This window comes from Streptomyces sp. NPDC050549, assembly GCF_040655035.1.
Lineage (GTDB): Bacteria > Actinomycetota > Actinomycetes > Streptomycetales > Streptomycetaceae > Streptomyces.
Window position 1 is genome coordinate 25,505 of record NZ_JBFAJD010000016.1, and the last position, 57,671, is coordinate 83,175.

Sequence of the window (57,671 nt, forward strand, 5' to 3'; positions counted from 1 at the left end):
TATCATTCGCCAAGTGACACCGTCAGTAAGCCAAGCGCGACTCCAGCCTCTGCCTAGTCCGCCCCCCCCGCCCCCCCCCCCCCCCCCCCCCCGCCCGACGACCATCAACTGCGCCCGCCCGGCCACCGACAGCAGCACCTGCCCCGCGCTGCCCATCTCGACGTGCTCGACGACGGGCACACCGGGGAAGCGCTCCCGCCACGGCTCCAGCGCCTCGGCGAGTGCCTTCTTCTCGTACGGCTCCAGGCCGCCGGCCTCGTCGAGGAGCTCCATGGAGCCCGGGCTGTAGGCGAACACGGGCGGCAGGGTCCACGCCCGCACCGCCCGCACGGTGGCGCCGCGTGCCGCCGCCGTCCCGAAGGCGAAGCCGAGCGCGGCCGCGCTGTCCTCCGGGTCTCCGTGCTGCCCCACGACGATCTCGCGCCCCGCGGCCTCCCCGGACGCCTCGTCCCCGGCCCGCACGAGCACGACGGGCCGTACGGCGTCGGCGATCACCCGCTGTCCGACGGAACCGAGCAGGAAGCCCACGACGGGCCCGTGCCCGCGCGAGCCGAGGACCAGCAGTTCGGACTCGGCAGCGGCGGCGGTCAGTGTGTCGACGGGGTCGCCCTCCAGGACGTCGGCGGTCACGTCCAGGCCCGGGTGGCGCTCGGCCAGCGTCCGGGCGGCCTCGGACGCCGCGTCCCGCACCCAGCGGTCCTGCGTGTCCCGGTCCCCCGTGTCGAGGGCCTCGTGCGCCTCGTACCGCCAGACATGCACCACTCGCAGCGCGAGTCCCCGCCGTACGGCCTCCCGGCCCGCCCAGGCGAGTGCGGCGAGGCTCTCCGCCGATCCGTCGACCCCTGCCGTGATCGGGCGTGTCATGCGGTGGCCTCCCTGTGGTGCGGTCACATCTGTCGGACCCAGTCTTCACCACGCTGCCGCCATGACGGTGACCGAGAGGAGTCCGCCTCACCGTTCCGATGAACGGAACAGAAGGCGACATCCCTCCTGCGGCGGGTCACACTCCACGCGTCCCGAACAGCTCGTACGGGGGAAACATGACCGATGTCCGAAGGCGCGCGCGAGTGCTGCAGGTCGCCCTGGTGGCCGTGGTGATCAGTTGCTGGGGCATCGTCGACGCCCACGCCGCCGACGCCCCGTCGCCGTCCGGCCTGGCCGCTCCGGCGATGGCCGGCTCGTATTTCAAGGTGGTCAACCGGTTCAGCGGCAGGTGCATGGACATCAGGCGGGAGGACCCCGCGCTCGGGGCCCACGTCCAGCAGTACGACTGCACCGGAACGGACAACCAGTTGTGGACGGCCGTCCCCACCGGTGACGGCTACTACTACCTGGTGAGCAAGCAGAGCGGCCTGTGCATGGCCCAGTTCGCCGGCGTCCTCTGGATGCTCAACTGCAACGCCGTGACCAGTCAGCAGTGGAGCGCGGCGGCCGCGGGCTTCGAGTGGAACGAGCTTCACCATCGCAGCAGCGGTCGGTGCGCGTACGTGACCGGCACGAACAACCTGTCGCTGGTCCAGTTGACGCCCTGCTCCGGCTCGTTCAGCCAGCACTGGCAGTTCGTCACCGTGTGACGAGGTCACCCGCGCCGCGCTCCCGGCGCCGCCGCGGCCCCGGTATCGGGTGTGCCGGAGCGAAGCGGGGCGATCGAACATACGATGGTCGGGAGCCGGCGCGGTGACAACGGCGCCGCCGTGCCGCGAAGCCGACCACTCGGGGTGGGAGACGTATGGCACAGGCCGCCGAATCCGCGCGGACCGTCATCATGACCGTGGACGACGATCCGGGAGTTTCCCGTGCCGTCGCCCGTGACCTGCGGCGGCGCTACGGCGAGTCGTACCGGATCGTGCGCGCGGAGTCGGGCGAGTCCGCGCTGGACGCGCTGCGCGAGCTGAAGCTGCGCGGGGATCTCGTCGCCGTGATCCTGGCCGACTACCGCATGCCGCAGATGAACGGCATCGAGTTCCTGGAACAGGCCCTCGACATCCATCCGGGCGCCCGTCGCGTGCTGCTGACCGCGTACGCGGACACGGAGGCGGCGATCGACGCGATCAACGTCGTGGACCTCGACCACTATCTGCTGAAGCCCTGGGACCCGCCCGAGGAGAAGCTGTACCCCGTCCTGGACGACCTCCTGGAGGCGTGGCGGAACAGCGACTACCGGCCCGTGCCCGCCACCAAGGTGGTGGGGCACCGCTGGTCTGCGCGCTCCTCGGACGTGCGGGAGTTCCTGGCGCGCAACCAGGTGCCGTACCGCTGGTACTCGGCGGACAGCCCCGAGGGGCTGCGGCTGCTGTCGGCCGCCGGGCAGGACGGGCAGCGGCTGCCGCTCGTCATCACCGCAGAAGGGTCGGTACTGGTCGAGCCTGAGGCACCCGAGCTGGCCGCGGAGGTGGGGCTCGCGACCACGCCCACGGCCGACTTCTACGACCTCGTCGTCATCGGCGGCGGACCGGCCGGACTGGGCGCGGCCGTCTACGGGGCCTCCGAAGGGCTCAGGACCGTCCTCGTGGAGCGGTCGGCGACCGGCGGGCAGGCCGGGCAGAGTTCGCGGATCGAGAACTACCTCGGCTTCCCGGACGGGGTGTCCGGGGCCCAACTCACCGATAGAGCAAGGCGGCAGGCCACCAAGTTCGGTGCCGAGATCCTCACCGCACGCGAGGTCACGGGCCTGGAGGCCAACGGGTCGGCGCGGGTGGTGCATTTCGCGGACGGTTCGGCGGTCGCCGCGCACGCCGTGATCCTGGCTACCGGTGTGTCCTACCGGCAGTTGGAGGCGCCCGGCACGCCCGATCTGACGGGCTGCGGGGTCTACTACGGCTCGGCGCTGACCGAGGCCGCCTCCTGCCAGGGGCACGACGTGTACATCGTCGGCGGCGCCAACTCGGCGGGCCAGGCGGCGATGTACCTGTCCCGGGGCGCCAAGTCGGTGACGCTGCTGGTGCGCGGGCCCTCGCTGGCCGCGTCGATGTCGTACTACCTGATCCAGCAGATCAACGAGGCGGAGAACATCTCCGTCCGCACCGGCACGGTCGTCGAGGCCGCGCACGGCTCCGACCATCTGGAGCAGCTCACCCTGCGCGACACGGAGAGCGGGACGACCGAACTCGTCGACGCGCAGTGGATGTTCGTGTTCATCGGCGCGGCCCCGCTGACCGACTGGCTGGACGGCGCGGTGCTGCGCGACGAGCGCGGGTTCATCCTGGCCGGGCCCGACCTCACAGCGGACGGAAAACCGCCCGCGGGCTGGGAGTTGGACCGGTCGCCGTACCACCTGGAGACCAACATTCCCGGCGTGTTCGTGGCGGGCGACGCACGCGCCGAGTCCGCGAAACGCGTCGCCTCCGCCGTCGGAGAGGGAGCCATGGCCGTGATGCTCGTCCACCGCTACCTGGAGCAGTCATGAGCGGCAAGGTGCTGCCCTGCAGCCCGCAGGAGATCGGCACGCTGTTCCTGTTCGAGAAGCTGACGCCGGAGCAGCTCGGGAGGCTGTGCTGCGACGGTCAGGTGGAGCAGTTCGAGGCCGGGCCCGTCTACACCGAGGGTGATCCCGCCACCTGCTTCTACGTGATGATCGAGGGCACCGTGGTGCTGTCGCGCCGCGTCGGCGAGGACGACGTGGAGGTCGCCCGCACCTCGCAGCGCGGGGTGTACACGGGCGCGATGCAGGCCTACATCGGGGACCGGGTGCAGCAGGTGTACCTCAACTCCATGCGGGTGACGGAGCCGACGCGCTTCTTCGTGCTGCCCGCCGAGACCTTCGCGGCCATCATGAGCGAGTGGTTCCCGATGGCGGTCCATCTGCTGGAGGGCCTCTTCTTCGGCCAGAAGAGCAGCCAGTTGGCGATCAGCCAGCGTGAACGGCTGCTGGCGCTGGGCTCGTTGTCGGCCGGGCTCACACACGAACTCAACAACCCCGCCGCCGCTGCCGTCCGGGCCACCTCGACGCTGCGGGAGCGCGTGGCGAAGATGCGGCACAAACTGCGCGTCATCTCCTCGGGACCGTACTCGCGGGAGGACCTCGCCAACCTCATCGACATCCAGGAGCGCACGGCCGAACGGGTAGCCAAGGCACAGGCGTTGAGCCCGCTGGAGGCCTCGGACCGCGAGGACCAGCTCACGGACTGGCTCGACGACCACGGTGTCACGGAGTCCTGGCAGATCGCGCCGACGTTCGTACAGGCCGGTCTCGACGTCGAGTGGCTCGACCAGGTCGCGGCGGCCGTGGACGAGGAGATCCTGCCGGGAGCGATCGGCTGGCTCAACTACACGGTCGAGACAGAGCTGTTGATGACGGAGATCGAGGACTCCACGACCCGGATCTCGAATCTGGTCGGCGCCGCCAAGCAGTACTCGCAGCTGGACCGCGCGCCCTACCAGGTCGCCGATGTGCACGAACTCCTCGACAGCACCCTGCTCATGCTCGGCGGGAAGATCGGCGACCGGATCAAGGTCGTCAAGGAGTACGACCGTACGCTCCCGAAGGTCCCGGCCTACCCGGCGGAGCTCAACCAGGTGTGGACGAACCTGATCGACAACGCGGTCTCCGCCATGAACAGCGCGGGCGGGGAAGGCACGTTGACGGTGCGGACGGCGCTGGTGCGCGATCAGCTGATGGTGGAGTTCCGCGACACGGGGCCCGGTGTCCCGGCGGAGATCCGCAGCCGTATCTTCGATCCGTTCTTCACCACCAAGCCGGTGGGCGAGGGCACGGGTCTCGGTCTGGACATCTCCTGGCGGATCGTCGTCAACAAGCACCACGGCACGCTCCAGGTGGAGTCGGTACCGGGCGACACCCGCTTCCAGGTCCTGCTCCCCCTCACCGCCACCGACAACGAGACGCCCCAGGAGTCCGCATGAACGACATCACCGGAATCGACCCCAGCGTCCCGCCGAGCGGTGCCGGCTGCGTTGAGTGCGACGCGGCCCAGGGCTGGTGGTTCCACCTCCGGCGGTGCGCGCAGTGCGGTCACGTCGGCTGTTGCGACGACTCCCCCGCCAAGCACGCCACGGCCCACTACCAGTCCACGGGCCACCCGTTCATCCAGAGCTACGAGCCGGGCGAGGAATGGTTCTGGAACTTCAGCACCTCCGAGCTCTACGACTCCGGCCCCGAACTCACCGCCCCGGTGAGCCACCCGAAGGACCAGCCGGTGCCGGGTCCGGCGGGACGCGTGCCGGCGAACTGGGCCGAGACACTGCGCTGACCCCGACTGCCGGGCGGGAGGTGCCTTCCGCCCGGTGGCCAGGTGCGTTGTCAGTGGCGCGTGCCAGGATGGGGGCGTGTCGCAATCCGTAGCAGCAGCGCCGCTCATCGGCCGGGACGAGGAGGTCGCCCGCCTCGCCGGTGTGCTGGAGCGTGCCCGCGCGGGTACGGCGGGGGCGGTGCTGATCGCCGGGGACGCGGGCGTCGGCAAGACCCGGGTCCTGGACGAGGTGGCGGCGCGGGCGACTGACGTCGGCATGACCGTCCTGACCGGGCACTGTGTCGACCTCGGTGACGTGGGGCTGCCGTATCTGCCGTTCACCGAGATCCTCGGAGCACTCGCCGGCGACGACCGTTTCGCCGCCACACTGTCCGCGCATCCGGCGGTCGACCGGCTGCTCGGCGCCGGCACGGACGCGGCCCGGGACGCGGGCGGCCGACTGCGCCTCTTCGAGGGCATGGCCGGACTGCTCGCCGACCTTTCCGACATCGCTCCCCTGCTCCTGGTCCTGGAGGACCTGCACTGGGCCGACCAGTCCTCCCGCGACCTGCTCCGCTTCCTGCTCAGTCGGGGCATCCTCCAGCGCCCGGCGGGCGGTGCGCCCACCCACCGCCTCGCGGTGTTCGCGTCGTACCGCGCGGACGACCTCCACCGCAGACATCCGCTGCGGCCCCTGCTGGCCGAGCTGGTGCGGCTGCCCGCCGTGGAGCGCCTGGAGCTGCGTCCCATGGGGGACGCGGAGGTCGCCCGGCTGGTGCGGGCGCTGCGCACGGGCCCGGTGCCGGACGGCACGGTCCGCCGGATCGTCGAGCGCGCCGAGGGAAACGCCTTCTACGCCGAGGAGTTGCTCGCGGCCACCGACATGGAGGCGGGCGGTGTGCCCAGCGGTCTGGCCGACGTCCTGCTGATCCGCTTCGAGCAACTCTCCGACACCGCCCAGCTGGTGCTGCGCACCGCCGCCGTCGCCGGGCGCCGCGTCGAGTACGACCTGCTGCGGGACGCGGTCCAACTCCCCGAGGACGAGCTGGAGTCCGCGCTGCGCGAAGCCGTCGAGCGACAGCTCCTGGTCCCCGGCCAGGGCGACACGTACTCCTTCCGGCACGCCCTCGCCCGCGAGGCGGTGTACGCCGATCTGCTGCCCGGCGAGCGCTCCCGGCTGCACGGCTCGTTCGCCCGCCTCCTCGCCGGGCGCGGCCATCCCGCCGAGAGCGCGGCCGAGCGCGCCCACCACTACCGCGAGAGCCACGACCTGGCCGAGGCGCTGGCCGCCTCCCTGGAGGCCGCCGACCACGCCCAGCGTGTGGGCGCGCCCGCCGAGGAGCTACGGCATCTCGAAACCGCCCTCGATCTGTGGAGGTCGGTCGACCCGGCCGCCCGGCCCGCCGGCGAGGGCATCGACAGTGTGACCCTCACCCTGCGTGCCTCGGCGGCAGCAGCGCATGCCGGGGACGCGCACCGCGCGGTCTCCCTCACCCGGTCCGCGCTGGCCGGGATCGGCCAGGACACCGACTCCGAGCTGGCCGCCCGGGTCCGGTACACCCTCGCCGGCAACCTGATGGGCGTCGACAGCCTCACCGCCGCGTTCGCCTACAGCAGCGAGGCTCTCGCGATGATCCCGGCCGAACCGCCCTCGCGTACGTGGGTGTGGGCGGCGGCCACTCATGTGCTGACGGCACGTCAGGTCGGGGAGGACGAGATCGCGCTGCGGGTCGCCCGGCAGGCCCTGCGCAGCGCCGAGGAACTCCAACTGGTCGACGCCCAGGCCGATCTGCTGATCTCGCTGGCCACCCTCGAAAGGGGTGGGCGGCGCACCCCGGAGGGCCGCGAGCGGCTCGCTCAGGCACGCGAGCTGGCCCGGCAGGCCGGGCACGCGCCCGTGGAGATGCGCGCCCTGTTCCATCTGGCCATCGGCAACTTCGAGTCCGGGCACCTGGAGGAGTCCCTGCCCTGGCTCACCGAGGGGCTGGACCGGGCCCGCCGCGCCGGGCTGCTGTCCTCGCCGTACCCGCTGGAGATGCGCTATCTCCAGCTGCTGGTGCTGTACACACTCGGTCGCTGGGACGAGTGCGAGAAGGCCGCCACGAGCGACGCGAAGGTATTGCCGCGGACGGGCGGCTTCACCGTGGGACCCGCACTGTATGTGGCGCTCGCGCGCGGCGACTTGAGGGCTGCGGACCGGGCACGTGCCCTGCTGGACGGGCCGTTCGAATGGATGGCCGCGATGGTGGCGGGCATCGTACTGACGGACGCCGGCGCGGTGCGGGACGATCCGGAGGCGGCCGTTGAGGCGATGCGCTCGGCGGTCGCGGCGCTCACCGACGATGCCGGCCGGCGTCCCGACCTGGCGGTCCGGCTCGCCGCCCTCGCTCTCGCTCCGGTCGCCGACCGGGCCGCCGCACTGCGGCTGACGGGCGACGAGGCGGGGGTGCGCCGCTGGACGGAGACCGCGACGGAACTCGTCGAGCTGGCGCGGGCCGTGGCGAAGGAGGGCGACGGCCGCAGTCCGCAGGGACCGGAGGGTCTGGCCTGGCTGGCGCGCGCCGAGGCGGAGTGGACACGGGCGGTGGCGGGACCGGACACGGCGGTCTGGGAGAAGACGGTGACCGCGTTCGACTACGGCGATGTCTACGAACGGGCGCGCTGCCAATTCCGTTTCGCCGAAGCCCTGTTGGCGGCCGACCGGCGTGAGGAGGCCGTCGTCCAGGCACGTGCGGCCCGGGAGACGGCCACCCGGCTCGGTGCCGCGCCCCTGCTCGCGCGGCTGGACACGCTCGCCCGCCGTGGCCGCCTCGGCGACCTGCCTGCGGACGGCGGAGAGCGCCCCTCGCCGCTGACGGCCCGCGAGCAGGACGTGCTGCGGCTGCTCGCGCTAGGCCGCAGCAACCGCCAGATCGGCGAGGAGCTGTTCATCACCGGCAAGACGGCGAGCGTCCATGTCTCCAACATCCTCGCGAAGCTGGGCGCCGCGAGCCGTACGGAGGCGGTGGCGATCGCCTACCGGCAGGGGCTCATCACCCCGGAGGCGACGGCGTCCGGCTGAGGTTCACCGCCCGCAGTCGAGGGCGGTGAGGTCGACCGCGTCGGCCATGGCCTGCATCCCCTTGTCGTTGGGGTGCAGATGGTCACCGCCGTCGAAGAAGGGCAGCATCCTTTCCTGGTCGTAGGGGCTGCGAAGGATGTGGTCGAAGTCGGTGACGGCGTCGAACTCCCCGCTGTCCTTGACGAATTGGTTCACCTCCTGACGCACCGCCTCGCCCGCCCGGTCCCATTCGGACCAGCCCTCGTACGGTCCGACCGTGGCGCCGACGACACACTTCCCGGCGGCGTGTGCCCGGGCGATGATCTCGCGGTAGCCGGCGATCAGGTCCTGGGCGGTGACGCCGCTGTGGGCCTTGATGTCGTTGACCCCTTCGAACAGGAACACCGTGCGGACACCGGGCTGCGACAGGACGTCCCGCTGCAGCCGCGTCAGGGCGCTCTGCCCGGCGCCGTCCGCGAGCACCTTGTTGCCGGAGATCCCTTCGTTGGCCACTCCCTTCACGGTCGTGCCGGCGCGCTGGAGCCGTCGGGCCAGATAGTCGGGCCAGCGCCGGTTCTGGTCGGTCGTGGACGCCCAGCCGTCCGTGATGGAGTCGCCGAGGGCGGCCACGGCACCGATGTCCGCGGCCGTCCGGACGGTGACGGCGTCGAGGTAGTACCAGGAACCGATGGTGTCGGTCCAGGCGGCACCGCTCTCCTCGGACGTGTGGTCGCCCTGGGTCGCGTAGGACGTCTGCATGGCCAGTCCGTGACCGGTCGCCGGGCCCGCCGCGTCCGGGCTGTGGATGCTGACCACCAGGTTGGTGGCCGCGGGCAGTGCGCCGGTCAGCGGGTCGCTGTACGCGGTCGCCCCGGCGGGGACAGTGACCGACCGTCCGCCGCCGAAGGTGAGCCGCCGGTTGGAGCGGGGCACCAGCGTGGCGCCCTCCTTCTGCACGCCCGCGTAGACGCTGTCGAAGGTCACCGGCCGGTCGCCGAAGGCGTTGGAGAGCCGGATCCGCAGCTCGCCGCCCGCGACGCTGGTGTGCACGATCAGGCGGTAGCCGCGGCCGGCCACTCCGTCGCCCGTGCGGTCGGCGCTCGCTCCCCAGGTGACGACGGTGTGTGAACCACCCGAGGCCGTCACCGGCGTCGGGGCGGTGGGCTCCGACCGTGCCTGCGCGGGCACGGTCTGGAGAGCCACAGCCATCATCACAAGAGCCAGCCCACGGCTCAACCGGGCCCGTCGGGCCGTCACCGGGCGAAGTCCCGCAGCGTGACGGACCCGCCCGGGGTAAGCCGCACCGTCTGTGTGCTGGTGCCGAAGGCCACCGTCGTCGTCCGGCCGTTGATGCTGCGGATCTTCACCTCGGTCGGCTTCCCGTTCTTCCAGTGGAGGTCCACGACGAAGCCGCCCCGGGCGCCGACACCCGTCACGGACCCGGAGGCGGCCCACGCGTCGGGGAGGGCCGGGAGGACTTCCAGATGGCCGGGGCGGGAGTAGAGGAGCATCTCGATCATCGCGGCGGGGGTACCGAAGTTGGCCTCGATCTGGAAGATCCCGCGGCCCGCCTCGACCTGGTAGATGTCGAAGAGGTTGGAGGCGGTGCCGTTGCTGCCGTCGGTGGACGGGCGGAGGTTGTTGACGACCAACTGGTAGGCCTTGTCGGCGTTCTTGAGCCGTGACCAGCACAGGCTGCGCCATGCGTTGGCCCAGCCGAAGCTTTCCATGCCGCGGGCGGTGAGCAGGGCGGTGGCGCCGTCGACGATGTCCTTCGGGGTGGAGCCGTCGGGGCGGATACGGTCCCCGGGGAAGAGCCCGATGAGCGGGGACAGGTGCCGGTGCGTGGTCTCGCCGAGGTTGTCGGGGGACATCCACTCCTCCAGCCAGCCCGTCTTGGGGCTGACCACCGGGAGGTACAGCTTCTTGCGGAGTCCCGCGATCGTGCCCGCGTAGCCGGTGTCCTTCTTCAACTCGGCTGCCGCGACGCAGTAGTTGCCGAACAGCGCCCACACCAGTTCCTGGGCGTAGGTGATGCCCTTCGCGTCGAGCGGGCCCTGTTCGGGCGACCAGTCGCTGTCGGCGATCAGCACCTCCTTCGAGCTGCCGGGCAGCGTCGTGGTGAGCAGCCGCGCCTCCCAGAACTCGACGGCGCCCTTGAGGAGCGGGTAGATCTTCGCGAGGTGGGCGCGTGAGCCCGTGAACTCGTAGTGCTCCCAGAGGGTGTTGCTCAGCCAGGCGTTACCGGCCGGGTGCCACCACCAACCACCGCCGCCGTAGGGGTTGGTGGAGATGGCGACGGTCCAACCGGCGTTCTTCCCACTGGAGTTGCGGTAGCGGTTGCGGGAGTCGTTGAAGAGTCTGCGGGTGAGGTCGGTCCAGTCCGGGAGCTGGGCGACGCAGTAGTCGGTGAACGCGTCGAAGCACTGGGAGAGTCCGGCGCGGTCGGCCATCCAGTAGTTCATCTGGATGTTGATGTCCGTGTGGTAGTCGCCCATCCAGTCGGGGTCGTTGCCGTCGAGCCAGTTCCCCTGGAGGCCCATCGGCAGACTCCCCCGGGAGCCGGCGATCATCAGATAGCGGCCGAACTGGAGGTAGGAGGCTTCGAGTTCGGGGTCGGGCATGCCGTCGCGGGCCCGGGCCTGGACGCGCTCCCAGGTGTCCAGGGCACGCTGGTCGGCGGACGAGGTGCCGAGCGAGATGCCCAGCTGTCCGAACAGCGCGCCGTGGTCGGCGACATGGGTGTGCAGCAGGGTGGCCGCCGTGTGCTTGGCGGCTGCGCCCACCTTGGTGCGGGCCAGCTTCTGCGGGTCGAGTGACGGATCGCGGTAGTGGGCCGCCGCGTTGGGCGCGTAGTTGGTGCCGCCGCTCAGCACGACGGTGACGTCCTTGCAGCCGGAGAAGGCGACGTGCGAGCCGTTCACGGTGATGCTGCCGCCGGTCCCGTATGCCGTGACGGCGGCGCCGTACCGCAGGCCGTTGGCCAGGGTGCCGCCGAACGAGCGGGCGTCCGTGGCCGGTTCGCCGTGCGTGCCCGCCAGCTCGACGGTGCCGGTGTAGCGTCCGCCGCCGCTCTGGGTGAAGTGCAGGACGATCACGTCGTCGGGACGGCTGGCGAACAGCTGCCGCTGGTACGTCACTCCGGAGCGGACGTACGAGGTGGTCGCAACGCCCTGTTCGAGGTCGAGGGTGCGGCGGTAGCCGGAGACCGCGCCCAGGTCGTGGTCGGGGATGTCGACGGTGAGCCGGGCCAGCAGGGTGAGGGAGCCGAAGTCGGCGCGGCCGTAGGGGAATTGGCCGTCCGAGTCGAGGGTGTCGTTGAGGCCGCCGGTCCACATGGTGGCGTCGGTGACGAGGAGGACCTCGTGGCCGGGGTCGTTGCTCGCGAGGGCGCCGAGCCGGCCGTTGCCGACGGGGAGGCCCTGCACGATCATCGAGTTGTCGTCGGCCGGGGCCTGCCACCACAGGGTGTTGCGTGAAGCGGCGTTGCCGTACGAGGTGTTGGTGGGTCGCTCGGGTGCGGCGGAGGCGGTGAAGGCGGGCAGGCCGGCGAGGGCACCGGTGGCCGCGGCGAGGGCGAGCACATTGCGTCTGGGCAGGTCGAACGGTGCACTGGGCATGGTGGGTCTCCGCGAAGGTCGGCTCAGGAGGAGGACTTGGGCACGTCGATCCGGTCGATGTCCGGTGCATAGCTCGAACCGCTGTCGAAGGTGATGGTGTTGGCGCCCGCCTTCAGGGTCACCGGCACACTGACCGTCCCGACGGTCCCCCAGTCGCCGGTGGACGGGAACTTGTGGCTGGTGGCGCCGTTGCCGTTCGCGGAGATCGCGACCGAGCGGGAGTCGCCGCTGACGTAGGCGATCCTCACCTGGTAGGTGCCGGCCTTGGCGGCGACGACGTTGTTGACGGTGAGCTTGCCGCCGAGGTAGAGGTTGCCAACCTTGTGGGCGCCGGAGCAGGCCGAGCAGTCGGCGACGGAGGCGTTGCCGCTGAGGGTGTTGGTGGTGGCCTCGGCCTCGTAGGGGGTCGTGGTGACGGCGCTGCCGTGCGGGGTGACGGTGAAGAGGCGGGAGCCGTGGGCGGGCAGGGCCTCGGTCACCTTGTTCGTGAAGGAGCCGAGGTCCTCGTGGTTCCAGAGGTCACGGACGTCGGCCTTGCCGGTGAAGCCGAGGGCCGTCCAGTTCGCGGAGACGGCGGCCGGAGCACTGGCGAGGTTGAACAGGGCAACCGTGTATGTGCCGTTGGGATTCTTGGCGGCCCACACCTGCTGGGCGTCGGACGGGGTGACGGGGCGGGCGGGCAGCGCGTCGCTCTGGTCGACGGCGATGACCTCACGGTTGGTCAGCAGGGAGACGCCGTAGTCGTCGAGCCGGGTGAGGTCGTCGCCGGTGAACAGCGGGGACTTGGCGACGGCCCAGAGAGTCGCGTAGCTCTGGCGTTCCGCCTTGGTCAGGCCGTCCATCGCGCCGTTGCCGACGTCGAGGGAGTCGAGGTCGTTCCAGCCGCCGGGGCCCGCCTTGTCGGTCCAGGCGGGGGCGTCGTCCCAGCGGTCGTCGACCGAGTTCTCCCAGCTGACAAGGGTGTTGCAATAGCACTCGACGTCGGTGTCGATGCGCCAGCCGTTGGAGTACTTCTTCCAGTCGGCGGCGTGTCCGTAGTCCAGGGACCAGGAGAGTTCCAGGTGGAGCGGGCGTCCGGTGGCGGTGATGGCCTTGTTCCAGGCGGCCACGTCGGCAACGTTGTCGTACTGGTCACCGCTCTTTCCGGAACCGGGACCGACACCGTCGAGCTTGAGGAAGTCGTAGCCCCAGCCGGCGATCAACTGCGCCTGGGAGTCGATGTACTTCTGGGCGCAGGGCCGCGAGAAGTCGATCTTGTACGCGCTGTCCCAGCCGTTGGTGGTGCGCAGGTCGCTGTAGACGATGTCGGCGGTGGTGCAGCCGTCGGCGTTCCGGATGGGCGTCTTCCCGTCGCCGTAGGCTCCCTTCTCCAGGCCCGCGGGCAGATAGATGCCGGCCTTGAGGCCCTTGGAGTGGATGCGGTCGGCGACGGCCTTCATGCCGCTGGGGAAGCGGACCGGGTCGGCCTTCTGACGGCCGTACTCGTCGAATCCGGACTTCCAGGTCTTGTCCATCCACCAGCCGGCGTCGATGTTGACGTAGTCGTAGCCGTACTTCTTGAGCTTGGCGGCGAGCGCGTCGGTCTGCTTGTCGACGTTCGCCTCGGTGAGGTAGCTGTAGTCGCCGTCCGGGTTGAGGCCGGGGTACTTGGACGACTGCATGCTCCAACTCGACCAGCCCATATAGGGCTTGGCCGCGACGGTCGGTGCCGTGTCCGCGTGCGCAGTGGGGAGGTGGGTGGCGAAGCCGGCGGTGAGGGCCAGGACCACCATGGCTCTCAGGGCGCGAACGGGCGTGAGGGAGTACATCGTTGGGCTCCTCGTGCGGGTCGGAGGGTGATCGTGCGGGCTAGTCGGCGGCTCGGATGAAGGACTGGATCGCGGTGGCGGCGGCCCCTCGCGCCCACTCGTCGAAGGGCAGGGGGCGGGTGCGTACGTCGCAGCGGGCGGCGGAGCCGAAGGCGGCCTCGGCGAAGGAGTCGCGGATCTGCTCGGCGAACAGGTCGTAGGCGGCGAGGCCTTCGCCGGAGATGATCACGCGTTCGGGGCCGAGCAGGTTGGCCACGGTCGCGATGCCCCGGCCGATCGCCTCGCCGGCCCGCGCGTAGACCTCGCGGGCTCCGGCGTCGCCCCGGTGGGCGAGGGCCACGGCCTCCGAGGTGTCGGCGACCTGGACCCCCGTCACCTCACGGACGCGGGCGACGATCGCGGCGTCCCCGGCGATCGCCTCGACGCAGCCGCGGTTGCCGCAGTGGCAGCGGGGCCCGGCGGGATCGACGACGACATGGCCGATCTCGCCCGCGACACCGTGGGCGCCGGCGACGACCCGGCCGTGCACGACCAGTCCGCAGCCGATGCCCGCGCCGACGGTCACCACGGCGAAGTCCGTGAGTCCGGCACCGGCGCCGAACCACTGCTCGGCGACGGTCAGCGCGCGCACGTCGTTGTCGACAGTGACCGGCAACCCCGTGGTCATGGCGGCCAGTTCGGCGAGCGGTACGTCACGCCACTCCAGGAACGGCGAGTAACGGACGACCCCTTCGCCGCGGTCCACGTCGCCGGAGACCGCGAGGCCGAGGCCGACCACCTGGATGCCCAACTCGTCCGCCCCGGCGCGGAGTTCCTGGGCCAGGTCCGCGATCGCGGCCAGTACCTCCCGGGGGTCGCGGTCGGTCAGCGGCACATGACGGGCGACACGGATGCGGCAGCACAGGTCGGTGAGGACGCCGATGATCTCGTCGCCGGTCACCTTGACCCCGATGAACAGCGCGCGCCCGCCGTCGACCCGTACGAGGTTCGCGGGCCGCCCCAGCGCCGGGGGCGCGTCCTCGTCCGCGCCCTCCGTCAGATACCCCGCCTCGATCAGCGGCCGGACCGCCTTGGTCACCGCCGCCGCCGACAGCCCGGCCCGGCGGGCCACCTCAAGCCGGGTGAGGGGGCCTTGGGACAGGACGGTCGTGAAGACCTGCGAGGCGGCCGGCGTGTGGGCCGGGAACGACTCGGTGTGCGGGATCGAGCGCATGGCCGGAACCTAGATGCCTTCTTTTCCGTCGTCAATGAAAGAAGCAGGATTCGTCCGGTCCAAGTCGACGGCGGGTCTGACGGAGCCGCCCGCGGCCGGAGTCGCGTTGTCAGTGCCGGGCGGCACAATCGCCGTATGACGACGATCGACTGGTCCGCGCTGACCCACGCCCACGGCAGCGCGGAGGACATTCCCGGCCTGTTCGCGCGCCTCGGCGGCTCCGAGGACGAGGCCGTGTGGCAGGAGTTGTGGGATTCGCTGTGCCACCAGGGGTCGGTGTACGAGGCGAGCTGGGCGGCGATGCCCGTACTCACCGACATCGCCCTGGAGCGGGCACCGGGCGGGCCGATACAGGCGGTCACCATGGCCGGGCTGATCGCCACGGACCCGGACGAGGAGTGCCAGCGGCGCTATGCGCACGAGTTGGACCAACTGCTCGATGTCGCACGCCGGTTGCGCGCCGATCCGACGCAGGACGCGCACACCTTCGTCTATCTGCAGATGGCCGTGCTCGCCTTCGAGGGCGGCGGGGTGTGGGCCGAGGCTCTGGAGGGAGTGAACAGCGAGGAGTACGACCTCGAATGCCCCGAGTGCGAGGAGGGCCTGTACGTCGCGTTCGGTTCGTACGGCTTCTTCGCCTCGGCCGGCGACTACGTGTTCGCCACGGGCAAGGAGGAGAACACCGAGGGGCGGACGGAGTTGATACCGGCCGCGCCCGACGCACTCGACGGCATCGGTGCGCGACTGCACGGCGAGGCGGTCGAGTCCGGACAGACGGAGGTCGCGACCGCGTTGACGTATGTGTTCGGGAAGGCGAACTGCCCTTCCTGCGAGGCCGGGTTCACGGTCTCCGAGGAGGTCGAGAAGCAGTGGATCTGAGCCGGCCGGACGTCCGGGTGCCCCACTCGTGGCGGGACACCCGGACGGTCGTCAGCGCCTGGCCGCAGGGGTGTTGGCGACCGTGACGTTCACGGCGGCCCAGGCCTTGTCGACGGTCTGGTACGCCGTGCTGTTCGCGCCGTAGAGGTCCGCCGCCGCCTTGAGCGTGGCGAGGCGCGCGTCGTGGAAGTCGGTGGTGGACACCATGTAGCGGGTGAGCGCGCGGTAGAAGATCGCGGTGGCCCTGGCCCGTCCGATGCCGGTGACCGTGGACCCGTCGTAGGTCGGCGAGTCGTAGGCGAAGCCGCCGATCGTCTTGCGTCCGCTGCCCTCGGCGAGCAGGTAGTACGCGTGCGAGGAGACACCCGAACCCGCGTGCACCTCGGCGTCGTAGGTCTGCGGCGACCAGTAGTCGATGGTGCCTTCGAGCTTGTCGAGGGAGGGGTGGTCGAGGCGGCGCAGGAACTTCTGGGGGAGGCCGAGTTTCTCGCCGATGAGGTAGTTCGGCGGGTTCTTCGCGTTGTTGGCGCTGAACTCGACGTTGGAGCCGAAGATGTCCGCGAGGGACTCGTTCAGTGAGCCCGCCTCGCCGTACTGATTGCCCTCCGCGTCGACGCGGGTCGGCTCCAGCTCGGCGGTGGCGTCCACGACTCCGTGGGTCAGCTCGTGTCCCGTCACGTCGAGGACGACGAGCGGCTTCTTGAACATGTCGCCGTCACCGTCGCCGTAGAGCATGCAGCCGCAGGTCGAGTCCCAGAACGCGTTGGCGACCTTCTTGCCGAAGTGGACCATGCCGCGGGCGGCCTTGCCGTCGTTGGCTATGCCCTTGCGGCCGAAGGTCTTCTTGTAGAAGTCCAGGGTCTGGGTGATGCCGTACTGGGCGTCGACGGCGGCGCTGTCGCGGTGGGAGACGGTGCCGTTGCCCCACTTGTCGGTGGTGCTGGTGAACGCCTTGCCGCGCGCGAAGCTCTCCAGCTCCTGCCCCTTGGCGTCGCGCGTCTCGGTGCCCCAGCGCGTCGGGTCCTTGAGGAGGTAACCGGTGCGCGCCGTTTGGGTGGTGGTCAGCGGCACCTTGCCGACGAAGAGGGAGGTGCCGGTGCCCGAGGCGGTGACCGGGTAGTGGGCCGCGCGAGTCGCTCCGGCCGCGGTGAGCGCGGTCGCCCGTGCGGCGGTGCCGGTGGCGGGGTTCAGGGTCTCGCCGCGCTCGCGCAGGGTGTCGAGCAGTTCGGGTGAGAGGAACTCGTCGCTGTCAGGGGTGTTGCTGCGGACCGTGCCGGTGACGGCGTCGATGACGACGGTGCGGGTGCCGGTGGCCTCGGCGGTGTCGCTGTCGCTGACGGGGACCTGGTAGGCGAGGGCGGCCCGGCCGTCGCGGGCGTCGACCACGAGGCGGGCGGTGCCCGCGTCGCCCTCGGCGACGGTTGCGGCCTTCGCCTCGGCCTCCGCCGCCGTCAGCTCGGGCCGCATGGTGGCGGGTTCGACGCTGTGGTCGGCCGCCCTGGAGACCCCGGTGTAGGTCAGCCGATGGGACAGGTGGACGACGAGGTCGCCGCCGAGGACCGGCATGCCCTGGTGCGTGCGGACGAACCGGACATGACGTGCGCCCTCGGGGTCGATCATCACGTCCTTGGCCCGGAGTGCGTCGCCCTGGACGACGCCTGTCGCCGCCGCGTGCGCGAAGGCGGCGGCACGCGCGGCCGTGACGACGGACGCGACGGTGGTGCCGGTGGCCGCCACCGCGTGATCCGTCCCCGTGGCCGGTCCCGCGAAGGCCGTTCCGGCCAGTCCCGTGGCGGCCGTCGTCACGGCGACGGCGACCGCCAGGCCGCGTATGTGGGATCCACGCATCGGTGGGGCTCCTCGCTTCGAGACGGCCGGGATCGCCAACCGCCTTCAGACCGGGCGCGATTGCCGGCGCCCAGGGGGCTGGTCGGGCCCCGAGGCGAAACCCTTGCGGATCAGTCATGTACATGCAAAGCCGAAATGAGCGGTTTTCGCAGCTTTCATGGCAATACTTTGCAAATCCGCATCGCCCAGCGATCGGCAAGTGACCAACTGTGCGTCAGCTGTGGAGATGTGACGGGTCGCGAGAAGGTTGCCTCGCGCGACTGTGACCGATCTCGCACACAAGAGAAACGGGAGAGAACCGGATGGTCTCAAGAACGGTGCGCAGGGCCACGGCGTCGGCAGCGGCACTGCTGACGCTCACAGCGGTACCGGCGCAGGCCGCGACCCACGGGCCGGACACCACGAGAACCAGCAGCACAGCCCCGCTTCCGGCCCCCGACATGGCGGGCCTCCGCGCCGTGCTGCGCACCCTGACGACACAGGGCGCACCCGGGGCGATCGCCCGCATCGACGACCGCGGAACCGTCCGCACGGCCGCCGCGGGCATCGGCGACCGCACGACGCGCCGGGCCATCGACAACGCCGACCGCTTCCGCATCGGCAGCGTCACCAAGTCGTTCTCCGCCGTCCTCCTGCTCGAACTGGCCGACGCGCACAAGCTCGACCTGGACGCCTCGGTCGACCGCTATCTGCCCGGCCTGCTGCCCGACAGGCGGATCACCGTGCGGCACCTGCTGAGCCACCGCAGCGGTCTGTACGACTACACGAACTCCATGTTCGCCGACTCGGTGTCCGGCTTCGAGGCCGTACGCGACAAGGTCTTCACCTACCGGCAACTGGTGCGCCTGCCCCTGAAGCACCCGCCCACCAACGCGCCGGGAGCCGCCTACTCGTACTCGAACACCAACTTCGTGGTCGCCGGGATGCTCATCGAGAAGTTGACCGGCCACTCCGTGGGGACCGCGTACCGCGATCGCATCATCAAGCCGCTCAAGCTGCGCGACACCTTCTACGTCCACCCGGACACGAAGATCCCGGGCCGCCACGCCCACGGCTACCTCACCCAGGACCAGGCGGGCGCGAAACCGGTCGACGCGACCGACCAGACGGTCTCCTGGGCACAGAGCGCGGGCGCGCTCATCTCCACCACACGCGACCTCAACACCTTCTTCTCCGCACTGCTCTCCGGCAGGCTCACCTCCGCCACCGGGCTCGCGCAGATGGAGCGTTGGACTCCGGTCAACAGCACGACGCGGTACGGCCTCGGGCTGCGGCGGCGCGACCTGTCCTGCGGCGTCTCCGTGTACGGCCACACGGGCGCGGTCCAGGGTTTCTACACCTACTCCTTCACCTCGAAGGACGGCCGCCGCAGTCTCACCGCGCTGGCCAACACCTCCAACAACGGCAGGGTGCTGAACACGATGGCGGGCACCCTGGAGTCGGCGTTCTGCGGCAAGCGCACGAGGACGGTCCAGGGTCCGCCGCTCACCGGCCGGGGCTCCTACGTCACCGAACGGCGCACGGCCTACGAGGACATCGCGCCGGGGATCGCCCGGGACTGAGTGCCCTTCACGGTGGGTGCCGGGCGGCCCCCCACACCGGCACCCACCGCGCCCTGCGGGAACCCCCTTGCCGTGACGGGACGTTGAGTGGAGGACGAACTCCCCCACCGGGCACTCCCCGGGCACGGACAGCGAGGGCGGTGCCATGAACGAGCTGGTGCCGGGCGGCAATCTGCCCCTCCCGGGCGGTGCCATGACCCTGCGGGTGCCCGGCCCGTTCGACGTGTCGGCGTTGATCACGGACGAGAGCGGGAAGGTCGGCGGTGACGCGGACTTCGTGTTCTACAACCAGCCGAGCGTGACCGGGGCACGTCTTCAGGGCGACACCCTGACCGTCGACCCGGCCCGGCTCCGCGCCGGCGCCGCCCGGGTCACCGTCGTCGTCAGTCCCGCCGACCCCGGCACCCCGCTGGGCCGGCTGCCCGCACCCACCCTGCATGTCGCGGACGCGGGCAGCCGTCCGCTGGCCCGTTTCACCCCGGCCCGCCCCCAGCGGGAGACCGTCCTGCTCCTCGCCGAGCTCTACCGGCGGGGCACGGGCTGGAAGCTGCGCGCACTGGGGCAGGGGTACGCCGACGGACTCGCGGGCATCGCACGGGACTTCGGCGTGGACATCGTCGAGGACACGGCTCCCGGTCCCACCTCCGCCTCCGGGCCCGCGCGAGGAAGGGGCACCGCGCCGGGCGCAGGCGCGCGAACCGGGGGCTCCCCCGCCTCCGACCCCGCCGGCTTCCTCGCTCTCGTCAACTCGGCCCGCGCCGAAGCCGGTTCACCGCCCGTCGCGCTCGACCCCCGGCTCGCGTCGGCCGCGCAGGTCCACGTCGCCGACATGGCCGCCGCCGGAAATCTCGCCACCGAGGGCCGGGACGGCACCTCCGTGTACCAGCGGGTGATCCGTGCCGGGTACGCCTATCTCACCGTCGGCGAACACCTGGTCTCCGGTCCGCGTACCCCCGCCGAGTTCGTCGACTACTGTCTCCGCAGCGAGCAGGCCCGCCGGACACTGCTCGACCGCGTCTTCACGCACACGGGCCTGGCCCAGTCCGTCGACCCCCGCTCGGGAGACCTCTACTGGACGGCCCTGTGGGCGAGGCCGCTCACCGAACGCAATCTGGCCGGGACGGCGCACAAGGTCGTGGAGCTGACCAACGCGGAGCGGGCCGGGGCCGGGCTGCGGCCCCTTGCCGTGGACCCGCTGCTCGCCGCCGCAGCGCAGGAGCACAGCACGGACATGGTGGCCCGGGCCTTCTACTCGCACACCTCGCCCGACGGCTCCCAGCCCTGGGACCGGGCCGCCGCCGCGGGCTCGCGCAGGCGCACGATCGGCGAGAACATCGCGTGCGGTCAGCGTTCCCCCGGCGAGGTCGTGGAGGGCTGGATGAACAGCCCCGGCCATCGCGCCAACATCCTCAAGCCGGACTTCACCCACATAGGCATCGGCTTCGCGGGCGGCGGACAGATGGGGATGTACTGGACGCAGCTCTTCGGCGCCTGACCGCCCGGCAGGGTCGCCCCCTCCGCGATCTTGTCGGAATGAGATCTTCCGGGTCAGGATGCCCGCATGAAGGGTGATCTGTTTTCCAGTGAGCACATGGTGCAGCCGGCCACCGCGCCGGGCATGACCGTAGAGAACGCCAAGTGCATCAGGTACGCGGTCAACGGCGAGATGCTCGCCCGCCAGGGGGCGATGATCGCCTACCGCGGCAACCTCCAGTTCGAGCGCAAGGGCCAGGGCGTGGGCGGCATGCTCAAGCGTGCGGTCACCGGTGAGGGCCTGCCGCTGATGGCGGTGCGCGGCCAGGGCGAGGCGTGGTTCGCGCACGAGGCGCAGAACTGTTTCGTGGTCGAGATCGACCCCGGCGACGAGTTCACCGTCAACGGCCGCAACGTCCTGTGTTTCGACGCCTCGTTGTCGTACGCGATCAAGACGGTGAAGGGCTCCGGTATCGCGGGCGGCGGCCTGTTCAACAGCGTCTTCACCGGACAGGGCAGGCTCGGTCTGGTCTGCGAGGGCAACCCGCTGGTCATACCCGTCTCGCAGCAGTACCCGGTGTTCGTCGACACGGACGCGGTGGTCGGCTGGTCGGCCAACCTCCAGACCTCGCTGCACCGTTCGCAGTCCATCGGGTCGATGCTGCGGGGCGGCTCGGGCGAGGCCGTCCAACTCATGCTCCAGGGTGAGGGCTTCGTGGTCGTACGGCCCAGCGAGGCAACTCCGCAGAAGGCGCAGCAGCACTGAGGCCCCGGCGAGTGATCTACGCCTCACAGGCAACCTCGCCGCCCGCGTCGCCGTCTTGATCCGCAACAGCTGATGACGCCCTGGCCCCCACGGCCAGGGCGAGTCTTCAACGCTCTATACACGCTATGTATACACACAGTGTCTACATAGCGTGTATACGGACCGAAAGGCATCGATGTACGGCAAGGCATTCGCTCCCGAGTACCAGGGCGCCCTCACCACCCTGTCCGTGAACTCCTCGCTGGTCGACGTACTGGCCGCCGGCACCGAGCAGTTGGCGGCGGCCGAGCGGTCGGGGCAGCGCGGCGAGGCGGCCCGCTCGGGGCTCGCGGTCGCCGAGGCGCACCGGCGGCTCGGGCAGGTACGGGAGGCGGACCGGGCGTGGAAGGCGAGTTACCGCGCGGCCCGCGAGGCCGGGGACACGGCCGCGATGGCCTGGGCCCTGTGGAGCGGCGGCACCCTGGCCCGGCAGCGCGGCGCCTTCCCGCTGGCCTGGCGGCTGCTCGGGCTCGCGGCCGAACTCGGCGAGCAGGGCGGCGACATCGTCGTACGGGGATACTCCCTGGCAGGCCTCGCCGAGACCGGCCGTATCCAGGGCGACTACGAGGCCGTGGCGCGGCTGCACGAACAGCTGCTGGCCGAGGCCCGCAAACGCGGCGAGGCCCGGCACACGGTGTGGGCGCTGGAGGGCATCGCGCAGATCCATCGCAACAGGGGTTCCTTCGACACGGCGTACGCGATGTTCGAGGAGGCGGCCGCGATCGCGGCGGGCGCCGACGACCGGCGTGGGCACGCCTGGGCACTGCGCGGACTCGCCGACATCGTCTCGGTGCGTGACCAGGACCCCGAGCGGGCACTCGGCCTGCTGTCCGAGGCCGAGGAGAGCTGTCGCGCCATGAATCTGTCCAGCGCGCTGGCGTACAACCACAAGATGCGCGGCAACGTCCTGTACCGCGCCGGGCGTTACGCCGAGGCGCGGGGCCTCTACGAGCAGGCGCTCGCCGAGTTCCGTGCGATGAGCGAGCCGCGCGGCGAGGCACTCTCACGGCTGGGCCTGGCCAAGTCGCTGGCCCGCCTGGGCCGCGACAGTGCCGAGACGGCGGCCGAACTGGCCGACCTGGCAAGGGTGTTGGAGCAGATAGGGCTGCGGCACGCGCGCGAGATGGTGGCACGGGCGCAGGACGAGCTGGGCATCACGGCGGAGGTCGTACGGTGACGGCACTCCCCTCAGCCGTAGCGGCACCGCCCGCACCCCAAGTCCTCGACCGCTGCCGGGAGTTGGTGCAACCCGCGCTGGAGGAGGCGGTCGGGCGGCTGCATCCGTGGCTGGGCGAGATGGCGGCCTACTCGTTCGGCTGGTGCGAGGTGGGCGGTACGCCCGTCGACGCGCCGGGCGGCAAGGGCGTACGGCAGGCCCTCGCCGTACTCGGCGCGGAGGCCGCCGGCGCGCCTGCGGGGGCCGGGATCTCCGCCGCCGTGGCAGTGGAGCTGGTGCACACCTTCTCGCTGCTGCACGACGACATCATGGACGGCGACGAGACCCGGCGCCGCCGCCGCACGGTGTGGAAGGCGTACGGCACGGGACCGGCCGTTCTCGCGGGCGACGCCCTGTTCGCCCTGGCCGTGGAGACGCTCGCCACCGCCCCGGACGGCGCGGGCGGGTTGCGCCTGCTGTCCACGGCGCTCGGCGACCTGGTGCACGGACAGGCGGACGACCTGCTGTTCGCGGCACGCCCCTGGACGGGTCCACAGCGGGTACGTCCCGACGAGTACCGGGCGATGGCCGAGGGCAAGACCGGTGCGCTGCTGGGTTGTTCGGCCGCGCTCGGTGCCCTGCTCGGCGGGGCGCCCCCGGCGACAGTCGCCGCGCTGGACCGCGCGGGACGGCATCTGGGCATCGCCTTCCAGCTGGTCGACGACGTCCTGGGAATCTGGGGCGACCCGGCGGTGACCGGCAAGCCCGTGCACGGCGATCTGCGGGAGCGCAAGAAGACCTTCCCGGTGCTGACCGCGCTCTCCGCCCCCGGCGCCCGGTACCTCGCCACACTGCTGGAATCGGGTGCCGAACCCGCCGTGAGCGCCGGGCTGATCGAGGAGGCCGGTGGCCGTACGGCGACGCTGGCGGAGGCCCGTCGGCACATCGCCGCCGTGGAGACGGCTCTCGCCGGTGTTCCCCTGGACGCCGGGCCGGTGGACGAGCTGCGGTCCCTGCTGGAGTTCCTGGTGCGCCGCGATCTCTGAAACGTGTTGACCTGCGCGTCCTTTCCGAGTCAGGGTCGAGACGGCACGGACCACCTTGCCCCGTGCCGGAAGGATGACTGCCTTGATCGGCATCTCGGACATCGAAGCCGCCGCCGAGCGGATCGCCGGCCACGTCGTACGCACCCCGACCGTGGAGAGCCCCGGACTCTCGGAGCTGCTCGGCGTCCCGGTCACGACGAAGCTGGAGCTGTTGCAGCGCACGGGTTCCTTCAAGGCGCGCGGTGCCACGGCGAAGCTGCTGTCGCTCGGCGAGGACGAGCTGGCGGCCGGTGTGGTGGCGGTCAGCGGCGGCAACCACGGGATCGCGCTCGCGGTCATGGCGGCGGCGCTGGACGTGAAGGCCACGGTGGTCATGCCGCGTTCGGCACCGGCGCGGTCCGTCGCGCTGGTGGAGGCGGCGGGCGCGTCGCTGCGACTGACCGACGACATGCCGAGCGCGTTCGAGCTGGTGAACCGGCTGCGGGACGAGGGGCTGACCCTGGTCCACCCGTTCGACGACCCGGTGGTGATCGCCGGACAGGGCACCGTGGGGCTGGAGTTCGCGGACGACGCGGGTGAACTCACCGACGTACTGGTCAGCATCGGGGGCGGTGGGCTGATCTCCGGGGTCGCCTCCGCCCTGCACGCCCGGCGGCCCGGGATCCGGGTCTGGGGTGTGGAGACCGAGGGCGCCGAGGCCATGTCCGCGGCGCTCGCGGCCGGCGGCCCGGCGCAGGTCGCGCCGTCCTCGATCGTGACCACGCTCAGCGCGCCGGCCGTGTCGCAGCTGACGTACGACCATGTGTCGGCCCTTGTCACCGAGGTGTTGACCGTCTCCGACCAGGACGCCGTGCGTGGCTGTCTCGACCTCGCCGAACACGGCAAGGTGTGGACCGAGCCCGCCGCGGGCTGTCTGCTGCCCGCCGCCCGGCAGGTCCTGGAGCGGGTCGGCGACGGCGCGCGGCTCGGCCTCGTGGTGTGCGGGGGCAACGCCACGGCCGGGGAGATCGCGGACTGGTCGGAGCGCTTCGGGCTGCGCTGACCTGCCGTTGACGGACTTGGCGATGCCGTCTTCCCGCATGAAGGGTCACGTTCTCGACCCCGTGTGCGAAGCCTTGTCGCACATCTAGCCATACCGACTAGTCGGTACTACGCTCCGCCGAACGGAAGGGCCCCCAGCCTCCCGCCGCTCACCCGTCCCCAGCCGTTCCAAAGGGAGTCGTATGTCTTCCGCTTCCGCACCGTTTGACACGAGTAACCCCGACACCGACGCACCCCGCGCCGACTCTCGTGGCGCGCTCGCCCGGCTGTACCGCCGCGATCTGCCGGCGTACCCGGCCACCGGGCGGCGCATGTCGTACCTGGCGATCGTGGTCGTCACGACCGTCGTGCTCTACTACATGCTCTACATCCAGTACGCGGTGGCGACGTCGATCATCACGCACTTCGACATGACCTACCGCTACTTCGTGTGGGTCTCGGTCATCGGCAACGCCTTCGGGGCCTTCGCCTCCCTCGTGGCCGGCCTCGCGGACCGCTGGGGACGGGCGAACCTCGTCGTCTACGGACTGCTGATCGCCGCGCTCCTGGTCTTCTTCGGACTGCCCAACGCGGCCGACAAGACGGCGTACCTGGTGCTGTTCGCCGTCGTCAGCGTCATCGAGGGCATCGTGCTGGTCGCGACCCCCGCGCTGATACGGGACTTCTCACCGCAGCTCGGCCGCGCCACCGCGATGGGCTACTGGACGATGGGCCCGGTCATCGGCAGCCTGGTCGTCACCTCGGTGACCAGCAGCACCCTCGACTCCGCCACCTGGCAGGACGAGGTGCGGTACTCCGGGGCGGCCGGGCTGATCGTGTTCGTCTTCGCCCTGTTCGCCCTGCGCGAGCTGTCGCCCGGGCTGCGCGACCAGATCATGGTGAGCCTGCGGGACCGGGCCCTGGTCGAAGCACGCGCCAAGGGACTGGACACCGAGGCGGTACGGCGCGGCGAGTGGCGGCAGATGCTGCGCCTGGACGTTCTCGGCTCCGCCTTCGCGATCGCGGTCTTCCTGCTGCTGTACTACGCCGCCGTCGGAAACTTCGTCGTCTACTTCTCGACCACCTTCGGCTACAGCGAGCAGCGCACCAACGGCCTGGCCAACTGGTACTGGGCCGCGAACGCACTCGCGCTGATCGTGGCCGGCCTGCTCTCGGACCGGCTGCTGGTGCGCAAGCCCTTCATGATCGTCGGCGGGGTCGGCGCCGTAGTGGCGACCGCGGTCTTCGCGTCGAGGGCCACCCACGCGACAACCGGCTACTACACCTTCGCCTGGCTGTTCGTGGCGATCGGCGTGTTCAGCGGAATTGCCTACGCCCCGTGGATGGCGAGCTTCACCGAAACCGTGGAGAAGCACAATCCGGCCGCGACCGCCGCCGGCCTCGCGGTCTGGGGCTGGACGGTACGGATCGTCGTCGCCGTGTCGGCGGCGTTCATCCCGGTGCTCGTCACCTCGGTCACCCCGCTCGTCGAACACGGCGCCGAGGTCGCGGCGGCACAGAAGCAGGCCACCCCTGCGCTGGCCGTCATCGGAGCGCACCCCCAACTCTTCGCCGAACTGGGCAAGTACACGCCGACCACCACACCCGCCGACCTCGCCGCCCGCGCGGTCAAGGAGGTCGGCCCCGCCGACCTGGCCGTCGTACAGAAGGCACAGCCGCAGCTCAAGGTGCTCAAGGAGTACGGCACGGAGGTGCAGAAGGCCGCGAAGAACGGTCCCGGCGAATGGCGCACCTGGTGGTGGATCTGCGTCGGCGGCCAAGTCCTCTTCCTGCCCTTCGTGTTCGTGATGGCCGGCCGCTGGAGCCCGAAGAAGGCCCGCGAGGACGCCCGGGCCCACCAGGACGCCGTCGACCGTGAACTGGCGGCGCTCGCCGGAAGCGAAGCCTGACCGGAGCCTTACCGTTTTCCGGCCGGAGCACCGACCGTCGCTGCGGCGTGAGCGTGACAGCTCCGCCGCAGCGGATCGGTGACTGGACGAGTCAGCCGTCGGCCTCCCGCGCCACACGCTCCAGTCGACCCCGATAGTCCTCCCACCACGCCTGATCTCCTGGCGGCAAGTTGTCCTTGCCCCGCAGATGTCCGACGGATCCGTCGATGAACTCCCGCACGATGTCGGCGTGACCGGCGTGCCGGTGCGTATCGGAGATCACGCGCACGACGATGTGATGCAGCGTCGCCTCCCGGCGTTCCTCCGGCCACCACGGGACACGACCGACCGCGTCGAGCGGCAGCGCCGTGATCGTGCTGTCGGAGTGCTCCCACGCCTGGCGGTACAACCCGACGATCAGTTCCCGCGCTTCGCCCGCCGTGGCCCACATGCCCGAATTGGGCTCCGACTCCTCGGTGTACCACCAGGACGGCGGCTCCCCGCCGAAGAACGGCCGCCCGAACGTGTCGCCGAGGTAGCCCAGCTCCACACAGGCGACATGCTTGACCAGCCCCAACAGGTTCGTGCCCGTGGGAGTCGGCGGACGGCGGAAGTCGTACTCCGGCAGACCGTCGAGTTTCCACAGCAGAGCGTCACGCGCCTCTTGCAGATACCCGAGAAGGTCCGCTTTCGGGTTCGGTTCGATCATGCCGGGCAGTCTCCCGGCCGGTACCGACAGTTGAGCCCGACACCGCTCGGGCACCCCGTCCCCGGACTTGTGCCCGCCGACGGCCGGGCGCGACGCCTACGCCGACGGCCCGAGTCCCGTATTCCTCCACACGCCCTCCGCCGCGGCGCGTGAGCGTTCGATCGGGGTCCACCTGATCGGGCTGCCGACCACTTCAGACCGCCGATCTGAACTCCCGGGAACAGGCAGGTAGCCGCGGGAAGTTCCCGGGCACGTGGGGCAGTCTCCACGAGACAAGAGGACCTGGTCAGGGCGCCAACGGCGGGAAAGTCGGTCGTTACCGGCGGTTACCTCCAGGTCGGGGCAGGGATATTCCACGTCGACATTTCCCCGCCCTCCTGCCACCGAGATTGAATAAAAGGCAAGAATCACCGGGGAATTGGGATTCCTTTGAACCACACCATCACAACCGCCGTACTTCTGGGAAAGGTGAGAGCCAGGGGTTCAGCGAGGGATGGCCATGGTCGAGACGCACGTCTCAGTACACGAGTCAGTCGCCGGCAGATACCGGCCCATGGAGGTCGCCCATCGCGAGACGAACCGTGTCACCTGGTACGGCGAGGACATGGCCGCCGAACGCCCCTGCCTCCTCACCCAGGTGACACTGCCCGCCGCACTGGACGAGGAGAGCGCGCGCCGGACCACCGCCGCCATCATGCGCACCTCCGAGATCATGGTGCTGCTCAGTCCCACCCGGGTCGCCCAGGTCATGGACGCCGTCGAGGACGCCGGCACCCTGTGGACCGTCACCGACTGGATCGACGGCACACCGCTCGGTCAACTCCTCGCCCAGCAGGGCACGTTCCACTATGTACGGGCGGCCCGCATCGGCCTCGAACTGCTCGACATCCTGGAGGCGGCACACAACGAGGGCATCACCCACGGCGAACTCAGCCCCGGCCAGGTGTTCGTGCGGGACCGGGGCACCGTCGTCCTGACCGGCTTCGGACTCGCCGGCGCCACCCTCGTCCCACGGCTCACCGCGCCCTCCTACGCCTCCCCCGAACAGGCCCGCGACGAGCGCATCGGACCGGCCGCCGACCTGTGGGCGCTGGGCGCGATCCTCTACACACTGGTCGAGGGACACCCGCCGTTCCGGGACCGGGGCCGCCCCGAGGCAACCCTGAAGGGCGTGGACCGGCTCCCGATGCGCGGCCCGTCGCGCGCCGGGCCGCTGGCGCAGGTCATCCAGGGGCTGCTGCGCAAGAACTCCCGCGAGCGGATGACCCGTCCGGTGGTCCGCGAGGCGCTCACCCGCATCCTCCACGAGGACCCTTACGCGGACCGCGAGCCCGTCCCCCTGCCACGGCTGCGGCGGGCCTACGACACGTTCCGCGGGGCGGGCACCACCTGGAGCGGGCGCGGCATGGCCGTCGGCACCGCCCTGGCCGTCGGTACCGTCACGGTCGCCGTGCTCGCCACCACCCACCAACTCCCGGGCACCGAGACCTCCTCGGCCGCCTCCCCCTCGCCCCTCCCGTCCGCCTCGGCCTCGGCCAGTTCCCCCGGCGAGAACGTCGACGGTCACGCCTACAGCCCCTCCGCCACGCCCTCACCGACATCCCCCGCGGCCTCCGCCTCGCCCTCGGTCACCGCGTCCCCGTCCCCCACCGCTTCCGTACTGCCCGCCGGCTTCCGGGTGTTCAAGGCGCCGGAGGGCTTCTCCGTCGCGCTCCCCAAGGGCTGGAAGGTGGTGGACACCCAGCGCGAGACCGACGTCGCCTACCGCGTCACCTTCGGCGCCTCCGGTGACCCGCGCACCCTGGCCGTGACCTACAGCACTCAGGCGGGCCCGGACCCGGTCGCCATCTGGCGTGACGACGTCCTGCCGGGACTGAAGCAGACCCAGGGCTTCCAGCAGATCGGCGACATCAGGGCCACGACGTACCAGGGCGACAAGGCGGCCGACCTGGAGTGGTTCTCCGGCACCGGCGACGCCAGGGTGCGTACGCTCGGGCGCGGATTCCTGCTCGGCGGCGGGCGCAGTTTCTCGCTACGGTGGACAACGCCCGCCGACGAGTGGAACGACGCGGCCAACCGTCAGGCGTTGCAGACCTTCTTCAAGACCTTCCGGCGGTCGGCGAACTGACGGCGACGCGAGGGCCGGGCACTCAAACCAGCGGCAATGGGTGGATATAGGCTGCATGTTCGCACCATGCCTCATCTCAAGCCCAGGAGAGTCCGCCTTGACCGTAGTGATCGACCAGGCCGAGACGTCCTTCACCGCCCTCGACGACGCCGGCCTCGTCGCCCGGGACGCGCAGGAGTTCGGAGCGTACGCCCGCACCGGCGGCTGGGCCTTCGGCCTGAAGGTGGCGCGCAGCGTACGGCCGGGCGGGCAGAGCCCGGACGAGACGCCGAAGGTGTCCGCGAAGGAGTTCGCCGAACTCGCCGACTGCTCCCCCGAGCGCGTCATGCGCTACTACAAGGCCTGGGACCGGGCCGCGGACGACGGTCTCGTCCCGCACTTCGAGGAGCTGGCCCCCGGCCAGGAGGTCGAACTCCCGGACGCCGACGTGTGGTTGAACTACTACGTCTCCCGCTCCAGCGCGACCTCCGAGCGCGGCACCGCCATCTCCGAGGCCGCCGAGGCGGAGGGCATCCGGCCCACCAAGGCGCTGGAGGTCGCGGAGAACCCGACCGCGCTGCGTGCCGCGATCCTCGCCGACCCGTCCACCGCGCGGGCGGCCCGGCAGGCCCTGCTGGACCGGGTGCGTGAAGACCCCGAGCTGCAGGCCGAGTTGGCCCGTGACGTGGTCCGCACCGACGACCTGAAGAAGGCCGTCGCGACGGAGAGCCGCTCGGCGGACCGCATCGGCTACGTCCGCCAGATCGCCGAGTCGGGCCAGATCAAGACCCCCGCCGGACAGACCGTCGACGCGCCTTTGGACGTACGCCAGGAGGCCGAGCGGCACCTGTCGCTGCTCGACGAGCTGGAGGACGGCGAGGACACCGGCGAGTGGGCCACCGAGGCCTACGACACCATGAAGAACCTGGTCGTCGAGACGGTGGAGGCCGATCCCGAACTGCGCGTCCAGGAGCGGCGGACGAAGTTCTACAGCAGCCTCCAGAAGGCCACGAAGGCGTTCGAGGAGCTGACCTTCGACGATGCCCAGGACTTCTACGAGGACGACATGGTCCAGCGCCTGGAGGAACTCCAGCAGGCCATCGACAGCTGCCTCAACGCGCTGCGCAAGAGCACCACTCCGGCTGAGTAGCCGTACTCATGCAGTGATTTCGGCCTTCGGACACGATGGGGCTCCCCACGACAAGGGAGCCCCATCGTGTCCGTCGTTCCTTCCGCACCGCGACGCCGTCTGCCCGCCGCCATGGTCGCGCTGGTGATCGTAGGCATGGCCCTCTCCGCCTGGCATCCGCACGACCGCACGACCTGGTTCCTGGAGACCGTGTGGGTCTTCGTCGGACTGCCGGCGATCGTCCTGACCTGGCGGCGCTTTCCCCTCACCGGCCTCCTGTGCTGCCTGCTCGCCGCGCACGCGCTGGTCCTCGCCGTGGGCGGCCACTACACCTACGCGCAGGTGCCGGTCGGCGACTGGGTCCGCGACACGTTCGGGCTCAGCCGGAATCCCTACGACCGTTTCGGCCACCTCATGCAGGGTTTCGTACCGGCGGTCCTGGTGCGGGAAGTGCTCACCCGCACCTCGCCGCTGCGCGGCAGCCGCTGGCTGGCGCCGCTCACCGTGTGCGCGTGCCTCGCCTTCAGCGCCCTCTTCGAGCTGTTCGAGTGGGCGGCGGCCGTGATCGGCGGGCACAGCGCGGACGCCTTCCTGGCCACGCAGGGGGATGTGTGGGACACGCAGTGGGACATGTTCTGCGCGCTGATCGGCGCCATGCTCTCGGTGCTGCTGCTCAGCCGGGTCCACGACCGGCAGCTGACGCGGCTCGGGGTCATCGACTCGGTGGACCCGTATCGCGCTGTCTCGCCCACAGTGGCAGTACGAACCAGCACAGCAGATACCAGGTGACCACACCGGCGACCAGCCAGGGCACGTATGCGTCGTGGGTAGCGACCCGGAGAACGAGCAGCAGCGCGGCGGTCATCGTGGCCAGCAGCAGGACGAGACCGACGAAGGTCAGCCTGGAGGCCCAGCGCACCGCCCGGGGTTTCACACTCCGGCCGGAGACCAGGCGGTGCAGGGAGACCGGCCCGATCAGCGCTCCGGTGGCGGTGGCGCCGAGGACGACGGTCACGACGTAGAGGACCTGGTTCGTGTGCTCCAGCTGGTCGTACTTCGGGGTGAAGACGACGGTGAGGAGGAACCCGAAGAGGATCTGTACGCCGGTCTGCGCGACCCGGACCTCCTGGATGAGCTCGCCCCACATCCGGTCCGCGCGCTCCTCGTCGGACTCGTCGCGTCCCGTCCGCTGGTCTTCCTGGGTCATGCGGTCCGTGTAACCGGACCGCCGCCCGTTCAAACAGCGCCGGAAGCTACCAGCGGCCCTCCACCTGGGCCTTGATCCGGCGGTCGTAGAGGTCGCGGATCGCGGTGAGCGTGTCCTGGGACAGGGCGGGCAGCCCGGCCGCCGCCGCGTTGGCGCGGGCCTGTTCGGGTGAGCGGGCGCCCGGGATCACCGTGGTGACACCGGGCTGGTCGATGATCCAGCGCAGGGCGAGCTGGGCCGGGGTGTATCCCTCGGGGGCGAGGGCGGAGAACTCGGCGGCGGCCTCGACGCCCGTCGTGTAGTCGACGCCGGAGAAGGTCTCGCCCTGGTCGAAGGCCTCGCCGTGGCGGTTGTAGGTGCGGTGGTCGTTCTCCGGGAAGACCGTGTCCTTGGTGTACTTGCCGGACAGCAGGCCGGAGGCGAGGGGCACGCGCGCGATGATGCCGACGCCCGCCTCCTGGGCGGCCGGGAGCACCTGGAGCAGGGGCTTCATGCGGAACGCGTTGAGGATGATCTGCACGCTGGTCACGTTCGGCCGGGCGATCGCGGTGAGGGCTTCCTCGCAGGTCTCGACGCTGACGCCGTACCGGGCGATGCGCTCCTCCGCGACCAGGGTGTCGAGGGCGTCGAACACCTCGTCCGAGGAGTAGACCTGTGTCGGCGGGCAGTGCAGCTGCACCAGGTCGATGCGGTCGACCCCGAGGTTGCGGCGCGAACGGTCGTTCCACGCGCGGAAGTTGTCCAGGACGTAGTTCTCGGGGATCTGGTCGACGCGGCGGCCCATCTTCGTCGCGACCAGGACATGCAGATCGGGCCGGCCGCTCAGGAAGGCGGCGATGGTCTGCTCGCTGCGGCCGTCGCCGTACACGTCGGCCGTGTCGAAGAAGGTCACCCCCGACTCCGCCGCCGCCTCCAGCACGGCGAGGGCTTCCTTGTCGTCGACGTCTCCCCAGTCGGCGCCCAGCTGCCAGGTGCCGAGACCGACGACGGATGCCTGCTGCTGCGACCTGCCGATTACACGTTCGTCCATGCCGCCAGTCTGTCATCCGACACCGCCATGCGCGGAACGGGCTCCTCCTGGCCGCGACCTGTGAAACTTTCACTCACATGGGTGAACCGGTTCGACAAGCTGCCTACTCGTGTCAACTCCCACCTAGCGTGTGCGCGTGACCGATCATGTGGCGAACAACCTCCGGAAAGGGAACGACAGTTCCGCTGCCTGGACCCGTCGGGGCTTCCTCCTCTCCGCCGCGGCCCTGGCCGCCGTACCCGTCCTCCTGACGGCCGATCCGGCCGTAGCCGCGGCCGAGCTGCCCGACTTCCCGTCCGAGGTCGATCTCTACCGCTCGGCGTACCGCAACTGGGTCGGCGAGATCACCGCCGACGGGCTGTGGGCGTGCGCGCCGACCGACGCCCAGCAGGTGGTGTCCGTCGTCAACTGGGCCTGGCAGCACGGCTGGCGGGTCCGGGCCCGCGGCTCCTCGCACGGCTGGTCACCGCTCACCATCGAGTCCGGTACGGCGTCGGACGCGCCGGTCCTGCTGGTCGACACCGCCCCGCACCTCACCGGACTGACCCTGGACTCCGCCTCGGCCGTCCGGGCCGGCACCGGTGTCACCCTGGAGGCGCTGCTCACCTATCTGGAGGGGCACGGCCTCGGCCTGACCGCCTCTCCCGCGCCCGGCGATCTGACGCTCGGCGGCGCCCTGGCCATCGACGCGCACGGCACGGCCGTACCGGCGAACGGCGAGGAGCGGACGGCCGGTCACACGTTCGGGTCGCTCAGCAATCTGGTGCTGTCGCTGACGGCGGTGGTGTGGGACTCGGACACCGGCGCGTACGTCCTGCGGACCTGCACCCGCGACGAGGCGGACTGCGCGGCGCTGCTCACCCATCTGGGGCGTTCGCTGGTCACCGAGGTCGTGCTGCGGGTGGGGGCGAACGCCAATCTGCGCTGTCTGAGCCGTACGGACATCCCGGCCACCGAGCTGTTCGCCGCGCCGGGGTCCGGCGGGCGTACCTTCGCGAGTTTCCTGGACGAGGCCGGGCGGGCCGAGGCGATCTGGTTCGCGTTCACCGAGTTCCCGTGGCTGAAGGTGTGGAGCGTCGCGCCGACCCGGCCGCTGACCTCGCGGCGCGTCTCGTCGCCGTACAACTATCCGTTCTCCGACAACGTGCCGACACTGGTCGCGGATCTGGTCGGGCGGATCCTGTCCGACGGTGCGTGGTATCTGGCGCCGGTGCTCGGCAGCGCCCAACTCGACGTGGCGGCTCTGGGGTTGACGGCGACGCTGTCGGCGGACATCTGGGGGCCGTCGAAGAACACACTGCTCTATGTCAGGCCGACGACGCTGCGGGAGACCGCAAACGGCTACGCGGTGCTCACCGGTCGGGCCCAAGTACAGCGTGTGGTGCACGAGTTCACCGAGTTCTACCGGGAGCGGCTCGCCGCGTACGCCGCGCTCGGCCGGTTCCCCGTCAACGGCACCGTCGAGATCCGGGTCACCGGCCTCGACCACCCCGCCGACGCCGAACACACCGATGCCCGTGCCCCGTTGCTGTCCGCGCTGCGGCCGAGCGCCGAGCACCCCGAGTGGGACACGGCCGTCTGGCTGGACGTGCTGACACTGCCGGGCACGCCGTACGCGGAGGAGTTCCTGCGGGAGTTGGAGCAGTTCCTGTTCCGCTCGTACGACGGCACCCGGGTCGAGTGGTCCAAGGGCTGGGCGTACACCGAGCAGTCCGCGTGGAGCGACGAGGAGGTGCTCGGGACGGCGATCCCGGGTTCGTTCGGGGAGTCGGTGTGGGGGCAGGCGGCGGGAACCTTCGACCGGCTCGACCCGCACGGGGTGTTCGGGAACGCCTTCCTGGACAGGCTGTTCGGCTAGCACTGACTAGGCTGTGTCGAGGATCTCGACACAGGGAGAGTTGCGACCGGTTGGCCGACCGCGCTGACGAAGACAGGCATCACCGACCCGCGACTGCGGCGCGCCTACGACGTCCGGCGTGGGATCGTCCGCAGGTACGCGCCGCACGAGTACGTGGCGGTGAGGCTGTTGCTGCCTGCGGAGCTGCATCCGCCGGTCGTCGCGGAGGCCTACATGCACACGACCGACGAACTGATCGACACCGGTGATGTGGACCCGCGTGCGGCGGCCCTCGCCGCCTGGGACGCCGAGAGCACGACGGCCCTGGAGAGCGGCGAACCACCCGAGCAGGACGCTCTGTTGGCACTCCGGGACACCGCTCGCCGTCATCCGCACATGGCGGCCCGGGTGCGGGCCTTCCTCGACGGCGCTCCCGTCGAGGCGAGCTGGACCGGCTTCGAGACGGAGGCCGACTTCCAGGCGTACGTGGACAGTTACTCGCTGCCCGGCCTGATGCCGACCGCGTGCCTGCTCGCGCCGGCCGCCCCCGACGCGTACGAGTCGTACGTCCAGGGGTGCCGGGACCTGATCGAGGGCTGGCAGCGCAGCGACTTCCTCGCCGACCTACGCGAGGACGCCGAGAACGACCGCATCGGCATCCCGCGGGACGAACTCGCCCGGCACGGGCTGAAGTTCGACGATCTGCGCAGCAGGCCGGAAGCGTGCGTGCCCGCGCTGGACCGAGTGGTCCGGGCACAGGCCGACCTCGCCGGGACCACGCTCGCAGGCTGCCGTGGGCTGCCCGCGCCCGTCGCGGCGGAACACCGGCCGTTCCTCGACGCCTTGATCGCCGTACAGGAACTGCGGCTCGGCGCGGTACGCCGTGCAGGGGGCAGGGTCCTGCTGCACGACACGGGGTCGTCGGCGTTCGCCACGCTGCGGGTCCTGGTCCGGCAGTACCGAAGGGCACGCCCATACGCCTAGGACTCCAAGTGGGCCTGCACCGTGGGCCCGTACCGGTCCACGATGGTGTCCGTCGGAGTCTCGCGCAGCCGGGTGCCGCGTGCGATGCCGTACATGACGCCGAGGCCGAGGAGGGTGGAGACGGCGAGTTCGGCGCGCAGGGCGGCGTCGGGGCCGGGGAGCCGTTCGGCGAGACGGTCGACCACCTGGGCGCGGAAGTTGACGCGCAGGATGTCGCCGTGGTCGCCCTGCAGGGGCGCGAACGCGATGCGCAGCAGCGGGTCGGCGCCCCGCTCGCGCTGGCTGACCAGGACGTGCCGGACCATGTGGCGGCCGAGCCCGTCGAGCGGGGAGTCCAGCAGTGCCTCCGCGTCCGACTCGAAGGACATCACGCGGGCGAAGAGGGCTTCCTTGTTGCCGAAGTACTTGAGGATCAACGGGGCGCTGACACCGGCGCGTTCGGCCACGGCCTTGAGGGTGATGTCGGCGTGCGCGTTCCGGGCGAGGAGGTAGCGGGCCGCCCTGAGGATGGCCGCCTTGGTCACCTCGGCGTCCCGGCGTGCGGGCGGGGACGGGGAAGCGGTGGGTGGGGTGCTCACGGCCCTCATGCTCCCTCCAGCGCCTCGTCCCGCGCGCCCCGGGTACGGCCGTCCGTGCCCGCGGCCTTGTCGGACGTGGCGTCGCCGGGGATGGTGAGCGCCGTCGCGCAGGCGACCAGGGCGACCACTCCTGCGATGGCGAAGGCCATGAGGTAGCCGTGCAGTGTGGGCAGCGGGCGTCCGCCGACCGAGCTGATGTGGTGCACCAGTACGGCGGCCACCACGGCGCTGGAGGTGGCCTGGCCGATGGTGCGCATCAGGACGTTGACGCCGTTGGCGGACGCGGTCTGGCCGGCCGGGACGGCGCGCAGGATGAGGGTGGGCAGCGCCGAGTAGGCGAAGGTGGTGCCGGTGGCCACGACGGTCGCGCCGAGGATGATCGTCCACAGGTCGTGGCTGTCGGCGATGCGCACCACATAGCCGAGCGCGATGATCGCGGCCCCGAGGGCGAGCGTGATCCGCGGGCCGCGGGCCGCCGAGATCCGGGCCGAGACGGGTGACAGCAGCAGCATGGTGATGCCGCCGGGCAGCAGGCACAGGCCGGTCTCGACGATCGACAGTCCGAGCCCGTACCCGGTGGCCTCGGGCGCCTGTACCAGCTGGGCGGTGACCAGGGAGTTGGCGTAGAACGCGAAGCCGGTCAGCAGGGCCGCCACATGGGACAGGCCCACCCGGGGCCGCGACACCAACCGCAGGTCCACCAGCGGGAGTTCGGTGCGCAGCTGCTGCCACCACCACAGGGCGAGCACGACGACCGCGCCGAGGAACAGCGCCAGGATCCGTGGGCTGCCCCATCCCCACTGGCCGCCCTGGGACACGCCGAGGAGCAGGCACACCAGCCCGACGGCGAGTCCGAGCGCGCCGAGCACGTCGAAGCGGCCGGGTTCGCGGACGGGCGACTCGCGCACCGCCCACCAGATCGCCGACACACCGATCGCGCCGAGGGCGCCGGTCGCCCAGAACATGACGTGCCAGTTGGAGTACTGGACGATCAGTGCCGCCAGGGGCAGTCCGAGCGCGGCACCGATACCGACGGTGGAACTCATCAGCGCCACCGCGCCGCCCCTGCGTTCCGGGGGCAGTTCGTCGCGCAGGATGCTGATCGACAGGGGTACGACGGCGGAGGCGGCGCCCTGGAGGGCGCGGGCCGTGATGAGCACGCGGATGTCGGAGGACAGGGCGCACATTACCGAGCCGACGGTCATCAGGCTCAGGGCGCCCGTCAGGACCCGCCGCTTGCCGTACATGTCGCCGGCCCGGCCGAGTACGGGGGTGAGGACGGCGCCGGAGAGCAGGGTCGCCGTGACCATCCAGGAGACGGCGCCCGCTGAGGAGCCGGTGAGCCGGGGCAGGGACGGCAGCAGGGGGACGACCACGGTCTGCATGACCGCCATCAGGATCCCGCCGAAGGCCAGCACCGGAACGGTGAGCCGGTCCCGCAAGGGGGTCCGCCCGGTGGTGCCGGGCGGGTCGGGTATCGGTACGGGCTGGCCCATGGGCCCTCCAGCGGACACGTAAAAGAAGGTGAATGGCTATTCACCTTATCCAGTGAATAGCCATTCACCCAATGCTCTCGGGAGGCCGGGCGCCCTACTTGCGGGAGGCGAGCGCCCGCGCGTGGACGGTCCGCGCCAGCCTGGGGCCGAGCCAGCGCTTGAACCGGCGCAGCGCCTCCAGCCGTCCGGCCGCCCTGTCGAGGCCGTAGTAGACCTGCGGCGGGACGTACGGCAGCAGCGGCGAGTGGCGCTGGCCGAGCAGGGCGAACATGCGGTGCGGGGGCAGGTGGATGTAGCGCTGGAGGTTCTCGTACCACTGGGCGCTGTATCGGGCCGCGCTCTGGATGGACAACAGGGCGGATTTACGGCGCTGTTCGTAGGCGGCGAGGGCCTGCGGCAGTTCGGTGTGGTCGCGCAGGGCGTCGGCGAGCGCGATGGCGTCCTCCAGGGCGAGGGTGGTGCCGGCGCCGATCGAGTAGTGGGTGGTGTGGGCGGCGTCGCCGAGCAGGACGAGGTTGCCCCGGTGCCAGGTGCGGTTGGTGAGGGTACGGAAGTTGAGCCACTGGGCGCTGCCGTCGGCGGAGGCGCGGCCGATCAGGGAGTGGCCGTCGAGGAGGTCGGCGAAGAGCTTCTCCAGGAGGGCGAGTCCGTCGGCCTCTGCGGCGGTGTCTAGGCCGAGGCCGGTCCAGGTCTCGGGGGCGCACTCGATGACGCAGGTGCTGCCCTCGGGCCCGAACGCGTAGCCGTAGCACCAGATCCAGCCGTGGTCGGTCTCCACGAAGGCGAAGGTGAAGGAGCCGAAGACCTTGCTGGTGCCGAGCCAGATGTACTGGTTGCGGCCGGGCTTGAGTTCGGCGCCGAAGTGGTCGGCGTGACGGGTGCGCAGCGCGCTGTTGACGCCGTCGGCGGCCACGATCAGATCCGCGTCGGGGAGGTCGTCGGCCGTCACCTCGCGCTCGAACTCCAGCCGTACGCCGAGGGATCTGGCCCGTTCCGAGAGGATCTTGAGGAGTCGGTGGCGGCCGATGCCGTGGCCCTCGTCGCCGGGCTGGGTGGTCGTCAGATCCCGGACGCGGGCGACGCCGTCGCTCCAGCGCACCGAGTGTTCGTCGACCGCCTGCGCCGACTCCGGGTCGTACTTCCGGAGTTGGTCGAGCAGTCCGCGCCAGTACGTGACACCCCAGCCGTAGGTCGAACCCTCGGGGTTGCGCTCGTAGACGGTGATGTCGTGGGACGGGTCCTGCCGCTTCAGCAGGATCGAGAGATACAGGCCGGCGGGCCCGCCTCCGACACAGGCGACCTTCACGCGCACACCCCTGGGTTTTACTCAAAGTGGTCAAGTGGATCCGCAGAGTAGCAGGAGGGGGCGACAGGGAATTCCCGTCACCCCGCACAGGACCGATGAGACGACCGGGACGGCGCAGACGTTCTTGTCGATCAGACGTCCTTGTCCAGATGGCGGCGCAGTTCCGCCGTGAGGGCCGGGATCTCGCGGCGGAAGGCCGCTTCGTCGAGGCCGTCGTCGGCGACCACGGCGAGCAGCGCGCGGTCTCCGACGGCCGTCACGATGACGTGGCCCGTGCTGCCCCGTGCGGTGATCTCACGGAGGTGGCCCGCTCCGCCGTGGTCGGCGAGGCGGTGGCCGAGTGCGAGGCCCGCCGCCGCGAGGGCGGCCATGGACTCGGGGTGGGTCTTGTTCGCGTCGCTGGCCACGACGAGCCCGTCGCTGGTGGCCAGGGTCGATTCGGTGACTCCCATTACGTTGTCCCGCAGGGCGATGAGGAGGTCGGTCACGGGGTCGCTCATGGCGTCTTCTTCCTGTTGCGTGCAGGCGGTGGGACAACGAGGCGGGAAGGGATCGGGTCACGTCGGGTCCGGTGCGTCCGCGGGGTGCCTCGGCGCGAACGGGCAGGGCGGGGTAGGTCGTTCAGTCGTGGGACCGGGGCTCGGGTGCGGAGTTCCGGCCGGGCCGGCGGCGCGGGAGCGGTGCGGAGCCGGGTGCGGCTGAGGGTGCCGTGGCGGGTACGCCGCGGGCCGCCGTGCTGGGCCTGTTGTCCGCCGAGGGCGTGTGCGGCTGGACGAGTCCGCGGTCCAGCAGGTGTCGCAGGTCCATCATGACGGCGAAGAGACCTCTGCCGAGGGCGAAGGCGATGTCTCTCGCCGTGCCGCGGCCGTCCGCGTGGGCCAGGACCTCCTGGTGCCGGACGGGAAGCCCGGCGGCGGTGCCGGGGAGGCCCGCGGCGGACACCGACCGGACGCGGGTGCGGGCGAGGGCTGCGACCGAACCGGGCTCCCTGGCAAGGAGGTTGACCCGCCGGGCCACCTCGCCGAGGAGTCGCTCGGGGGTGACGCCGACGTTGCGGTGGAGCGCCGGAACGGGATCGGCCACCTCCCAGGAGTCGGGCACGGCGAGGGACAGCGCGAAGGCGGCGTCGAACAGGGCGCCCAGGCTGATGACTTCGAGTTCGCCGGCGCCGACGAGCCCGCGCGCCACGAGTTCGTCGGCGAGGTGTTCGTGGGTGGTGTCGCAGGCTCGGACCGCCGACCACGCCTCCTCACCGATCCGGCCCGATCTGAGCAGCAGGCCCTCGATGCCCGGGGCGCCGGGCGTCTCCATGGCCACCACCAGTCCGTCGCGCACATGGATCGAGCCGCCCGGGGTGCCGGTTACGTGCACGGTGCAGGAGCGCGCCCGGTCCCGGAGGACCGACAACAGCGCGGGAACGTTGCGGGAGTCGGCGAGCGGTTCCCCGGTGCCGGACTGCGTCATGCCAGCAACTCGTCGGCGTGCCGGTGCAGTTCGCGCAGCGCCCAGGTGAGGTTGGTGCGCTCACGGTCGACGGTCGCGCACAGCAGCAAGGGGTCGCCCCGCCGCGCGAGTTGGAGCGTCACGAGATGGCGGGTGGAGGTGGTCACGACGACGCTCTCCAACTCCCCCGACGCACCGGCCCGGTTGAGGCGGGTGCGGGCGATCTCCGCTATTTCGCAGGAATCCTGACTGCCGCTCACATCACCCGACTCCGCATAGGAGAGGCCGGTGACGGCATCGAGCAGCATGGCTCCGCTGATACCGGGCGCGGTCAGGGCACGGCCCAGTGCTGCGTCGAGCGATGGCAAAGGCCCCCCCCTTCAGTCACTCTGGCGAGCAGACTACTTTATTTGCCAACTATCGCAACTCCGACCAAAGATGGTGTTGTCTGTAACCCGCATGGTTCACATTGAGACCGTTTTCATGGCGAGATCCAGCGTCTCGCCGGGTCGTGAGGGGAACGAGGCACCACGTGAACATTGAGGCGACACTCAAGGAAGCGATGACTATCGACGGGGCCCTGGGGGTGTCCCTCGTCGACTACGAGAGCGGCATGACGCTGGGGGCGTTGGGCGGCGGGCCGCATCTGGACCTGGAGGTCGCGGGGGCGGGGAACACCGAGGTCGTGCGGGCGAAGCAGCGCACGCTGAAGTCCATCAACGTGGATGACAGGATCGAGGACATCCTGATCACTCTCGGGAAGCAGTACCACCTGATCAGGCCGCTGGCGAGCGCGCGCGGCTCGCTCTTCCTGTATCTCGCGCTGGACCGGGAGCGCAGCAATCTGGCACTGGCGAGGCACAACCTCAAGCGCCTTGAGGCGAGTTTGGAGATATGAACGCGTCGCGGCATATGACAATCGCGTAATCGCGACCTCGGACGGTCTCGGCGCGGCCATATGCGCCGAGACCGGTCCGGCCAATGAGTCCGACCTTTGCGCTGCCGAATTCCCGGGCGGCGCACGACCGTTAAAGCGGAGGGGCCGTAATTGTCTAGTCCACTTTCTCGGTACGGCACTCCGGATGGCCCCAGCCCTGGGCGTTCTTGCTGATGGGCTCGCCCGCCGCGTAGGAGCGTCCGCACAGGCAGCGGCCGGGGAACTTCGCCTTGATGGTGCGGGACGAACTCGCGCCCTTCCGGGCCGACTTGGCACCCGCCGGGCGGGCGGACTTCTTCGGAGTGTCGGGCGAGGGCGGCGGCTCCGGGGAGCCGAGGTCGCTGCCCGCGGGCTCCTGCACGACGGCAGCCTGACTGGCGGCGCGGTCGGCGAAGTCGTTCAGCGGATCGCCGTCGACCTGGTGGGCGGGGACGTAGCGGAACTCGACCGAGCGGCCGTCGAGCAGTTCGTCGATGCGGACGACCAGTTCCTGGTTGGCGACCGGCTTGCCGCCGGACGTCTTCCAGCCGTTGCGCTTCCAGCCGGGCAGCCAGGTGGTGACCGCCTTCATGGCGTACTGCGAGTCCATCCGGATCTCCAGCGGTACGTCCGGTGCGGTCGCCGTCAACAGGCGCTCCAGCGCGGTGAGTTCGGCGACGTTGTTGGTGGCCCTGCCGAGCGGTCCAGCCTCCCAGCGGGCCGGGCTCTCCTCGTCCTCCGACACGACCCAGGCCCAGGCCGCGGGCCCCGGATTTCCCTTCGAAGCCCCGTCACAGGCGGCCACCACACGTTCACGCATGCGCCCGATCATGCCATGGCTGTGCCACATGCTCCGCGCCGCCCCGATCCGGCGGGACGCCCGGCACCGATGCCGTCGGCCGCCCCGCGCCCCTGCCGCACGCCCCGTCCGGGAATCGGACCGCCCGGCCCTCTACGCCGCGCGCACGACCTCGCGACACGAGCAGTGGGCCCGGCTGCGCCACCTGTTGTGGCTGCCGCCGCGCCCCCACGGGGAACAGCCGCGCGAGCGGGTGGTCGGGCCGCTCGAACTCTTCTACGACCTCGTCGTGGTCGTCCTCGTCGCCCAGGCCGCCCATCATCTGGCCGGGGAGCTCGACCGGCACGGCCTCGGCCTGTTCGCCGCGGTGTTCGCACTGGTGTGGATCGCCTGGCTCAACGGCAGCCTGCACCACGAACTGCACGGGCACGAGGACGCCCGCGGCCGGAGCGTGTTCCTGCTGCAGATCCTGGTGCTCGTGCCGCTGGGCGCGTTCATCCCGGAGGCGGGCGACGCACGCGGTGCCGCGTTCGCCGTGGACGCGGGGGTGCTGTTCGCGGTCCTGGCGCTGCTGTGGCTGCCGGCCTCACGCGGCGACACTCCCGAATTCCGGCGCCCCAGCGTGCTGTTCGTGACGGGAACGGCGCTCTGTTCGGTCGTCCTGGCGGCGGGTGCCGCGCTGCCCGCGGATGCCCGGGTGCCGACGTGGGGTGTGCTGGCCGTCGTCTATCTGCTGGGGTTCGTGTTCGTGCTCGGCAGGGCCATTCCGGAACGGGTGGTCGGGTTCAGCGTGACCGACGCGCTCGCCGAGCGGTTCGGGCTGCTCATCATCATCGTGCTCGGCGAGAACGTGACCGGCGTGGTCGACGGACTGTCCCACGAGCCGACCGGCGCGCTCACCCTCGCCGTCGGGCTGGCCGCCGTCGTGGTCGGCTCCGGCGGCTGGTGGACGTACTTCGACTTCGCCGGACACCGGCTGCCGCGGCCCACGCGGGCGAGCGCACTGCAATGGATGATGATCCACCTGCCGCTCACGGCCGCGGTGGCCGCCATGGGCGCCGCGATGGTGGGCCTGGTCGAGCACGCCCACGACGGCCGGACCCCGGCCGCCACGGCCTGGGGGCTCTGCGGGGGCACGGCCGTCGTGCTCTGCGCGACGATGGTGCTCGCCGCGTCCCTGCGCGTCTGGAACGAGGACATCGGCCTCTACCGGCCGCCGGCCCGGCCCTGCGTCGCCATGGCCGTCGTGTGGGTGGCCCTGGGCGCCCTGCGTCCGGCTCCCCTGCTTCTGGGCCTCGTCGTCGCGCTCGGCGTGCCCTGGGGACTGGCGGTGGCGCACCGCATGGCCCACGAAGGGGAACAGGCGGTGTGACCGCGCACGGGTGTCAGGGCGTCGAGGGACGGGTCTCGGTCCAGTCGACCATCAGCCGGCGCTCGGCGAAGTACCAGTCGCCGTCCAGCTTGGTGAACTCGTCGAGGCAGCGGATGGACGCGATCATGAGCGTGCGCTGCCCGGACTCGTCGACCGAGACATGGTGGGCCAGGCAGTAGCTCTCACCGCTCGCCCGGTCCCCGTCCAGGGTGATCGTGCTCTGGCCGTTGAAGTGCGTGGTGGCCCGGTAGACGTTGAGGTTGCCGAAGACCGGGGCCAGCGACTCGCGGCCGTGCAGCTCCTGTGTCGGCTCCGCCGCGGTGGCGTCCATGAACACCAGGAAGCGGGTGTCCTCGGTGAACAGGGCCGTCTGTCCCTTGGCGTCCCGTCGGTCGGCGCAGTGCGCGTAGGCGTCGACCAGTTCGCGGACGGCCAGCCGGTCGGCGGCCTCCTGGGGTGGGATCGCGGTGCCCGTCGTGGACCTCGCCGCGCAGCGGTCCGTCTCCCGGATCTCCGTGGCGGAACTGGCCGACCGGGCAGGGGTCACCCGCGCCACGTTCTGCAACCGCTACAGCTCCCCGCTGGACCTGCTCATCCAGGTGCTCCAGGCCGATCTGGAGCGCGGCCACCGCCGTGAGGCCGAGGCCCGCGCACAGGGTGGGCACTCGGCCGCCGAACTGCTCCGGCTGGCCACCGCCGAGGTCGCCCACCACGTCGAGCGGTATCTGCCGGTCTACCGGCACGCCCTCACGGATCCGGCGGACAGCGGTGTGTACGACGCGCTCGTTCGCCACTTCGGCGACTACATGCTGTCCTTCATGGCCGACGGCGACCGCCCGGGACTTCCCGAGGCCGGTCAACGAATCGTCGCGCAGTTCCTGGCCCACGGCTTCGCGGGCGCCATCAGGGCATGGCTCAAGGACCCGACGGTCACCAAGGACGACTTGGTCGACGCGGCCGTGGCCTGCGCCCCCGCCTGGTGGACGGCCGACGGCCGCTGACGAACGCCCCCGCCCGGTCAGACGTCCGTCATCTGCGGCATCTCTCCCTGGGTCGTGGTCATGTCGATCACCGTGAAGGATGCACCCTGCGGGTCGCTGAGGGCCGCGAACCGCCCGAAGGGGCTGTCCATGGGGCCGAAGCGGAGGATCCCGCCGAGCTTCGTGGCCTTGGCGACGGCGTCGTCGCAGTTGTCCACGGCGAAGTACACGTTGACGTACGACGGGATCTCGGGCGGGAACTCGTCACCCATCCGCATCCGTCCGATGACCGCGTTCTCGCCGACGTTGTAGACGCGGTAGTCGACGCCGGCGTCGTCCATGCTCTTCGCCGAGTACGGGAAGACCGCCGGGAAGAATCCGTCCGCTTTCGCGGGCTCGCGGGTGAAGACCTCGGCCCAGGCGTAGGCCCCGGGTACACCCGACGCCTCGAAGCCCTCGTGGGTGCCGCCCTGCCAGACACCGAACACGGCGCCGCTGGGCTCACGGGCCAGGCACATCGTGCCGAACTCGCCGACCTGCATCGGCTCCATCAGCACCTCGCCGCCGTTCTCCCGGATCTTCGCCGCGGTCGCCGCCGCGTCCGGTGAGGCGAGGTAGAGGCACCACTGCGACTGTCCCTCCTGGCCGGACATCGGCGGTACGACGGCCGCCACTGCCTTTCCGTCGACGTAGGCCTGCGTGTAGTTGCCGTACTCCGACGACGACTCGCCGAAGGTCCAGCCGAGAACTTCGCCGTAGAAACTCTTGGCTCCCTCGACGTCGCCGAACATCGCGTCGGCCCAACAGGGGGTTCCCTCAGGTTGTACGGCCATGGCTACGGCCCTCTCCGGTAGGTCGGGGTGTCTTGGTCGGGTTGTCCGGATTCTCACGCTAGTCACCCGGGGAGCGGGGCGCGCGCCGAACGACGGGGTCCGTTACACACTGGACTCATGGCGGATACGACGACGATGCGCGCGTGGGCGGTGGGCGAGCCGGGGCCGGTCGAGAAGGGCTCCCTCCGGTTCGTGGAGAAGCCGGTTCCGGTGCCGGGTGACGACGAACTGCTGGTGCATGTGCGGGCGTGCGGGGTGTGCCGTACCGATCTGCATGTCACCGAGGGCGATCTGCCGGTGCGTCGCCCGGGGGTGACTCCGGGGCACGAGGTCGTGGGTGCGGTGGCCGGGCTCGGGGCGGCGGTGCGCGGGTTCGCGGTCGGTGACCGGGTGGGGGTGGCGTGGTTGCGCCGGACCGACGGCGACTGCGTGTACTGCCTGCGCGGGGCGGAGAACCTGTGCCCCCGGTCCGAGTACACCGGCTGGGACGCCGACGGCGGCTACGCCGAGTACACGACCGTACCGGCGGCGTTCGCCCATCGCCTGCCCGCCGGCCTCGACGACGTGGCCCTGGCACCGCTGCTGTGCGCGGGCATCATCGGCTTCCGCGCCCTGCGCCGCGCGTCACTGCCGCCCGGCGGACGGCTCGGTCTCTACGGCTTCGGCGGCAGCGCCCACCTCTGCGCGCAGGTGGCGCTGGCCGAGGGGGCGACCGTGCACGTACTGACCCGGGGCAGGGCGGCACAGCGGCTCGCGCTGGAGCTGGGGGCGGCCTCGGCGCGGGACGCCTACGAGGCGCCGCCGGAGCCGTTGGACAGCGCGATCCTGTTCGCTCCGGTCGGCGACCTCGTCCCGGTGGCGCTGCGGGCCCTCGACCGGGGCGGCGTCCTCGCGGTCGCGGGCATCCACCTCAGCGACACACCGCCACTGCACTACGAGGACGAGCTCTTCTACGAACGGGAGTTGCGCAGCGTCACCTCCAACACCCGTGCCGACGCACGGGAGTTCCTGTCCCTGGCGGCCCGGTACGGCGTACACGCCACCACCCACACATATCCGCTGTCGCGGGCCGGGGACGCACTGGCGGATCTGAAGGCCTGCCGTTTCGACGGGGCCGCGGTGCTGGTGAACGACCTCAGCGGGCAGTGAGCACAGGGGGTTTCGCACGGGCAGGGGGTTTCGCACGGGCAGGGCGGACACGCGCCCCGCGCGCCGGGGCAGGTTCAAGGTCCCTGGCCGTCCCGGACTCCATCGGCGGGTTTACGACCTCCGGGACGTGAAGCCGCCCCATTCGCGCGGTTACCGGTCCCGGGCAGGACTGTTTGGCTTGTAAACCGACGACGCGCTCACCCCTGTTCACCTCCCGGGAGGGAATGTGTCCACACCGGAAAGCGTCGACGGACCAGCCACCGACGACTCCGTCCCCGAACCACCCGGCAACGGACAGCTCACCAGCCTCAGTACCGTCGCGGCCCGTCAACTCGTCACGACCACCAAGTCCGAACCGCAGATGCAGGCCATCACCTCGCGCTGGCTGCTGAAGATGCTGCCCTGGGTGGACGTCAGGGGCGGCGCCTACCGGGTCAACCGGCTGCTCCAGGTCAGCGTCGGCCGCGGCCGGGTGCGGTTCGAGCAGAACGGCGCCGACGACGTCAAGGTCATCCCCGAGACGCTCACCGAACTGCCCGTGCTGCGCGGGTACTCCGACACGGAGGTCCTGAAGGAGATCGCCACCCGGTTCCGGGTCCGCGAAGTGCGGCCGGGCCAGGTCCTGTTCGAGGCCGGGCAGCCCGTCACCGAGGCCTGCCTGGTCGCCCACGGCCGCTTCACCCGCTACGCCGCAGGACCCTACGACGAGGAGGAAATCCTCGGAGTCGTCACCGACGGCGACCAGATGGGGGACGCGGCCATCGGGCAGTCCGACCCGCTGTGGCTGAGTTCCGTGCGGGCCGAGACCGCGGGAGTGCTGCTCGTCCTGCCCTGGGACGTCGTATCCGAATTCACCGACCGCATACCGTCGTTGGCCGTCCATCTGGAGGCGTACGCCGAGCGGCAGCGGCTGCCGGTAACCGCAAGGGCGAGGCCGATGTGCCGGTACAGGCCGGCCATGTGGGCGAAGGTGACGCTGCCCGGTGGCTTCGTCGACTACGAACTCGCCCCGCGCGAGTACGAGTTGTCCCTCACGCAGACCGTGCTGCGCGTGCACACCAGGGTCGCCGACCTCTACAACGACCCGATGGACCAGACCCGGCAGCAACTGCGGCTCACCACCGCGGAGATCCGCGAGCGGCAGGAGTGGGAGCTGGTCAACAACCGGGAGTTCGGGCTGCTGCACAGCGTCGACCACACCCAGCGCATCAGCACCTTCACCGGTCCGCCGGCCCCGGACGACCTCGACGAACTGCTCACCATGCGACGCAAGACCAAGCTGTTCCTCGCCCACCCCAAAGCGATCGCGGCCTTCTTCCGGCAGTGCAACCGGCGCGGTCTGGTGCCGGGTACGGCGAGCGTCGACGGGCACGAGATCCCCGCCTGGCGCGGGGTGTCGTTCTTCCCGTGCAGCAAGATCCCGATCTCCCCGCAGCACACCACCAGCATCATCGCGCTGCGCACCGGGGAGGCCGACCAGGGTGTCGTCGGCCTGTTCCAGACCGGTATCCCCGAGGAGTACCAGCCCGGTCTGAACGTCCGGTTCATGGGCATCGACTCGGCCGCGATCATCCGCTACCTCGTCACCGCGCACTACTCGATGGCCGTCCTGGTCCCCGACGCGGCGGGAATCCTGGAGAACGTCCAGATCGGCCGGACCGCCGAGTGACGGCCTGGAGAAGCCCACGACCACCTCCCTTTCGCCGCCCGGTCCGCCGAATCTGGCGGGCACCCTGCGGGCCCGTCGCACCGGTGCGATCCCCGGTCTCACCCACCGTCCGGCGGTGCCCGCCGACCCGGAGAAGGCCGCCGAGCTCGACCGCGGACTGGAGAACTGGGCGCGCGGTCTCGATCTGTTCCCGGCCGCGTGGGACGGGGACTTCGCCGGGTTCCAGCTCGGCCGGGCCGTGGTGCTCCAGCACCCGGGGGCGGCCGACCTGGAACGGCTGACCGCCGCGGGCAAGCTGCTGCTCGCCGAGAACATCGTCGACACCTGCTACTGCGAGGAGGACGAGGGCAAGGGCGGTGCGCACCGCGGGCTCGGCGGCCGGCTGATCATGGCCCAGTCGGCGCTGGACCCGTACCACGGCACGCCCGAGCTGGAGGCGGAGTGGCGCCAGGGCATGCAGACCGACGGCCCGCTGCGCTCGTACCACTTCGCGCTCAAGGACTACGCCCTGCTCGCCACCCCCAGCCAGACCGACCGGATCGTGCACGACCCGGCCCGGCTGCACCTCGGTTACCTCGCCGAGGCCGCGTGGGCCGAGATCCGGTACATGCCGCGGGTGTGGGAGTACCTGGTGATGTGGCAGTTCGACAACTTCCGGCCCTGTCTGTCGATCGTGGACGCGGTCGACGGCTACGAACTGCCCGAGCAGGTCTACGCCCGGCCGGAGATCCAGCGGGTCACGGCCCTGGCCTGCAACGCCACCACCATCGTCAACGACCTGTACTCCTTCACCAAGGAGCTGGCCGGCGACCCGGACCACCTCAACCTCCCTCAGGTCGTCGCCGCCAACGAGCGGTGCGGGCTGAAGGCCGCCTATCTGGAGTCCGTCGAGATCCACAACCGGATCATGGATGCCTTCGACGAGGAGTCCGCCGCGCTGTCCGCCACCTCGCCCCCCGTCGCGCGCTACACCGAGGGCCTGGCCGCCTGGGTGCCCGGCAACCACGAGTGGCACGCGACCAACACCCACCGCTACCACCTGCCCAACTACTGGTAAGAGTCCGGTCCCTGACTTCCCGTCAGACACACCACGCCAGGAGTCACCGTTGACCACCACCGACGCCGGCACCACGGCAGCACCGGTGCCGACCCAGTCCACGTACCAGAGCCGTGTCGCGGACTACTGGAACGCCGAAGAGAACCCGGTCAACCTCGCCCTCGGACAGATCGACGACCTGTACCACCACCACTACGGAATCGGCGGGGCCGACGAGTCCGTGCTGGAGGACCCCGAACCCGTCCGGCGCCGGGAACGGCTCACCGCCGAACTGCACCGGCTGGAGCACGCCCAGGCCGAGTTGCTCGCCTCCCACCTGGGCCGACTCACCCCGGACAACCGGGTGTTCGACGCCGGCTGCGGACGCGGCGGGGGCAGTGTGGTGACGCATCTGCGCTACGGCTGCCGGGCCGACGGGGTCACCATCTCCGCCAAGCAGGCCGAGTTCGCCAACGCGCAGGCCCGTGTCCGGGGCATCGACGGCAAGGTGCGCTACCACCACCGCAACATGCTCGACCGACACCGGCTTCCCGGCGGGCGGGTTCGCCGCGTCCTGGAACAACGAGTCCACGATGTACGTCGAGTCGGACCTGCTGTTCGCCGAGCACGCCCGGCTACTGCGCCGCGGCGGACGCTATGTTGTGATCACCGGCTGCTACAACGACACCTACGGCCGGGCCTCGCGCGAGATGTCCCTGATCAACGCCCACTACATCTGCGACATCCACCCCAGGTCGGAGTACTTCCGCGCGATGGCCCGCAACCGGCTGGCGCCCGTCCACGTCCAGGACCTCACCGAGGACACGATCCCCTACTGGGCGCTGCGCAGGCAGGCGGACCATCTGGTCACGGGGATCGAGGACACCTTCCTGAGCGCCTACCGCAACGGCAGCTTCCAGTATCTGCTGATCGCGGCCGACCGGGTCTGAGTCTCAGCGGCCGGCGATCCTGGAGGCCGCCTCCGGGAGACCCGGCGCCGGATCGAGCAGGTCAAGCGTGCCGTGCGCCCGCAACAGGCGCACGGTGCGCGGGGCGCACACCACGGCGAAGCCCGCCTCGTACTCCCGCACCCGGCGGCGGAAACGCAGCACCAGGTTGAGTCCGGTGGAGTCGATGAACGTCGTACGGCGCAGATCGACGACATAGGCGGGTGCACGGAGGGCCACGACCGAGTCCAGCCACTCGCGCAGCGGGGTGGCGGTCGCCAGATCGATGTCGCCGTGCAGGTCGACGACGAGCAGGCCGTCCCTGGCGCCCAGCAGGGCATGGCCGCCGGGCGCCGGCCAGGCCGCCGCGGTCACCGGCTCCAGGCTGTTCTCGTGCAAGGTGGTCCGTCCCCGTTCCGTGCCTTACGCGCGCGGGCGCGCGATCCGGCGCGGGTCCGTGGGGCGGCTTCGACATCCCCGCACCGCACGAGCCCGCGCCGGAACTCCCCCCGAGCGGCTCCCCCTTGAACCGTGGGTGCCTACTGTTCTACCTTCGCCACATGGTCGGGACATCAACGCCCGCTCATCAGCGACACAACGAGCGGGCCGAGGTCGGGCCGGGTGATGCGGGATGCGTCCGCACCTGGCACTGATCGAGGACGAACCCGATTTCGCACTGATGTGCCGTTCCTACCTTGAGCACGAGGGATTCACCGTCACCTGGGCCATGCACGCCCGCGCCGGCAAGTCCGTCCTCCACGAGAGCCGCGTCGACCTCGCCGTGCTCGACCTGGGCCTCCCGGACGGCAGCGGCCTGGAACTGCTGCGGGCGCTCCGTTCGACCAGCCGGCTCCCGGTCATCATCGTCACCGGGCGGGGCGCGGAGGCCGACCGGGTGGCGGGTCTGGAGATCGGCGCCGACGACTACCTCGTCAAGCCGTTCTCACAGCGGGAGTTGGTGGCCCGGATCCGGGCGGTGCTGCGCAGGTCACAGCCGCCGGAGACCCCGGCGGTGATCCAGGTCGGCTCGCTGCGGATCGACACGGCGGCACGTCGGGCGTCCGCCGACGGCGTCTTCCTCACCCTGCGCCCCAAGGAGTACGCCCTGCTGGAGATGCTCGGCGAGGCGCCCGGCCGGGTGTTCTCCACCGAGCAGGTCCTCGACCGGATCTGGGGCGCGTCCTGGCAGCAGCCCGCGACCGTGATCGAGCACGTGTACCGCCTGCGCGGCAAGCTCGCGGCACTCCCCGTGCCCGCGCCCCGGATCACCACCGTCCGCGGTTACGGCTACCACCTGGACCCCTGAGACCACGAGACCCCCGAGACCTCTGGGAGCCGTCATGCCGCCCCTCGCCGCCCCGGACTTCCGGCTGCTCTTCGACTCCTCGCTCTCCCCGCTGCTGATTCTCAGCCCCGACTTCACCATCGTCGAAGTCAACCGCGCGTACCTCACCGCCACCCGAACGGAGCGCACGATCGTCGGACAGCGGATCTTCGACGTCTTCCCCGACAACCCGGACGACCCCTCGGCGGACGGCGTCGCCAATCTGCGCCGCTCCCTGGAGTCGGTGGTGGCGACAGGCCGCAAGGACACGATGGCCCTGCAGCGCTACGACATCCCGACCGGCGAGGCGGGCGGTTTCGCCGAGCGGTACTGGAGTCCCGTCAACTCCCCCGTCCTGGGCGCCGAAGGAAGGGTCACGCACATCATCCACCGGGTGGAGGACGTCACGGACTTCGTGCATCTGCGCCGGGTCGGCCGGGAGCAGGAGCGGGCCGCCGCCGATGCGCAGATGCGGGCCGAGGGCATGGAGATCGACCTGTTCGTCCGGGCCCGGGAGATCCGCGAGGTCAACGAGCAGCTGAGCCGCGCGAATGCCGAACTGGACGCGGCCGGACGGCAGTTGAGGGAGGAACAGCGCGCCAAGGACCGGTTCATCGCCACGCTCTCGCACGAGCTGCGCAACCCGCTCGCCGCGGCCTGCGCGGCCGTCGAACTGCTCGCCCTGGACCTGCCGGACGGCGGTCTTCCCGCACTGGCCGTCCTGGAACGGCAGTTGGGCACGCTGGTGCGGATGAGCAACGATCTGCTCGACGGGACAAGGGCGTTGACCGGGCGCCTTGAACTGGTGCCCGAGCGGGTCGACGTACGGTCCGTGGTCGAGGGCGCGTGCGCCGACATCCGAGGCCTGTTCGGACACGACGAGCGCACCCTCCTGCTCACCCTGCCGGACACGCCCGTCGTGGTCGACGGGGACCGGCTGCGGCTCGCGCAGGTGCTGACGAACCTGCTGTCCAACTCCCTCAAGTACACCCCGCCCGGCGGGTGTACGGAGGTCCGGCTCACGGTTGAGGACGAACAGGTCCGGCTCGTCGTGCGGGACGACGGCATAGGTTTTGAACCCGCCCAGGCCGAGGACCTGTTCGGGGTGTTCATGCGGGCGGCACCGGCGGGCCCCAACACCCCGGAGGGTCTTGGCCTGGGCCTCGCGGTCGCACGGACAATGGTCGAACTGCACGGCGGACGGATCGGCGCGCACAGCGAGGGGCCCGGCAGAGGTGCGACGTTCACGGTCCTGCTGCCCCGCGCCGACGAGGCGGCCCCCGAACCGGTACGCCCGACCGCGCCACCCCGTGCCCGGCGCCAACTGGCCATCCTGATCGTGGAGGACAACACCGACCTCGCCGCGACCTACCGCACGCTCCTGGAACGCCAGGGCCACCACGTCACCGCCGTGCACACCGGCGCCGACGCGCTCGACGCGACCGAGTCCGACGTCTTCGACGTGGTGCTGTGCGACCTGGGCCTGCCCGACACCGACGGCTACACGGTGGCCCGTACGGTACGGGCCCGGCCGCACGGTGACCGGCCGCGGCTGATCGCGGTCTCCGGCTTCAGCCGGGGCACCGACCGCTCGCTGTCCCGGACGGCGGGCTTCGACGCGCATCTCGCCAAGCCGCTCCCGCTGACCGATCTGCTCGACCTGCTGGCGCGCCTGCAGTAGCCGGGCGTCTTCCCCCGTCACCCTGGCTGTGCTTGCCTGGAGAGCCGTTTTCCGGTGCCCGGGGCAGGAGTCGCCGTATGCGGAAGCCGTGGATCGTGGGTGTGCTGCTGGCCGGAGTGCTGATCGGCGCCTGCACGGACCCGGCGTCCGGACCCGAGGTCGCCCCGCCGACTCCTTCGGTGCCGACCACCACACATCGCCAAGTCCCCATCGCCCCGGTGGAGTCGGCGCCCGGTGTGCTCTATCTCGGGGACTCCCTCGCGATGGAGAGCCGGCGGGTGCTCGGGCGGGAGCTCCGCGGCACGCTGGACGCGACGTACACGAGTGCCCCGTACTCGGGGACCACGCTCTGCGACTACCTGGAGGGCACCGGGGCGCGTTCGCTGGTGCCGGACGGCGACAAGGCGGCGGCGCTGGTGCGCGCGCTGCACCCGGACTTCGTGGTGCTGCAGTTCTGGGGCAACGCGTGGGGCTACACGCCCTGCATGGACGGGATCACCTACGACGCCGACCGGCGGACGTATCTGAAGCGGTACGCGGCCGACATCAGGAAGCTCACCACCCAGATCGCGACCGCCGGAGGCTCTCAACGGCCCACGATCGTCTGGGTGTTGCAGGGGCCCGACCCGATCACCCCCGAGCGCGTCCGGGCGGTGAACGCGCTCTACCGGACGTCGGCCGGGTCCACGGGTGACATCGTCGCCGACGCCGGCCGGACCGTGAGCGCGGCCGGCGCCCGCTACACCTGGACCCAGTACCTCCCGTGCACCGCCTACGAGCGCGCCCACCCCGACTACTGCACCCAGCCGGGCAACGGCCGTACGGCCCTGCACCGGGACGACGACTACCTGCACTTCTGCCTGGCGCCGACGACCTCGACGCCCAGGCCGTGTCCGGTCCCCTCCCCCGGCATCCTGCGCATGGCCCGGGAGATCACCCGGGTGATCGGCGACCGAGCTCGGTCTCGATCAGCCGGTTGAGGTGTCGGCGGGCGTCCTCGGTGCTCAACGGGGGTGCCTGGCGCAGCCGTTGCAGGGCAAGGCCGTCGGCGAGGGCGGCGAAGCGGACCGTGAAGCCGTCGAGGTCGTCGGAGCGGAACTCGCCGTCGGCGACGCCCCGTTCGGCCAGGGCGCGGATCTGCTGGTGCCAGCTCTCGTACCGCCGGGCCTGACCGCTGGAGAAGGCCTCGTCGGTGCCCTGCTCGCCCGCGTTCCAGTAGTCGAACCACATCCGCCAGTGCCGGTCGGTGTCCTCGGTGAACAGTGCGTCGACCAGCAGCCGCAGTGCCTCCGCCCCGCTCGCCGCCTGCTCGGCGGCCTCGTTCAACTCGGCGTAGTAGCGCTCGATGTGGAGCACCATCGCCTCGGAGAGGATCTCCTGCACACTGCTGAAGTGGTACGTGACGGTACCGACGGAGACACCCGCCGCCGCTGCCACGTCCCGAACGCCGACCGAGGCGTAGCCGCGTTCCGCTATCAGCGGGACGGCCGCCTCGACGATGAGCCGCCGGCGCACCTCGGTGGGCTGCCGGGTACGGTCGGCGGCGGCGACGGCACGGCGGGGGGACTTCGCGGCCGGCTGGGGCTGCTTGGCGGCCGTCATCCCGACGTCCTCGGGGTGGTGCGGTGCCATGCGCGCTTGGCCACTGTCTCTCCGTTCGCCCGTGCTTCGACGCGACTGTCCATGACGAAGTCCGCGGCCGTGGCACGCAGCTCCGTCCGCGCCATGATCTCAGCGTCGTAGCCGTCCCCGCGCCGCAACCGGATGCGCCACTCCGAGACGGCTCGCGCGGACAGCGGGTCCTCACTCCGGATGCGGTACGTCTCGCGCGCGCTCTCCTCGTAGCGCAGCCCGTCCGGATACGTCCGCGAGCCCCCGTAGTTGGGGTCGACCTCCAGCGTCCACTCCCCCTTGGCGACATCGTGCGTGACCAGACGCTCGGGCGTCGGCCCGGCGGGCCGGTCGTAGGTCACGTCGAGCGGGACCGCCTGCTCGGGCTCCTCGAAGCGGATCGGCGGCTCCGGTCCCCTTTCACGCACGGGCAGTTGTAGGACGCTCTCGGCCGGTACCACCCGCAGCTCGCCGCGCTCGCCGTGCGGCCACACCCACGGCCAGTAGGTGTCGGAGACGGCGACCCGGATCCGGTGGCCGGGCGGGATCGCGTAGCCGATGCCGGTCAGCTCGAACTCGACGTCCTCGTACGTCCCCGGTGTCCACTCGACGGCCCGGTCCCGGCCGTACCTGCTCAGCAGGTTGAGCACGCCACGGGTGACGAGCGTGGACGAGCCGTCCGGGGCGACATCGCAGAGGCGGGCGACGACATGGGCGCGCGAGACGGCGCTGTCGAGGCGGAGGCGGACGCGCGGTCGGCCGAGGATCTCGACGCGTTCGGTGAGCGGCTCGGAGTCGAAGCAGACCGAACGGCCGTCCTCCTCGCGCTGGTCCGGCGGCAGGTCGCTCGCGTTGCCGAAGGGGAAGAAGCGCCCGGCGTCGAGGCCGGTGTGCTGCGGAGACCGCACGAGGATGGGCTCAACGCCTGCGCCGAGCGGCCTTGAGTCCCAACCGACCTTCGGGCTCGGCCACTTGACGTCACCGACCCAACGGCCGGGCAGTACGTCGTACGACGTCGACGGCGGGACCGGGTCGGTGATCCAGGCCCGGAGCAGGGGCTCCCCCATCACGCCCGTGTCGATGCCCTTGAGGTGCTGGTCCCACCAGCGCAGGGTCTCCTGAAGAAAGCCGATCGCGGGTCCTGGCGGCAGACCGCGGTCGGGGTACTGGTGCGACCAAGGGCCGACGATGCCCCGGACGCGGTCGCCGGGCAGGTGCTCGACGAGCCGCAGCACGGTGTCCCGGTACGGGTCGTTCCAGCCGCCGACCGCGAGGACGGCCGCGCCGATCGCGGTGTAGTCCTCGCAGACGCTGCCGTGCCTCCAGTAGTCGTCGCGCTGTTGGTGGTCGAGCCAGGTGTGCAGGAAGGGTTCGAGGACCTCGAGGCGCTCGCGCCACATCGGCAGCCAGCGATCGGCGCCGACGCTCGCCGGGTCCGGCGGGCGGGCGGCGAAGGCGAGCATCGTGCCGGCCCAGGCGAGCATGTCGATCCCGAGGACCGCGCCGCCCGTGTAGTGGACGTCGTTGTCGTAGCGGTCGTCCGTGGAGCAGACCGTGACGATCGCCTTGAGCGGTTCGGGCACGAGGGCGGCGATCTGGAGCGAGTTGAAGCCGCCCCAGGAGATGCCGAACATGCCGACCTTGCCGGTGCACCAGGGCTGCGCGGCAAGCCAGTTGACGACGTCCACACCGTCCGCGAGTTCCTGCGCGTCGTACTCGTCACCGGGCAGGCCCTCGCTGTCACCGTGCCCACGGATGTCCACGCGGACGGAGGCGTAGCCGTGGCCCGCGTACCACGGGTGGCGCTGGGCGTCGCGGGGCGCGGTCCAGTCGCTCTTGCGGTACGGGAGGTATTCGAGCAGCGCGGGTACCGGTTCCGACTCGGCGTCATCGGGCCGCCAGATGCGGGCGTGCAGCCGGGTCCTTCCGTCCCGGGTGGGGATCCAGACGTCCTCGCGGACGACCTGGCGCTCGAACTGCTCGCGGTACTTCACGAAACTCCTTCCGCCACGGGGGCGATGAGGGGGCGCCAGCGTCGGACGCGGTGGCCGTCGGCGCCGTGGTCGGTCCAGATGTCGTCGCCGTCCGCCGCGTCGGCCCAGTCGGCGGTGTCGTCCACGTAGGGCTGGGCGTCGGGGTCGGGTTCGAGGGCGGCGGCCATGAGCTGGCGGGTGTAGGGGTGCCGGGGGTCGGCGAAGACGGCCTCCGTCGGCCCCTCTTCCACGACGACTCCGTGGCGCAGTACGACGACCCGGTCCGCGATGCCTCGTACGACGGCCAGGTCATGGCTGATGAACAGGCAGGCAAGATCGCGTTCGCGCCGGAGGTCGTCGAGGAGGCGGAGCACGTCGGCCTGGACGGAGACGTCCAGGGCGGTGGTGATCTCGTCGGCGATCAGGACGTCGGGCTCACCCGCCAACGCCCTTGCGATACCGATGCGTTGACGCTGACCTCCGGAGAGCTGCGCGGGAAGGCGGTCGGCCAGGGCCGGATCGAGGCGTACGTCGGCGATGAGCTGTCGGGCCCGCTCGGCCACCTCCGTGCGGTCGGTCGCCGTGCCGAAGAAGCGCAGCGGGTGGCGGACCGCGTCGCCGACGGAGCGGCGGGGGTTGAGCGAGGTGTCCGCGTTCTGGAAGACGAGTTGCACGCGGCGCCGCAGGGACAGGGGTCGTTGCTGAGCGGGGCGGGCGAGGTCGCCGTCCGCGTGGCGCATCGTGCCGCCGGACGGGGTGCGCAGTCCGGCCAGGGTCCACGCGAGGGTGGACTTGCCGCTGCCCGACTCGCCGACGAGGGCGAGGACTTCGCCGCGCCGGACGTCGAAGGAGACGCCGCGCACGGCGCGCGTGCTGCCGTAGTCGATGGTGATGTCCTGCGCGGAGACGGCCACGGGAGCGTCGGCGGGCACCTCGGCCTTCGGCCTGACCTCACGCTCCCCCGTCTCGCCGACGACGGCGAGCCCTGTGTCGTCGAGGCGCGGAACGCT

The 57,671-nt window shown here is 71.0% G+C and carries 49 protein-coding genes and 1 pseudogene (1 of these 50 cut by a window edge); 28 read left to right on the forward strand and 22 right to left on the reverse strand.

The features are described from left to right. Positions 1-864 (reverse strand): universal stress protein (locus AB0I51_RS23450; RefSeq protein WP_362978059.1); only part of this gene is annotated, 864 nt, incomplete at its 3' end. A 176-nt stretch (positions 865-1,040) separates the two neighbouring features. Between AB0I51_RS23450 and AB0I51_RS23455 the strand changes: the two genes are divergently transcribed. The 5 genes from AB0I51_RS23455 (at position 1,041) to AB0I51_RS23475 (ending at position 8,247) form a co-directional block, all read left to right on the forward strand. Then, the gene (locus AB0I51_RS23455; protein WP_362978061.1) at positions 1,041-1,574 is read left to right on the forward strand and encodes an RICIN domain-containing protein; all 534 of its coding nucleotides are present in this window, start codon (positions 1,041-1,043) and stop codon (positions 1,572-1,574) included. Positions 1,575-1,729: 155 nt separating this feature from the next. After that, positions 1,730-3,406 (forward strand): FAD-dependent oxidoreductase, encoded by a 1,677-nt coding sequence (locus AB0I51_RS23460; protein WP_362978063.1) that lies wholly within the window; start codon positions 1,730-1,732, stop codon positions 3,404-3,406. Further along, entirely contained in the window at positions 3,403-4,860 is a 1,458-nt protein-coding gene (locus AB0I51_RS23465) for an ATP-binding protein (RefSeq protein WP_362978065.1), read from the forward strand. Before AB0I51_RS23460 ends, AB0I51_RS23465 begins: the two co-directional genes overlap by 4 nt. Further along, on the forward strand, positions 4,857-5,207 hold the full coding sequence (locus AB0I51_RS23470; RefSeq protein ID WP_362978067.1) for a UBP-type zinc finger domain-containing protein: 351 nt from the start codon (positions 4,857-4,859) through the stop codon (positions 5,205-5,207). The genes AB0I51_RS23465 and AB0I51_RS23470 overlap by 4 nt, the downstream gene beginning before the upstream one ends. Positions 5,208-5,283: 76 nt before the next feature. Further along, entirely contained in the window at positions 5,284-8,247 is a 2,964-nt protein-coding gene (locus AB0I51_RS23475) for an AAA family ATPase (RefSeq protein ID WP_362978069.1), read from the forward strand. A 3-nt stretch (positions 8,248-8,250) separates the two neighbouring features. Here the strand turns inward: AB0I51_RS23475 and AB0I51_RS23480 are convergent, their stop codons facing one another. The 4 genes from AB0I51_RS23480 to AB0I51_RS23495 are packed head-to-tail and all read right to left on the reverse strand — an operon-like array spanning position 8,251 to position 14,867. Beyond that, entirely contained in the window at positions 8,251-9,483 is a 1,233-nt protein-coding gene (locus AB0I51_RS23480) for an SGNH/GDSL hydrolase family protein (RefSeq protein WP_362978071.1), read from the reverse strand. Then, on the reverse strand, positions 9,480-11,846 hold the full coding sequence (locus tag AB0I51_RS23485) for a glycoside hydrolase N-terminal domain-containing protein (RefSeq protein WP_362978073.1): 2,367 nt from the start codon (positions 11,844-11,846) through the stop codon (positions 9,480-9,482). Before AB0I51_RS23485 ends, AB0I51_RS23480 begins: the two co-directional genes overlap by 4 nt. A gap of 23 nt (positions 11,847-11,869) precedes the next feature. Continuing rightward, on the reverse strand, positions 11,870-13,654 hold the full coding sequence (locus AB0I51_RS23490) for a CBM35 domain-containing protein (RefSeq protein WP_362978075.1): 1,785 nt from the start codon (positions 13,652-13,654) through the stop codon (positions 11,870-11,872). A gap of 40 nt (positions 13,655-13,694) precedes the next feature. After that, entirely contained in the window at positions 13,695-14,867 is a 1,173-nt protein-coding gene (locus AB0I51_RS23495; RefSeq protein ID WP_362978077.1) for an ROK family transcriptional regulator, read from the reverse strand. A 135-nt stretch (positions 14,868-15,002) separates the two neighbouring features. Here AB0I51_RS23495 and AB0I51_RS23500 point away from each other — a divergent pair, with 135 nt between their 5' ends. Beyond that, complete coding sequence (locus AB0I51_RS23500; protein ID WP_362978079.1) at positions 15,003-15,746, forward strand: hypothetical protein; 744 nt, start codon at positions 15,003-15,005, stop codon at positions 15,744-15,746. Positions 15,747-15,797: 51 nt separating this feature from the next. On the opposite strand, the gene AB0I51_RS23505 is transcribed toward AB0I51_RS23500, so the two are convergent. Beyond that, positions 15,798-17,594, reverse strand: a complete 1,797-nt coding sequence (locus AB0I51_RS23505; RefSeq protein WP_362978081.1) for a M4 family metallopeptidase — start codon at positions 17,592-17,594, stop codon at positions 15,798-15,800. A gap of 302 nt (positions 17,595-17,896) precedes the next feature. Here AB0I51_RS23505 and AB0I51_RS23510 point away from each other — a divergent pair, with 302 nt between their 5' ends. The 7 genes from AB0I51_RS23510 to AB0I51_RS23540 all read left to right on the forward strand — a co-directional run bounded on the left by AB0I51_RS23510 (position 17,897) and on the right by AB0I51_RS23540 (position 26,566). Beyond that, complete coding sequence (locus AB0I51_RS23510) at positions 17,897-19,156, forward strand: serine hydrolase domain-containing protein (RefSeq protein ID WP_362978083.1); 1,260 nt, start codon at positions 17,897-17,899, stop codon at positions 19,154-19,156. Positions 19,157-19,301: 145 nt separating this feature from the next. Further along, complete coding sequence (locus tag AB0I51_RS23515; RefSeq protein WP_362978085.1) at positions 19,302-20,651, forward strand: CAP domain-containing protein; 1,350 nt, start codon at positions 19,302-19,304, stop codon at positions 20,649-20,651. 66 nt (positions 20,652-20,717) lie between these two features. Beyond that, positions 20,718-21,395, forward strand: a complete 678-nt coding sequence (locus tag AB0I51_RS23520; RefSeq protein ID WP_362978087.1) for an AIM24 family protein — start codon at positions 20,718-20,720, stop codon at positions 21,393-21,395. A 175-nt stretch (positions 21,396-21,570) separates the two neighbouring features. Further along, positions 21,571-22,611 carry a tetratricopeptide repeat protein gene (locus tag AB0I51_RS23525; protein WP_362978336.1) on the forward strand — a complete coding sequence of 347 codons (1,041 nt, stop codon included), beginning with the start codon at positions 21,571-21,573 and terminating at the stop codon, positions 22,609-22,611. Further along, positions 22,608-23,636 (forward strand): polyprenyl synthetase family protein, encoded by a 1,029-nt coding sequence (locus AB0I51_RS23530; protein ID WP_362978089.1) that lies wholly within the window; start codon positions 22,608-22,610, stop codon positions 23,634-23,636. Before AB0I51_RS23525 ends, AB0I51_RS23530 begins: the two co-directional genes overlap by 4 nt. A gap of 82 nt (positions 23,637-23,718) precedes the next feature. After that, entirely contained in the window at positions 23,719-24,678 is a 960-nt protein-coding gene (locus AB0I51_RS23535; protein WP_362978091.1) for a threonine/serine dehydratase, read from the forward strand. Between the two features lie 181 nt (positions 24,679-24,859). Next, the gene (locus tag AB0I51_RS23540; protein ID WP_362978093.1) at positions 24,860-26,566 is read left to right on the forward strand and encodes an MFS transporter; all 1,707 of its coding nucleotides are present in this window, start codon (positions 24,860-24,862) and stop codon (positions 26,564-26,566) included. Between the two features lie 91 nt (positions 26,567-26,657). On the opposite strand, the gene AB0I51_RS23545 is transcribed toward AB0I51_RS23540, so the two are convergent. Continuing rightward, positions 26,658-27,254, reverse strand: a complete 597-nt coding sequence (locus tag AB0I51_RS23545; protein ID WP_362978095.1) for a DinB family protein — start codon at positions 27,252-27,254, stop codon at positions 26,658-26,660. 493 nt (positions 27,255-27,747) lie between these two features. Here AB0I51_RS23545 and AB0I51_RS23550 point away from each other — a divergent pair, with 493 nt between their 5' ends. The 3 genes from AB0I51_RS23550 (at position 27,748) to AB0I51_RS23560 (ending at position 31,279) form a co-directional block, all read left to right on the forward strand. Then, positions 27,748-29,382, forward strand: a complete 1,635-nt coding sequence (locus AB0I51_RS23550; RefSeq protein WP_362978097.1) for a serine/threonine-protein kinase — start codon at positions 27,748-27,750, stop codon at positions 29,380-29,382. Positions 29,383-29,488: 106 nt separating this feature from the next. Next, positions 29,489-30,511: a hypothetical protein gene (locus AB0I51_RS23555; RefSeq protein WP_362978338.1), complete on the forward strand. Its 1,023-nt coding sequence runs from the start codon at positions 29,489-29,491 to the stop codon at positions 30,509-30,511. A gap of 111 nt (positions 30,512-30,622) precedes the next feature. Continuing rightward, positions 30,623-31,279, forward strand: a complete 657-nt coding sequence (locus AB0I51_RS23560) for a DUF2238 domain-containing protein (RefSeq protein WP_362978340.1) — start codon at positions 30,623-30,625, stop codon at positions 31,277-31,279. Here AB0I51_RS23560 and AB0I51_RS23565 read toward each other — a convergent pair. Continuing rightward, positions 31,203-31,697: a DUF6328 family protein gene (locus tag AB0I51_RS23565; protein ID WP_362978099.1), complete on the reverse strand. Its 495-nt coding sequence runs from the start codon at positions 31,695-31,697 to the stop codon at positions 31,203-31,205. The two genes, AB0I51_RS23560 and AB0I51_RS23565, sit on opposite strands and share 77 nt — an antisense overlap. 46 nt (positions 31,698-31,743) lie before the next feature. Next, on the reverse strand, positions 31,744-32,727 hold the full coding sequence (locus AB0I51_RS23570) for an aldo/keto reductase (RefSeq protein ID WP_362978101.1): 984 nt from the start codon (positions 32,725-32,727) through the stop codon (positions 31,744-31,746). A gap of 136 nt (positions 32,728-32,863) precedes the next feature. On the opposite strand from AB0I51_RS23570, the gene AB0I51_RS23575 reads away from it, so the two are divergent. Together AB0I51_RS23575 and AB0I51_RS23580 are read left to right on the forward strand one after the other, a co-directional pair. Then, the gene (locus tag AB0I51_RS23575; protein ID WP_362978103.1) at positions 32,864-34,585 is read left to right on the forward strand and encodes a cholesterol oxidase substrate-binding domain-containing protein; all 1,722 of its coding nucleotides are present in this window, start codon (positions 32,864-32,866) and stop codon (positions 34,583-34,585) included. A gap of 93 nt (positions 34,586-34,678) precedes the next feature. Next, entirely contained in the window at positions 34,679-35,548 is an 870-nt protein-coding gene (locus AB0I51_RS23580) for a squalene/phytoene synthase family protein (RefSeq protein ID WP_362978342.1), read from the forward strand. Here the strand turns inward: AB0I51_RS23580 and AB0I51_RS23585 are convergent. From AB0I51_RS23585 to AB0I51_RS23610, 6 genes are all read right to left on the reverse strand, one after another. Further along, positions 35,545-36,135, reverse strand: a complete 591-nt coding sequence (locus AB0I51_RS23585; protein WP_362978105.1) for a TetR family transcriptional regulator — start codon at positions 36,133-36,135, stop codon at positions 35,545-35,547. The two genes, AB0I51_RS23580 and AB0I51_RS23585, sit on opposite strands and share 4 nt — an antisense overlap. Further along, the gene (locus tag AB0I51_RS23590; RefSeq protein WP_362978107.1) at positions 36,132-37,622 is read right to left on the reverse strand and encodes an MFS transporter; all 1,491 of its coding nucleotides are present in this window, start codon (positions 37,620-37,622) and stop codon (positions 36,132-36,134) included. Before AB0I51_RS23590 ends, AB0I51_RS23585 begins: the two co-directional genes overlap by 4 nt. A gap of 94 nt (positions 37,623-37,716) precedes the next feature. Continuing rightward, on the reverse strand, positions 37,717-38,928 hold the full coding sequence (locus AB0I51_RS23595; RefSeq protein ID WP_362978109.1) for an FAD-dependent monooxygenase: 1,212 nt from the start codon (positions 38,926-38,928) through the stop codon (positions 37,717-37,719). A 131-nt stretch (positions 38,929-39,059) separates the two neighbouring features. Further along, positions 39,060-39,428, reverse strand: a complete 369-nt coding sequence (locus tag AB0I51_RS23600; RefSeq protein WP_262060447.1) for a roadblock/LC7 domain-containing protein — start codon at positions 39,426-39,428, stop codon at positions 39,060-39,062. 121 nt (positions 39,429-39,549) lie between these two features. Continuing rightward, positions 39,550-40,392, reverse strand: coding sequence for a hypothetical protein (locus tag AB0I51_RS23605; RefSeq protein WP_362978111.1), 843 nt, complete (start codon positions 40,390-40,392; stop codon positions 39,550-39,552). Continuing rightward, positions 40,389-40,739 carry a hypothetical protein gene (locus AB0I51_RS23610; RefSeq protein ID WP_362978113.1) on the reverse strand — a complete coding sequence of 117 codons (351 nt, stop codon included), beginning with the start codon at positions 40,737-40,739 and terminating at the stop codon, positions 40,389-40,391. The genes AB0I51_RS23605 and AB0I51_RS23610 overlap by 4 nt, the downstream gene beginning before the upstream one ends. Before the next feature lie 164 nt (positions 40,740-40,903). Here AB0I51_RS23610 and AB0I51_RS23615 point away from each other — a divergent pair, with 164 nt between their 5' ends. Beyond that, positions 40,904-41,269, forward strand: a complete 366-nt coding sequence (locus tag AB0I51_RS23615) for a hypothetical protein (RefSeq protein WP_362978115.1) — start codon at positions 40,904-40,906, stop codon at positions 41,267-41,269. 154 nt (positions 41,270-41,423) lie between these two features. Here the strand turns inward: AB0I51_RS23615 and AB0I51_RS23620 are convergent, their stop codons facing one another. Further along, on the reverse strand, positions 41,424-42,119 hold the full coding sequence (locus AB0I51_RS23620) for a ribonuclease H (protein WP_362978117.1): 696 nt from the start codon (positions 42,117-42,119) through the stop codon (positions 41,424-41,426). Here AB0I51_RS23620 and AB0I51_RS23625 point away from each other — a divergent pair. Then, entirely contained in the window at positions 42,106-43,458 is a 1,353-nt protein-coding gene (locus AB0I51_RS23625; RefSeq protein WP_362978119.1) for a low temperature requirement protein A, read from the forward strand. The two genes, AB0I51_RS23620 and AB0I51_RS23625, sit on opposite strands and share 14 nt — an antisense overlap. A 13-nt stretch (positions 43,459-43,471) precedes the next feature. Here the strand turns inward: AB0I51_RS23625 and AB0I51_RS23630 are convergent, their stop codons facing one another. Further along, the gene (locus tag AB0I51_RS23630) at positions 43,472-44,005 is read right to left on the reverse strand and encodes a nuclear transport factor 2 family protein (RefSeq protein ID WP_362978121.1); all 534 of its coding nucleotides are present in this window, start codon (positions 44,003-44,005) and stop codon (positions 43,472-43,474) included. On the opposite strand from AB0I51_RS23630, the gene AB0I51_RS23635 reads away from it, so the two are divergent. After that, entirely contained in the window at positions 43,974-44,459 is a 486-nt protein-coding gene (locus AB0I51_RS23635) for a TetR-like C-terminal domain-containing protein (protein ID WP_362978123.1), read from the forward strand. The two genes, AB0I51_RS23630 and AB0I51_RS23635, sit on opposite strands and share 32 nt — an antisense overlap. Before the next feature lie 17 nt (positions 44,460-44,476). On the opposite strand, the gene AB0I51_RS23640 is transcribed toward AB0I51_RS23635, so the two are convergent. Then, on the reverse strand, positions 44,477-45,271 hold the full coding sequence (locus tag AB0I51_RS23640; RefSeq protein WP_362978125.1) for a VOC family protein: 795 nt from the start codon (positions 45,269-45,271) through the stop codon (positions 44,477-44,479). Between the two features lie 135 nt (positions 45,272-45,406). Here AB0I51_RS23640 and AB0I51_RS23645 point away from each other — a divergent pair, with 135 nt between their 5' ends. From AB0I51_RS23645 to AB0I51_RS23660, 4 genes and pseudogenes are all read left to right on the forward strand, one after another. Beyond that, the gene (locus AB0I51_RS23645) at positions 45,407-46,420 is read left to right on the forward strand and encodes a zinc-binding alcohol dehydrogenase family protein (protein ID WP_362978344.1); all 1,014 of its coding nucleotides are present in this window, start codon (positions 45,407-45,409) and stop codon (positions 46,418-46,420) included. A 226-nt stretch (positions 46,421-46,646) separates the two neighbouring features. Next, positions 46,647-48,089 (forward strand): family 2B encapsulin nanocompartment shell protein, encoded by a 1,443-nt coding sequence (locus AB0I51_RS23650; RefSeq protein WP_362978127.1) that lies wholly within the window; start codon positions 46,647-46,649, stop codon positions 48,087-48,089. Between the two features lie 4 nt (positions 48,090-48,093). Further along, positions 48,094-49,146 (forward strand): family 2 encapsulin nanocompartment cargo protein terpene cyclase, encoded by a 1,053-nt coding sequence (locus AB0I51_RS23655; protein WP_362978346.1) that lies wholly within the window; start codon positions 48,094-48,096, stop codon positions 49,144-49,146. 49 nt (positions 49,147-49,195) lie between these two features. Then, positions 49,196-50,075, forward strand: a pseudogene (locus AB0I51_RS23660) (geranyl diphosphate 2-C-methyltransferase). A gap of 3 nt (positions 50,076-50,078) precedes the next feature. Here AB0I51_RS23660 and AB0I51_RS23665 read toward each other — a convergent pair. Then, positions 50,079-50,471, reverse strand: a complete 393-nt coding sequence (locus AB0I51_RS23665; protein ID WP_362978129.1) for an STAS domain-containing protein — start codon at positions 50,469-50,471, stop codon at positions 50,079-50,081. Positions 50,472-50,703: 232 nt separating this feature from the next. Here AB0I51_RS23665 and AB0I51_RS23670 point away from each other — a divergent pair, with 232 nt between their 5' ends. The 3 genes from AB0I51_RS23670 to AB0I51_RS23680 all read left to right on the forward strand — a co-directional run bounded on the left by AB0I51_RS23670 (position 50,704) and on the right by AB0I51_RS23680 (position 54,057). Next, entirely contained in the window at positions 50,704-51,378 is a 675-nt protein-coding gene (locus tag AB0I51_RS23670) for a response regulator transcription factor (protein WP_362978131.1), read from the forward strand. A gap of 34 nt (positions 51,379-51,412) precedes the next feature. Further along, on the forward strand, positions 51,413-53,077 hold the full coding sequence (locus AB0I51_RS23675; RefSeq protein ID WP_362978133.1) for a hybrid sensor histidine kinase/response regulator: 1,665 nt from the start codon (positions 51,413-51,415) through the stop codon (positions 53,075-53,077). Between the two features lie 77 nt (positions 53,078-53,154). After that, the gene (locus tag AB0I51_RS23680) at positions 53,155-54,057 is read left to right on the forward strand and encodes an SGNH/GDSL hydrolase family protein (RefSeq protein WP_362978135.1); all 903 of its coding nucleotides are present in this window, start codon (positions 53,155-53,157) and stop codon (positions 54,055-54,057) included. On the opposite strand, the gene AB0I51_RS23685 is transcribed toward AB0I51_RS23680, so the two are convergent. The 3 genes in view from AB0I51_RS23685 to AB0I51_RS23695 are tightly spaced (each overlapping or abutting the next) and all read right to left on the reverse strand, a layout consistent with a single transcriptional unit that may run on beyond the window. Beyond that, positions 54,011-54,709: a TetR family transcriptional regulator C-terminal domain-containing protein gene (locus tag AB0I51_RS23685; RefSeq protein WP_362978137.1), complete on the reverse strand. Its 699-nt coding sequence runs from the start codon at positions 54,707-54,709 to the stop codon at positions 54,011-54,013. The genes AB0I51_RS23680 and AB0I51_RS23685 overlap by 47 nt on opposite strands. Further along, positions 54,676-56,682 carry a CocE/NonD family hydrolase gene (locus tag AB0I51_RS23690; protein ID WP_362978139.1) on the reverse strand — a complete coding sequence of 669 codons (2,007 nt, stop codon included), beginning with the start codon at positions 56,680-56,682 and terminating at the stop codon, positions 54,676-54,678. Before AB0I51_RS23690 ends, AB0I51_RS23685 begins: the two co-directional genes overlap by 34 nt. After that, positions 56,679-57,671, reverse strand: the 3' portion of a protein-coding gene (locus AB0I51_RS23695) for an ABC transporter ATP-binding protein (RefSeq protein WP_362978141.1). It continues 738 nt past the right edge of the window; only the last 993 of its 1,731 coding nucleotides appear in the window; its start codon lies off the right edge, out of view; its stop codon occupies positions 56,679-56,681. The genes AB0I51_RS23690 and AB0I51_RS23695 overlap by 4 nt, the downstream gene beginning before the upstream one ends.

Coding starts and splice junctions, on each gene's coding strand:
- AB0I51_RS23455 (WP_362978061.1), top strand. CDS start 1,041: ATGACCGATGTCCGAAGGCGCGCGCGAGTGCTGCAGGTCGCCCTGGTG.
- AB0I51_RS23460 (WP_362978063.1), top strand. CDS start 1,730: ATGGCACAGGCCGCCGAATCCGCGCGGACCGTCATCATGACCGTGGAC.
- AB0I51_RS23465 (WP_362978065.1), top strand. CDS start 3,403: ATGAGCGGCAAGGTGCTGCCCTGCAGCCCGCAGGAGATCGGCACGCTG.
- AB0I51_RS23470 (WP_362978067.1), top strand. CDS start 4,857: ATGAACGACATCACCGGAATCGACCCCAGCGTCCCGCCGAGCGGTGCC.
- AB0I51_RS23485 (WP_362978073.1), bottom strand. CDS start 11,846: ATGCCCAGTGCACCGTTCGACCTGCCCAGACGCAATGTGCTCGCCCTC.
- AB0I51_RS23490 (WP_362978075.1), bottom strand. CDS start 13,654: ATGTACTCCCTCACGCCCGTTCGCGCCCTGAGAGCCATGGTGGTCCTG.
- AB0I51_RS23495 (WP_362978077.1), bottom strand. CDS start 14,867: ATGCGCTCGATCCCGCACACCGAGTCGTTCCCGGCCCACACGCCGGCC.
- AB0I51_RS23500 (WP_362978079.1), top strand. CDS start 15,003: ATGACGACGATCGACTGGTCCGCGCTGACCCACGCCCACGGCAGCGCG.
- AB0I51_RS23505 (WP_362978081.1), bottom strand. CDS start 17,594: ATGCGTGGATCCCACATACGCGGCCTGGCGGTCGCCGTCGCCGTGACG.
- AB0I51_RS23510 (WP_362978083.1), top strand. CDS start 17,897: ATGGTCTCAAGAACGGTGCGCAGGGCCACGGCGTCGGCAGCGGCACTG.
- AB0I51_RS23515 (WP_362978085.1), top strand. CDS start 19,302: ATGAACGAGCTGGTGCCGGGCGGCAATCTGCCCCTCCCGGGCGGTGCC.
- AB0I51_RS23520 (WP_362978087.1), top strand. CDS start 20,718: ATGAAGGGTGATCTGTTTTCCAGTGAGCACATGGTGCAGCCGGCCACC.
- AB0I51_RS23525 (WP_362978336.1), top strand. CDS start 21,571: ATGTACGGCAAGGCATTCGCTCCCGAGTACCAGGGCGCCCTCACCACC.
- AB0I51_RS23540 (WP_362978093.1), top strand. CDS start 24,860: ATGTCTTCCGCTTCCGCACCGTTTGACACGAGTAACCCCGACACCGAC.
- AB0I51_RS23545 (WP_362978095.1), bottom strand. CDS start 27,254: ATGATCGAACCGAACCCGAAAGCGGACCTTCTCGGGTATCTGCAAGAG.
- AB0I51_RS23550 (WP_362978097.1), top strand. CDS start 27,748: ATGGCCATGGTCGAGACGCACGTCTCAGTACACGAGTCAGTCGCCGGC.
- AB0I51_RS23560 (WP_362978340.1), top strand. CDS start 30,623: ATGGTCGCGCTGGTGATCGTAGGCATGGCCCTCTCCGCCTGGCATCCG.
- AB0I51_RS23565 (WP_362978099.1), bottom strand. CDS start 31,697: ATGACCCAGGAAGACCAGCGGACGGGACGCGACGAGTCCGACGAGGAG.
- AB0I51_RS23570 (WP_362978101.1), bottom strand. CDS start 32,727: ATGGACGAACGTGTAATCGGCAGGTCGCAGCAGCAGGCATCCGTCGTC.
- AB0I51_RS23585 (WP_362978105.1), bottom strand. CDS start 36,135: ATGAGGGCCGTGAGCACCCCACCCACCGCTTCCCCGTCCCCGCCCGCA.
- AB0I51_RS23590 (WP_362978107.1), bottom strand. CDS start 37,622: ATGGGCCAGCCCGTACCGATACCCGACCCGCCCGGCACCACCGGGCGG.
- AB0I51_RS23600 (WP_262060447.1), bottom strand. CDS start 39,428: ATGAGCGACCCCGTGACCGACCTCCTCATCGCCCTGCGGGACAACGTA.
- AB0I51_RS23605 (WP_362978111.1), bottom strand. CDS start 40,392: ATGACGCAGTCCGGCACCGGGGAACCGCTCGCCGACTCCCGCAACGTT.
- AB0I51_RS23625 (WP_362978119.1), top strand. CDS start 42,106: ATGCGCCCGATCATGCCATGGCTGTGCCACATGCTCCGCGCCGCCCCG.
- AB0I51_RS23620 (WP_362978117.1), bottom strand. CDS start 42,119: ATGATCGGGCGCATGCGTGAACGTGTGGTGGCCGCCTGTGACGGGGCT.
- AB0I51_RS23640 (WP_362978125.1), bottom strand. CDS start 45,271: ATGGCCGTACAACCTGAGGGAACCCCCTGTTGGGCCGACGCGATGTTC.
- AB0I51_RS23645 (WP_362978344.1), top strand. CDS start 45,407: ATGCGCGCGTGGGCGGTGGGCGAGCCGGGGCCGGTCGAGAAGGGCTCC.
- AB0I51_RS23670 (WP_362978131.1), top strand. CDS start 50,704: ATGCGTCCGCACCTGGCACTGATCGAGGACGAACCCGATTTCGCACTG.
- AB0I51_RS23675 (WP_362978133.1), top strand. CDS start 51,413: ATGCCGCCCCTCGCCGCCCCGGACTTCCGGCTGCTCTTCGACTCCTCG.
- AB0I51_RS23680 (WP_362978135.1), top strand. CDS start 53,155: ATGCGGAAGCCGTGGATCGTGGGTGTGCTGCTGGCCGGAGTGCTGATC.
- AB0I51_RS23685 (WP_362978137.1), bottom strand. CDS start 54,709: ATGGCACCGCACCACCCCGAGGACGTCGGGATGACGGCCGCCAAGCAG.